We start from the raw sequence: 52,755 nt of genomic DNA, 5'->3' as shown, positions 1-52,755 counted from the left end.
TTTGGCTGGCATATATTTATAACTACTGAACACTTATTTGTTATTTACATTATACAATCTAGGTGCGTATCAGCTTAGCACTTTCAGTGCCTAAACTAAATACAGCTGCACTTGACGCAGCCACTATCTATTTGTATCGCGGCAATGCTTACAATAAGAAAGGGGAATACGATCGCGCCATTGCCGATTACAATCAAGCCCTTCAACTCAATCCTAAATTAGCAGCATTCTTCTATCATCGCGGCAGTGCTTACGGCCATAAAGGGGAATACGATCGCGCCATTGCCGATTTTAATCAAGCCCTAAAACTCAATCCTAAATTAGCAGCATTCAACAATCGCGGCATTGCTTACGGCAATAAAGGGGAATACGATCGCGCCATTGCCGATTTCACTCAAGCCCTAAAACTCAATTCTAAATATGCAGAATCATTCTACAATCGCGGCATTGCTTACAACGATAAAAAGGAATACGATCGCGCCATTGCCGATTTCACTCAAGCCTTAAAACTCAATTCTAAATATGCAGAATCATTCTACAATCGCGGCAATGCTTACGGCAATAAAGGGGAATACGATCGCGCCATTGCCGATTTCACTCAAGCTCTAAAACTCAATCCTAAATATGCAGAAGCATTCCACAGTCGCGGCAATGCTTACAACGATAAAAAGGAATACGATCGCGCCATTTTCGATTACAATTACGCCCTTATACTCAATCCTAAATATGCAGAAGTATTCCACAATCGCGGCATTGCTTACGGCAAGAAAGGGGAACACAATCGCGCCATTGCCAATTTCACTCAAGCCCTAAAACTCAATCCTAAATATGCAGAATCATTCTACAATCGCGGCAATGCTTACGGCAATAAAGGGGAATACAATCGCGCCCTTGCCGATTTCACTCAAGCCCTTATACTCAATCCTAAATATGCAGAAGCATTCAACAATCGCGGCATGGCTTACGGCAAGAAAGGGCAACACGATCGCGCCCTTGCCGATTTCAATCAAGCCCTAAAACTCAATCCTAAAGATGCAAAAGCCTTCTACAATCGCGGCATTGCTTATGAACTCAAAGACGACAAAGTAAAAGCAATTGAAAGCTATCGCCAAGCTTTAGCCGTCGCTCAAGATCCGCAGGTGAAGGAGTTAGCCCAGCGGAAGCTGAAAGAACTGGAAGGGAAGTAATTTTAAATCTTAGATGAGAACTAGAAAGGATCTTCTATTTTACTTGGTCTACTTAATCCCAGCTATGATATAATTAGTCATCCGATTTTGTAGATGAGTCTGAGGATGAGACGTTAATTTTATAATCGGTTGAGTTTCAGATTAGTTTAAGGGATATTTACGATCGCATAAAATTTGAGATTCTTGAATGAGGATAATCTAAGAAATCAGGATACGGCAATGCCGTTTCCCTACAATGAATCGGGGTAGGGACACGGCAATACCGTGTCCTCTATCATTCCGGTGTCTTAGCTAAAGACCGGCCGCACAAACTGCGGCTCCAATTAACCCTACATTATCATTTAAAACCAATCTCACCGGCATCATTTCTAACAGCGAATCCATCCGGCCTTTGTGGGTAAAAGCTCGCATAAAACCCCCTTCTTGAATCAGCGGCAAAATTTTAGGAGCGATGCCGCCAGCTATGTACAAACCACCGTAAGGTAAAAGTGTCACAGCCATATTTCCTGCGACAGCGCCGTAAGCTTCTACAAACATTTGCATTGTTTGTTCGGAAAGCCGATCGCACTTTTTGAGTGCCGCCTGTGCAATTGTCGCCCCCGGATCGACAGTCTTCTCCGTTTTCCCGACTTCTGACTCCCATTGTTTGATAATTTCTCCTACCTCCGCTGATTCCGGGGCAAATTTTCTGTCCCGCAAAAACTGGTAAATTGCCACAATTCCCTGTCCCGAAACGACTCGCTCGATCGATATTCTGGGAATGTCGTGTTTTGCCAACAAATAATTCAGCAATTCAAACTCTAACTCCGATCGCGGCGCAAAGTCACCGTGTCCCCCTTCCGAAGAAAAAACCCTCACCCCATTTACGTCGGGAATTGCAAAACAATTTCCCAAACCAGTACCCGCACCAATCACAGCAATTGGAGCGTCTTGTCGGTGTTTTCCAACTTGCAAAGTATGCAAATCTGTAGCATCCAAACCGCACACGCCGTAGCCAACAGCGACAAAATCATTAATTAAACTAACGTGTGATATTCCTAATTCCTGTTCCAGACGTTTCGCATCCAAGCGCCAAGGCAAATTAGTGAGTTTTGCGCTGTTGTTAACCACCGGGCCTGCGATCGCAAAACAAGCTTTTTCAGGCAATGGCGCAAAATCCAATTTCATAGCAGCTTCCGTCAAAAACTGCTGCACCATCGGTACTAAATCGGGAAACTCCCCGCTCGGATAGCGAAACTCATAAAGAGCGTTCATTTCACCGTTAACAGTCCTTTCCACTAAGCGCAAAATTGTCTTAGTTCCGCCAATATCGCCCGCTAATAATAATGCCATAAATCTCTTTTTCCACCAAAGATAACATTCCCCATTTAAACACCCACAGTATTAATTGCCAACCAAGCCCGCAGCACCTCAGCCACAGTCCAAGCTTGAGCCGTGCAGCCTCGCGGCGAGTGGGGGGCGTCGCCCTCAAAAATTTCGCCCAGACTGCCAACTCCGCCGCCCCTTATATGATGTGCCATCGGTTGGAGGAATTCGCGAGCTTGTGCTGGGTCTTTGTATACGTGCAAGTGCGCCAAGACAAACGGGCCAATCAGCCAGCCCCAAACTGTGCCCTGGTGGTAGGCGCTGTCGCGCTGCAATTGGTCGCCTCCGTATGCGCCGCGATACTGCGGGTGCTGCGGGGAGAGGCTGCGGAGGCCGACAGAAGTGAGAAGTTGCTGAGCGCAGGCGTCCACCACGCCGCGCTGCTGGATGGGCGTCAGTAACGGTGTATAGCGGGTTTCCTGGCGCATCCCCGCTGACAAGAAGTTGGCGGAGTGAGGAGGAATCGAGTCTAGGGGCAGGGATACGGCGAATATTTGGTTGGGCCGCAGGGAGCTATCGTGTCCGTCTGGGCCGTCGAGAACGTCGTAACAGTAACCAGTTGAGGCGTTCCAGAAGCGAGGGAATCCGGCGACTGTTCGATCGCCCAATTGCTGGTATTCATTGTGAGGCTTGCCCAGTTTTCGAGCAAAACTTGCCATAGCTTGTATAGCATTGTACCAAAGGGCGCTGAGTTCGATCGGCTTACCAATCCGAGGCGTCACCACCCAATCGCCGATTTTCGCATCCATCCAAGTCAGTTGCACGCCGGTTTGGCCCGCGTAGACTAAACCGTCATCGGGATCGACGCGGATGTTATACCGAGTACCCTGCAAGTGCCAGTCAACAATCTCACATAACACCGGCCAGAGTTCGGTCAAAAGTTCGTCGTCGCCCGTGGCATCGATATAAGCGCGAATTGCCTCAAAGTACCACAGAGTGGCGTCTGCGGTGTTGTATTCCGGTTCGCCGCCCGCATCCGGGAAGCGGTTCGGCAGCATCCCCCGATCGACATACCGCGCAAATGTCCGCAAAATCGATCGCGCAATTTCCCATCGCCCGGTACAGATTGTGAGGCCGGGTAGGGCGATCGTCGTGTCGCGCCCCCAGTCGCTGAACCAGGGATATCCGGCGATGATCGTTTTGCCTTCGAGTTCCTCCGGTAGCGGGCGGCTGACGATAAATTGGTCGGCGGCGAGCACTAAGGTATTGATCCAGTCGGGAGATTCGCTGACTTTTGACCAGTTTTGCAGCAGTTGTTGGTCATAAGTGCGACGCACTTCTAAAGCTGTACCGCCGTTGAGTTCGGTATTTTTCTCCGTGCTGGCTATCAATGTGAGAGAACTTCCCGGTGCGATCGTCATGTGAAAAGTCGCCGCGTGCAAGTGATCCTCGCAGCAGTCCAATCCGCGCCGCTTTTCTGCTGCTAGGTCAAATCCGTAATGCCAATTGTATAAAGGCGTAGAAACTCGAAATTGGGCCTCTGGTTCGGCATCCGTCAGCAGGTACAGGGGTACAGACTTGGGAAATGCAGTCACGCAAACCCCGCGTTCTAAGGTCTGTAGGCTCATCTGCCAGTCGCCGACGCTCGTTGTGTGGTGGTAGTCGCGATAGTTGACTAGGGCTTTGACAGCGAGGGCGATGGGTTGTGATGCGCGGTGCAAGCGGTATTGAATATATGTTGTGTTAGCACCTTGCTGCATCCAAATCCGCTTTTCCAGGATAGCGTCGGCGAGAGCAAACCTCCAAACAGGCGTCGTGCCTTCTAGGTGAAAGCTTTCGATGTATTTGTAGCCGTGGGGTTCCATCGTCGCGTCGGCCCAGCGGTTTGTATAAAGCGGATAGGCGCGATCGTGATACACAGCCGTCTCGTCCAGCTTGGCGAGCATCAAAGTGCGTCCCAGCGGGGGTTTGAGGGCGGCTACCAGCAAGCCGTGATAGCGGCGGGTGAGGAGATTTGCGATCGTCCCGCTAGCGTAACCGCCGATCCCGTTTGTGACCAACCACTCCCGAGACTCCGCCGAGTCGAGATTGCAGCAGATTTCCCGTCCAAAAGCCATAACCATAAATTCCACACTCGCGCTGATTTTTGACCTACCTTTAGGTAGATTTTCGACATGATATCAACCAGAAATATTAACGCTTCTAGGCCGTTAATTTGGCGATCGCCCCCGTGCCGATTCCTGCTCTAATTTAGACATAACCAACCGCTAATTTTGCCCAATACACAATTTTAGCCTTTGATTCCTCTGTCTAAAGTTAGTTGTTTGTGATATTAAGTAATATTACCGTCTAAACAGGCGCTGAACGTTAAGGGCAAGCATTTGATAGCGCGTCGGGCGATCGAACTACCAACCTATTTTATAAGGAGAACAACTCAAAGTGAAGATAGGAGCCAATTACCTCGGCAACAACCAATGTAAATTTACCGTTTGGGCGCCCACAATCAAACAAATAGCAGTCCAAATTGTTTCCCCAAAAAAACGCCTGATACCCATGCAACAATCCGCAGAAGGTTATTGGGAAACGACAGCTACAGACATCGAACCAGGAACCCTTTACACCTACCAAATCGAAGGAAAAACTGACCGACCAGACCCAGCCTCAAAATATCAACCCCAAGGCGTACACGCTCCGTCGCAAGTAATAGATGAAAATATTTTTACTTGGACTGACACAAATTGGCAAGGCGTGCCGCTAGCCGAAATGATTATTTACGAACTGCACGTCGGCACATTCACCCAGGCCGGAACATTTGAAGCAATAATTCCCCAGCTAAAACAACTTAAAGAATTGGGAATCAACGCCATCGAGATAATGCCAGTAGCCCAATTTCCCGGCGATCGAAACTGGGGATATGACGGCGTATATCCCTACGCCGTTCAAAACTCCTACGGCGGTACCGAAGGCTTCAAAACACTCGTCAACGCCTGCCACGAACACGGTATTTCAGTAATTCTCGATGTAGTTTACAACCACCTCGGCCCCGAAGGAAATTATCTCAGGGACTTCGGCCCCTACTTTACATCAAAATACGGCTCGATTTGGGGAGATCCCCTCAACTTCGACGACGCCTACAGCGACGGCGTGCGTAACTACTTTATTGCAAACGCTCTATACTGGTTTCGAGACTATCACATCGATGCCCTGAGATTAGATGCAATTCAAGCAATATTTGAAGTAGGTGCAAGACCTTTTTTACAAGAACTATCCGATGCCACAGCCGATATTTCCCAAGAGCTAGGACGGCAACTTTACTTAATAGCCGAAAGTGACTTAAATGATGTCCGCACTATACGTCCCAAAGAACTCGGTGGCTTCGGATTAGACGCCCAATGGTGCGATGACTTCCACCACGCACTGCACGCCTTGCTCACCGGAGAAGACGACCGATACTACCAAGATTTCGGCAAGTGCGAACACTTAGAAAAAGCCTTCAAAGAAAGCTTTGTTTACTCCGGCCAGTACGCCCCCCACAGAAAGCGGAGACACGGCAATTCTGTTAAGGATGAACCGGGTCATAAATTTCTGGTGTTTGCCCAAACCCACGACCAAATCGGCAACCGCATTTTGGGAGACAGACTATCCAAAATAGTTGACTTGGAAGGATTGAAACTTGCAGCCGGCACAGTCTTAATTTCTCCCTACATTCCCTTCTTTTTTATGGGAGAAGAGTATGGAGAAGAAGCACCGTTTTTTTACTTCATTTCCCACTCTGACGAAAACTTAATTGAAGCTGTCCGCAAAGACAAACAACAAGAATTTAAAATCTTTGAAGGCCGAGGCGAGTTTAATGACCCCCAGAGTCCTGAGACTTTCAATAAGTGTAAGTTAAACTGGGAAAAACAAACCGAAGGCAAACACAAAATCCTTTGGGAATGGCACCAACATTTGATTCAACTGCGGCGGACAATACCAGCCCTTAAAAAACTCGACAAAAACAGTCTAGAAGTGTCCAGCATTGAAGCAGAAAAAATCTTATTTCTACGTCGCTGGACAGATGACAGCCAGATATTCTGCATTCTAAACTTCAACAGGCAAGAGGTAGCTTTTACGGCTGCACTTCCCCAAGGCAACTGGAACAAAATTTTAGACTCTGCTGATGAAAAATGGATGGGTTCAGGTTCTAGCTTGCCTGAAAAGATAAATTCAGAGCAAGAATTGACTGTTAAACCCCAAAGTTTCGCACTTTACGAAATAATACAGAAATAGTAGGTTGGGCGGAGCGAAGCGTAGGGTTCGCTGCCGCTCAACCCAACAACTGATTTTAGATTGGCGATTTGAGATTTTAGATGGGAGCAAAAATCTCACTTAAATCTCAAATTGATGGGCTTGGGCGGAGTGAAACGGAGGGTTCGTTCTCCACTCAACCTACTATTTCTAATTTTAAACAACAAACCCAACCAACTAATTAATTAGGAGTAAAATTAAGATGAGAATTCCCACAACCACTTATCGGCTTCAATTTCATGCAGGTTTTAACTTTGAAGCCGCAAAACAAATCCTTAGCTATCTGGAAGATTTAGGAATTACCGACGTTTACGCTTCACCGATATTTAAAGCCAGAAAAGGCAGCTCTCACGGATACGATGTCGTTGACTCAAATCAGATCAATCCCGAATTGGGAACATCAGAAAATTTTGAAGCCCTCACATACGAAATCAAGAAACGGAACATGGGATGGCTGCAAGATATTGTCCCAAACCACATGGCTTACGACACTCAAAACTTGCTGCTGTTAGACGTATTGGAACACGGGCCGGATTCCGACTATTTCGATTACTTCGATATTGAATGGAATCACGCTTACGAACATCTCAGAGGTCGAGTGCTGGCTCCGCTGCTGGGCAATTTTTATGGAGAGTGTCTGGAAAATGGCGAGATTCAACTCAAATACAGCGAAAATGGGCTGAGCATCAATTATTATAGCTTACAATTGCCAGTAAGAATTGAATCTTATGCTAAATTTATCAGCCATAATTTGGGACATTTAGCCAGGGAATTAGGCAGACGCCATCCAGATTTTATCAAGTTTTTGGGAATTCTTTATTTGATTAAAAATACACCTTCAGAAACTAAAGGTAAAACCCGATACGATCAGATAGCTTTTGTCAAAGGACTGCTCTGGGAACTCTACAATCAAAATCCTCTGGTACAGGAATTCATCGATGAAAATATCAAAGTTTTTAACGGAGAAAAGGGAAACTCCGAAAGTTTTAATTTGCTAGACGATTTGCTTTCCGAGCAGTTTTACCGTCTGGCTTTCTGGAAAGTAGGGGCAGAAGAAATTAACTACCGAAGGTTTTTTACAGTCAACGAACTTATTTCGGTAAAAGTTGAAGAGATTAAAGTTTTTCACAAAAACCATGCTCTGATATTCGACCTGGTTGATGAGGGAAAGTTTACCGGATTGAGAATCGACCACATCGACGGACTTTACGACCCCACAGAATATTTGAAAAGGCTCCGGGAGAAAACCGAAGACACTTACATTACTGTTGAAAAGATTCTGGAGCACGAAGAAGATTTGCCCTCATATTGGCCGATTGAGGGAACGAGTGGCTACGACTTTTTGAATTACGTAAACGGCGTTTTTTGTCGGTGCGATCGCGAACAGCAATTTAGCGAAATATATCATAGATTTACTCGCTTGACCGTTCCCTACGAACAGTTGTTTTTAGATAAAAAAGGGCTGATTGTTGAGAAAAACTTGGCGGGAGATGTAGACAATCTAGCTCAACTTTTGAAGAATATCTCCGGTCAATCGAGACAGGGGAATGACTTTACTCGTCCCGGTTTGGAAAAAGCATTGGCGGCTGTTTTGACGATTTTTCCAGTCTACCGGACTTACATCAATCAAGATGGTTTGAGAGAGTCCGATCGCACTTACGTAAAATATGCGATCGCTCACGCGAAAGAACAAGTACCGCGACTTCTCAAAGAACTTAAATTTATCGAAACGGTGCTGTTGCTGGAAGAAGAAGAAACCCTAACAACCGAACAAAAAGAGCAGCGCCGGCACTTTGTAATGAAACTCCAGCAGTTGACAGGGCCTTTGATGGCCAAAGGCGTTGAAGACACGCTTTTATACGTCTACTATCGGCTTTTATCGCTCAACGAAGTGGGAGGAAACCCCAGTCAGTTCGGCGTGTCGCTGGTAGATTTTCACGAGTTCAACAAAAAGCAGCAAGTCGCTTGGCCGCACAAAATGAATGCTACAGCTACCCACGATACCAAACGCGGCGAAGATGTGCGAGCTCGAATTAACGTTTTGTCCGAAATTCCCGATGAATGGGAACAGCAAGTCAAGTCTTGGAGAGAGGTAAACTCTTCTAAGAAAGTCAACTTTGTGAATCGAATGGTTCCCAATACTAACGACGAATACTTCTTGTACCAAACTCTGATCGGCAGTTTTCCATTTGAGGGAATTGAAAATACTGATTATGTCGATCGCCTCAAAGATTATGCCATTAAAGCTGTCCGCGAAGCCAAAGTTTTTACGGCTTGGCTGAGACCGGATAATGACTACGAAGCTGGTTTTATGACCTTTATCGATAGCGTTCTCGAATCTTCGGAACAAAATCAGTTTCTCAACAAATTTATACCTTTCTGCAAAAAAGTAGCTAATTACGGAATTTTCAATTCTTTATCTCAAACGCTGCTGAAAATCGCTGCCCCGGGCGTTCCCGACATTTATCAAGGGACGGAATTCTGGGATTTAAGCCACGTCGATCCGGATAACCGCCGTCCCGTTGATTTTGACCGCAGAATCGAGGTTTTGCGGGAAATTAAAGAGCAAGCTCAGACGGATATTTTGCAACTGGTTGAAGATTTGATTGCGACGCGAGAAGACGCGAGAATTAAGTTATTTTTGACGGCAAGAGCGCTAGAAGCAAGAAAAAAATACTTGCAAGTTTTTCAATCAGGCGATTATCTGCCCCTGCAAGCAGTTGGCACGTTTAAAGATAATGTTGTTGCCTTTGCCAGAAGCTTTGAAGAGACTACAGTTATTGTCATTGCTCCCCGGTTTTTCACGGGAATTGTCAAACCGGAAGAATTGCCGATCGGCAAACAAGTCTGGAAAGATACTAATTTGAAATTATCCGAGCAAATGCCGTCGGTTTGGAAAGATGCAATTACAAATCAGGCGGTAGAAAGTAACGGTACCTTGGCAATTGGTGAAGCTCTGAGTTACTTTCCGGTAGCTCTGCTGATCGGTGAAAAATAGCAATTAAAAGCTGGAAAATTCAAGAATTTTCCGAGATTCCCATGAGGGGGACTTGAGGCTCTCCCTCAATCATATATTCCTTCCCAGGCACAGCCTGGAAGTAAACTGATAGGGACAGGGCATTGCCGTGTCCCTTTTCAGAATTGATATTAAACCTGATTTGAAGCCAAAAAACCGATCGCCCCTACCAACCAAACAAAATTTATACAACAAAGACGGCAAATACAACACAACGTATACGGTTTGCCACAATACCCGAATGGATCGCACACCGTACATTGGGAAGAGTAAAGAAAAGCAAAGCAGTCAACAACTGTAGCGGTGCAAACCTCACGGATGCAACCGTCCCCCAACAGGTTCGGTAAATACCCCTTCATCGCAAGGTCTACCGCCCGCAGTATAGAGATCAGCACCCTATCGAAGACTGTATTAAAGCAGGACTCACTACCCGTAAACCGCGAGGTAAAATCGCAGTCCTGAATAACCAGACTATCGCACAGATAAAACACCAAAATTTTGTAGAGATTGGAGCCGGAACACCCCTATGGGAAAAGTAGTTGGAATTGACTTAGGTACGACAAACTCCTGCGTCGCAGTTATGGAAGGCGGCAAACCCACCGTCATAGCCAACGCCGAAGGGGGTCGCACCACACCTTCTGTAGTAGCATACGCTAAAAATGGCGATCAACTTGTCGGACAAATCGCCAAGCGTCAAGCCGTGATGAACGCCGAAAACACCTTTTACTCAGTAAAACGGTTTATCGGGCGTCGGGTTGATGAAGTAGCCCATGAAACCACTGAAGTTTCCTACAAAGTCCTCAAAGTTGGCAACAGCCTTAAACTAGACTGTCCCGCCCGCGGCAAGCAATTTGCACCAGAAGAAATTTCTGCACAAGTTCTCCGCAAACTCGTAGAAGACGCCAGCAAATACCTCGGCGAAACTGTCACCCAAGCGGTAATTACTGTTCCCGCTTACTTCAACGACTCCCAGCGCCAAGCTACGAAAGACGCGGGAAAAATTGCCGGTATAGAAGTGCTGCGGATTATTAACGAACCTACAGCAGCAGCTTTAGCTTACGGGTTAGATAAAAAGAGCAACGAAACCATCCTCGTATTTGACTTAGGTGGCGGTACTTTCGACGTATCTATTCTCGAAGTAGGCGACGGCGTATTTGAAGTGCTAGCAACTTCTGGAGACACTCACCTCGGCGGTGACGACTTCGACAAAAAAATTGTTGATTTCATCGCTAATGAATTCCAAAGGGCCGAAGGCATTGACCTCCGCAAAGACAAACAAGCACTGCAACGCCTGACGGAAGCAGCAGAAAAAGCCAAGATTGAGCTTTCTAGCGTTACGCAAGCAGAAATCAACCTGCCGTTTATTACCGCGACTCAAGACGGGCCAAAACACTTGGACACGACTTTGACGCGCGGCAAGTTTGAAGAACTGTGCTCGGATTTGATCGATCGCTCTCGCATCCCCGTAGAAAATGCGATCCGCGACGCCAAATTAGACAAATCTGCAATTAATGAAGTCGTCTTAGTTGGTGGTTCTACACGCATTCCTGCGGTGCAAGAACTGGTCAAAAAAATCCTCGGCAAAGAACCCAACCAAACGGTAAACCCGGATGAAGTGGTCGCAGTCGGGGCAGCAATTCAAGCCGGCGTACTCTCCGGTGAAGTCAAAGACATCTTGTTGCTCGACGTTACCCCGCTATCTCTCGGCGTCGAAACCTTGGGCGGCGTGATGACCAAAATCATTCCCCGCAACACCACTATTCCTACCAAGAAGTCGGAAACTTTCTCGACTGCTGTAGACGGCCAAACAAACGTGGAAATTCACGTTTTGCAAGGCGAACGGGAAATGGCCAATGATAACAAGGATTTGGGAACCTTCCGCTTAGATGGAGTTCCACCAGCCCCCCGTGGCGTACCTCAAATTGAAGTTACTTTCGATATCGATGCTAACGGTATTTTGAATGTAGCTGCTAAGGATAAAGGTACTGGCAAGGAGCAATCGATTAGCATTACTGGTGCTTCTACTTTGCCCAGCAATGAAGTCGAGCGCATGGTGAAGGAAGCCGAATCGAATGCTTCTGCTGACAAGGAACGTCGCGAAAGGATCGATCGCAAAAACCAAGGCGATTCTTTAGCCTATCAAATTGAGAAGCAGTTGGCAGAATTGGGTGATAAAGTTCCCGCTGCTGACAAGACTAAGGTTGAAGGCTTGATCAAAGACTTGCGCGATGCGATCGCTACTGAAGATGACGATCGGATCAAAACCTTGACAACAGAGTTGCAGCAAGCATTCTACGCTGTCAGCAGCAACCTGTACCAGCAAGCAGGCGGCCCAACTGACGGCCCTGGTGGCCCTGGTGGCCCTGGTGGCTATGGAGACGGCGGCCCCACTGGCGGCGGCGACGACGTAATTGACGCCGACTTCACTGAAGGCAAATAGACAAGTCGTGCGATCGGGCTTTCCCGGTTAAACTGAAAACACGCACCTAAAACAAGAAACCCGGTTTTGCAGAGAAACCGGGTTTCTCTGTATTTGTGTATTGTGGAAGCAGCATTCGTCGATCGACTAAAATTACTAAAAATCTTGCTTGAGGCCTAGTGACAAAACTAAAATATGCTTCAATAAATATCATAAACTAGCAATAATATCGCAATCGAGAGTAATTAAATGTCACGTTCTCCTATACAAAATTCTTCCCCAAATCCTCCCAACAAATCCCAGATTGCATCCTTGCGGCGTCTCCGCCAAATCAGCCATTTACTTGACAATGCAATTCCCATTCCCGGCACTCGTTACCGCATCGGACTCGATCCGATATTGGGACTTATTCCGGGCGGTGGCGATTTAATCAGTTCACTTTTTGCAGGTTACGTAGTCTTCAAAGCCGCGCAACTCGGAGCACCGCGAGAAACTCTAGTACAAATGGCTGCTAACATCGTATTTGATACAGTTGCCGGTACTGTACCCGTTGCCGGAGACTTGTTAGATGTTACTTGGAAAGCTAATGTCAAAAATATAGAATTGCTGGACGCTCATTTAGGTTCCCCTGAACCTGGGAAAAAAGCCGACTGGTTATTTGTGGCGGCTTTGCTGTTGGGTTTGGTGTTAATTGTCGGAGGCGTGATTTTCTTGAGCGTCATGCTTTTCGCGTGGGTATTTCGAGCACTGACAGGGCAGTGATTTTTGGTTTTAGAATAAATATAAATCAGTCTAGCTGTATCAGGTTAACATCATTAAATCTGGGATAAGTTGTACTTAAAAAAGTATGTTTGAGGATGATTACTTGCAGGTAACAACCTCTGGATTTCAGTAGCCGTAGGGTGCGTCACCATTCTTTAATCCCTCAAGAAAGATCGACAATCTCACATATCCACACCTTACAAACAGGGCTCGTGGAGACAAACCCAACACTTCTTTTGTAGCAAGACTTGAGAGTAATGATATGAGTATCAGCTCCGAAAAAACAGGTAGGCGCTGCGATCAATCCTCAAGAAATACTAAAATGTGTAATGGTTTGAAAATTCAACCAATCCATGCCAAGAAAAGTTCTGGTGTTCTTACTAAGAAGAGATATCTTGCAGAAATCAGACTTATTGAGCAGAGTCTATTGAAGCACTTCGGAGACATCAAAGACCAGGCAGCATCTCACTTGTATCAAAAGTGAGATGCTGCCGTTGCTCTAACCGAAATTGAGGGGAATCAGCACTCTTGTTAGATATCAAGTGGCTTCTATAATATAAAGCGATCGCCCTCTCTTGATCTTCAAATCATATATCTTAAGGGTATTGACAAATTACATTAAATGTGAATTTAAATTTTAGAAGCTAGCTATCTACCCGATCGCGCTTGAGTCAGATATAGTTATATAATCCAGACTATAATATCAATTTGATATAAATGCTTGAATTATCAGCCCTTGGGCTGCTACAGTTGCAACCCCTGCACGGCTATCGGCTAAAGCAACAACTGGAGCTGTTTATGAGCAGTTGCATCAGCGTCAACTACGGAGCGATTTACCCGCTGCTGAAGCGCTTGGAAGAACGAGGGGAGATTTCGGTAATAGCCGAAGAAGCCGGAGATGCCGGCTGTCCGCGCAAAATCTACGGAATTACCGCCCAAGGGCGCGAACTCTGGCGGCAAAAAATGCTCGAACACCCTCAAGAAAGCTGGGTTAACAGTGGTTCCCGGTTCCAAATCAAGTTTTTCTTTTTTGGCGACTTAGAACCCGCAGAACGGATGAAATTGTTGGAACACCGCTTGCGAGCCTGTTACACCCGGCAAGACTACATCGAAAGCCTCAAGAGCGAATATCCACTAACCGACGACTATCAATTCGCCTCTCGCGCTCGCTGCAAGTCAGTGCTGGCGTCAGAGATAGAGTGGTTAACCGAGCAACTAGCCAAGGAAAGAAACGCGCTCGCCGGAGTGCGTGACTCCCCAACCTTCGCGGAATCCGCCGACTCTAAGGGAAAATCCTTCCAACTCAGCCACTAAGGTGACTCATAAGAAGGATGTGTAATCTTCCCTGCGATCGTAACTTTTGAGAGATAACAAGAAGCTTTCCTAAAAAGAATCACTCCCTGGCTTGGCTAACTGCGATCAGACTAAAGCCCTGCACATACCCCAACCCCAATAAAAAGGGACTTTCCAGATTCCATCCTGTTTAAAAAGGCTTTCCAAATTCTCCCCCATCTTTGAGGGGGACGCCAGAGAATCAAAGATTCCGCCCAAGTCTCAGTAAGTCAGAAGTTAAAAAAAATCTAAGTGGTGCTGCCCATGAGTTATTCTAAATCCCCAGAATCAGTCGTTGAAGCCCAAGAACACAAATCTCCCACACCGGAACTGCACCCAACCGATGCAGACAGCGATCGACCGGATGATTTTCCGCCTATTGCTGATCGCCCCGAATTGGTTGCTAAACCACGATCGCGCTGGCGCCTAATTGCCGCGATCGCGATCGCCACAGGCGCAGCAGGTTTCGGCTGGTACTCGTGGCAATCGGGTCAGAATCGCCCACCGCAACAGGCAGCAGCAGCCCAACCCCCAGCCATACCAGTCAAGCTCGCCGCCGTAAAAACCAGTTCAGTCCAAGATGCTTCCGAATTTGTTAGCAGCTTAGAAGCCAAGCGTTCGGTACAAATCAAACCCGAAGTTGAAGGGCTAGTCACCGAGATTTTTGTCAAATCCGGGGACTTCATAAACCAAGGACAGCCCATCGCCCGCATGAAAAGCGACAGCGCCCAAGCTGACTTGAGGCAATCTCAAGCCAACCTGATCCGCGCTCAATCCCGCTTAGCCGAATTGCAAGCTGGAACCAGGCCCGAAGAAATCGCCCAAGCTCAAGCCCAAGTCGCCCAAGCCCAAGCCAACCTCGCTCAACTGCGATCGGGCAGTCGGCCAGAAGAAATTGGCCAAGCCCAAGCCCGCGTTAGCCAAGCTGAAGCCGACCTCGCCGATGCCCAAACAGGTAGCCTCTTAGAAGACATCGCCCAAGCAAGAGCGCAAATAGAAGCAAGCACAGCCGAAGCAAAGTTAGCCAGCCAGCAGCTTGCCAGATATCAGGCATTGGCAAAAGAAGGCGCAGAATCCGCGAACACTCTTGAGCAATACACCCAAAAAGAAGGCAGCGCCAAAGCCAACCTCCGAGAAGCTCAAAGGCGGTTCGAGCAGCGACAAAAGAACAGACAAGCCGAGATCGAGCGACGGACAGCAGCTTTGCAACAGCAGCGGCAAGCTTTGCGGCAATTGCAAAATGGTTCGCGCCCAGAGGAAATAGCCAAAGCCGAAGCAGAAGTCGCACAAGCCAAGAGCAGATTAGCGCAGTTAGCCAACGGTACGCGCCAAGAACAGCTCGATCAAGCTGAAGCGCAAGTTGCCGAGGCCGCCGCTCAAGTGCGCGGCTTTGAAGTACAACTACAAGAAACTGCGGTCATCGCGCCCTTCGCAGGAGTCATCGGCGACATACCAGTGAAAGTAGGTGATTACTTGCAAAAAGGTGATGCCATTGCCACCCTGACTGAGAACCAATTGCTAGACTTGCGGTTATCAATTCCTTTGGAACGGCAGCCTCAATTACGCTTAGGGCTACCAGTACAAATGCTCGACGCTCAAGGTAAGGCGATCGCCCAAGGTCAAATCAGTTTTATCTCCCCCAACGTCAGCGCCAATTCCCAAACAATTTTAGCTAAAGCCACCTTTCCCAACCCCAGTGGCGAACTACTTAATCTCCAGTTTGTAAAAGCTAAAGTCATCTGGAAACAGAACCCCGGAATTTTAGTTCCAGTAACAGCAGTCACTCGCTTAGGTGGAGAAACTTTTGTCTTCACAGCTCAAAAGCCACAACAGCCACAACCTGGATCGCCGCCTTTAATAGCACGGCAAAAGTCCGTGAAATTGGGAGCAATTGAGGGGAATAATTATCAAGTTATCGGAGGTTTGCAAGCAGGCGAAGAAATTGTTACCGCCGGCATCCTTAACCTCACAGACGGTGTTCCGATTATGGCTCAACAACCAGAGGTACCAGAAGGGAAAAAACCCCAATTACCAGTGGGTACCAAAAATTAATATCTGAATCAGGATGAACAAGATTTTCAAGATTTACAGGATTAAATTGAGGGTGACTAAAATTAATCCTGTTCATCCTTAAATCCTTAAATCCCGATCGCCATTAGCAATTACTTATTAGCCATCCGCAACTACCCATTACCCAAATAATGTTTGCAGATTTCTTTATTAAACGACCTGTCTTTGCTAGCGTCTGCGCCTTAATTATTGTTTTGGTAGGCGCAATCAGCATTCCCACATTGCCGATCGAACGCTTCCCCGACATCAGCCCCACCCAAATCAACGTCACAGCCAACTATAGCGGTGCGAATGCTGAAGTTGTCGAAAATGCGGTAACAAACATCCTAGAAAGGCAAATCAACGGCATTGAAGGACTGAAATATCTAACTTCCAGTAGCACTAACAGTGGAACTAGCACCATTACAGCCACCTTTGATACTTCCCGCGACAAAGATATCGCCGCCGTCGATGTGCAAAATCGAGTTGCAGTTGCTCAACCACAACTGCCAGATGTCGTACAACGCACAGGAGTTACAGTTACAAAACAATCTAACAGCCTGCTGCTGGCTATAGGATTATTTACCGAAAATAAAGAATACGATACTATATTTTTAAGCAACTACGCCGACCTCTATTTAGCCGATACTTTAAAGAGAGTAAAAGGCGTGGGCGACGTGCGAATTTTTGGGGAAAGACGCTATGCTATGCGCCTGTGGATCGACCCCAATAAATTAGCTGCTCGTAATCTAACAATGCAAGATGTAACAAGAGCAATTAATGAACAAAACTTGCAAGTTGGTGTAGGAAGAATTGGTCAAGAACCCGCCCCAGAGGGGCAAATGTATCAGATTGATTTGACGGCAGAAAGTCGTTTAAAAAGCCCCACAGAATTTGAAGACATCGTTATTAAAAGCGAAGCAAATGGAACTTTAGTTAAATTAAAAGATGTTGGTAGAGCAGAATTAGGAGCAGAAAATTATAACTCTTTCCTGCGGTTCCGAGGTAATGACGCGGTGGGCTTAGGGATTTACCAATTACCCGGAAGTAATGCTCTAAATGTTGCCCAGGCCGTCAAAGCAGAAATGGCAAAGTTAGCTAAAAACTTCCCTCCCGGGGTGATACATAGAATCGCACTAGATACGACTCAATTTGTCCAAGAGTCAATGGCAGAAGTAGTCAAAACTCTGTTTGAAGCAGTCTTGCTAGTGGTAATAGTGATTTTTGTGTTTCTGCAAGATTGGCGCACTACGATTATCCCCACCCTCACAATTCCGATTTCGTTGATTGGGACATTTGCATTTATCAAAGCTTTCGGATTTACGATTAACAGTTTGTCTCTATTTGGTCTTACCTTAGCAACAGGGCTAGTGGTTGATGACGCTATCATCGTAGTCGAAAATATTGACCGTCTAGTCCGCCAAGGTATGAATGCCCGCCAAGCAGCTTCCGAGTCAATGCGGGAACTTTTTAGTGCTGTAATTGCCACTTCCTTAGTATTGATGGCCGTGTTCGTACCAGTGGCATTTTTCCCTGGGACAACGGGAGCACTCTATAAACAATTTGCCCTAACAATTGCTTTTTCCGTGCTGCTTTCTACCTTTATGGCGGTTACTCTTACTCCCTCACTTGCGGCTATATTACTGCGCCCAAGTAAGAAGTTTGGCGGCCCGTTGGGTTGGGTATTTAACCGGATTAATATTTTTCTGGATTGGACGCAAAAGAAATATAGAGATTCATTAATATTTTTAACCAGATTTAAAACCTTTGTTACCCTGTTGTTTATTGCTTCTCTGGGATTCACCGCTTGGCTTTATTTAGCAGTACCGACAGCATTTATCCCAGAGGAAGACCAGGGTTATTTTCTGACAATTATTCAAGGACCTCAAGGCGTTTCGCTGCAATACACCCAGCAGGTGATGGACAAAGTTGAACAAGAAATCCTCAAAGTTCCTGAAGTTGTGGGGACTTTTTCTGTAGGTGGCTTTGGTTTTAGTGGTAACAGTTCCAACCAGGGGATTATATTTACTACACTTAAAGGCTGGGAAGAACGTCACGGAGAAGATCAAACTGTACAAGCGATTATTGGTAAGTTGCGGGGTAAGTTTTTCGCGATTCCAGAAGCTAGGATTTTCCCTGTAAATCCGCCTGCAATTCAAGGTTTAGGTCAATTTGGGGGTTTCCAATTTCAATTGCAAGACCGCAAAGGTAACAGCGGCTTAGATGGCTTAGTCCAGACTATGGGCGGGATTTTAAAGCAGGCAAATCAGACGCCCGGATTGCAGGCGGTATTTAGTACATTTGCAGCGAATACGCCTCAGTTAATTGTGGAAGTTGACCGCAATCGAGCTAAGGCTCTAGATATTCCCATTAATGATGTTTTCAGTACGCTACAAACGGCTCTGGGTGCTCAGTATGTGAACGATTTTAACCTCCAGCAGCGCAATTATCGGGTGTATGTTCAGGCGGATAAACAGTTTCGTGATAACCCTGAAGATATTGGGAAATTGTATGTGCGTTCTGGAAAGAATGAAATGATTTCTTTGAGCAATTTGGTGAAGATAACTCCGGTGGTGGGAGCGCAAAGTGTTAACCACTACAATTTATATAGGTCAATTGAAATTACTGGCACTCCGGCTCCGGGAGCGAGTTCTGGACAGGCACTAAAATCGATGGAAAAGGTGGCAACTCAAATTTTACCAGGAGGTTTTGGCTATGAATGGTCGGGGAGTTCTTTAGAAGAAATTGAATCGGGCGGTCAAGCACCGATTATTTTCGGTTTGGGGCTGATTTTTGTGTTTTTGGTTTTGGCGGCTCAGTATGAAAATTATGTCGATCCTTTCATTATTTTGTTATCGGTTCCTCTGGCGATTTTAGGTGCACTTTTAGCTCAGTCGTTACGGGGTTTGGCGAATGATGTTTATTGCCAAATTGGTTTAGTGATGTTGATTGGATTGGCAAGTAAAAATGCGATTTTAATTGTGGAGTTTGCGAACCAGTTACGGGAGCAGGGGTATTCAATTGCTAAGGCGGCAGTTGAGGCTTCTCAAGAGCGTTTACGACCGATTTTGATGACTTCTCTGGCTTTTGTTTTGGGTATTGCTCCTCTGGTTAACCCAGAAGGTGCGGGTGCAGCGAGTCGCAGATCGCTAGGGAATGCGATCGCGGGGGGAATGGTTGTTTCTACTGTCTTGAGTTTGTTTATAGTGCCGGTTCTGTATGTGGTGGTTGTCTCGGCTCGCGATCGCTTTAAGAAGCGCGATCGACTAGAAAATCTGCCCGAGGATGGCACAATTTTGAACGGGAAAACACCTCCCCACGAGGAGATTGAACGCGATAAAGTATCGCCGTTATAGTTGGTAAGTTGAAAAGGCGATCGTTTTGTGAGTCTCATTGGTGCGATCGCCCAAAACCCGCCAATCCGGCATCAAAACCCCCAAAGTCCCCAGATTAGTCCGGGGCTCAATTCTTCAATCCAAAATCCAAAATCGAAAATCCAAAATGGATTGACGGCGGCCCCCATCTGCGGCTACGCTTTGAAGTTAGAGGTTGCTTGCTTGTAGAGGAGGCAGCCCGCGTCGCCCAAAAATCTAGTTGCACTGCCCAAAGCTGCTCGTAACAGCAATGGACAGCTAACCGCCAAACTGGGACTAGCAGTCTGGAGGCTAACGGAGTATCTTAACATCCTCTGTAGCCGCCCTGCTATGTGTTGAACTGCGGGGCGGCTGGGTTTTTGGGTTTTCCTAGAAAACCCAAAACCAGGAGAATATATTATGTCACAGGAATTCGTGCCTGACGACAACAAGTCCGATCGCCCAAATGACGACTCAACAGCAGTATGCGAACAGGAAGTGGTGCTGTTAACGGTTGTCGGTTCGCCCAAGGGTGTCAGGGAAACCATACTCACTTTGTACCGACTGGGATTTGCCGAAGTCGGCGATTGGAGTCCCGTACAACGTGCAGCTAATCCGAAGCAGGTGATGAGCGTGCTGATCCGTCGGAAGCGATCGACTCATGATACACCGCCGAAAAAATCTGGGCGGTAACTTGCGCTGTCATTCTGAGTGAGTAGCTGAGGATTTACACACGGGTAATCAGAAACCGGGTTTTTTACGAGAAGACGTGTTACAGCGCGCAGATGAGCGTAAAAACCCGGTTTCTTTGGTCACAGTGCGTAAATCCTGTATTATTTCTTCTTGTCTTTCCCTCGTAAGACTCGAACTAACTCAGTCATTGCACGAGTCAGAGTAGCGCTTGCACCAGTTAGAGTAGCAACTGCCAAAATTAATTCAGGTAGTGTTACCCAATATTGCGAAAATTGCGGTGTTTCAACTCGCGCAGGCGTTGTTGCAGGTTGCTCACTGTGGGTGATAGGTTGTTGATTTTGAGATTCCATCTTTTGACTACTCCGATATGTGTGATTGGTGGAGAAGTTCAATTGGCGCCAATTTGCTCTCACATCTCTAGAATCTCTGATGTACAAAGGTTTGAGCGTTCTAGTTTTGGCTCATATCTGTCGCTGCTGATAAAAATGAGCCAAAAATGAACCGCCCAAAAGCCATGTTTTGAGTAAAGCAAGTAAAAATCCTGAAATTATCAGGTATGAATCGAATGTTTTTCCGGAATGCTGCATTTTACATATGTAGTCATTTAGATTATTCTGTTAAATTAAATTTATTGAAGCATGGCTGTTTCTCTCAAAGCATCGAAAGAAGGACTACAAATTGTCGATCGCGAAAGAAGAAAAAAGGGCTGGCAAGCAACAGCAGCTTCTTGGTGTGTCGCGGCTAACACTTCAGAAGCAACCTTGAAGCGATTTAGGCGGAAAATACCAATTCAGCAAGATGTATTTGTTGCTATCTGTGAAGCAGTTGGCATAGAAAACTGGGAACAAATTGTTGACAACACCCCAACCATGCAAACTGCATCATATATGGACTTTAGCGTCTATGACGATACCTGGGTTGGGCGAGAAAGTCTGATTCAACAGTTGAGCGATCGCCTACAGTCTTCCTGTCGTGTCTTGCTATTGGTTGGGATTACAGGTATCGGTAAAACTGCTTTGGCTGAAAAGTTAGTAGAGGAATTGCGAGGAGATTGGACGGAACTCAGGGATAATTTTGAATACGATCAAAAAGCTTCAGATTTTGCCAGTGTGGCGCTGCAATGGCTGGAAAAGTGGAGGGAAACTGTCCCAAAGGACGAGCGAAAACCAGAGCAATTGTTACGGCGGTTAGTCAAACGCTTGCGGGAAAATCGGTATTTAATTCTCATAGATTCTGTAGAGTACCTATTAACAGGAAATGAAGAGGATGGCTGGGGTGATTTTGCTGATGAGTGGTGGGGTAAGTTTTTTGTAAGTTTGTTGGCGCCAGAATCATCTTGTCAAAGTCGCTTCATTCTTACATCTCAGGATTTGCCAACTAAGTTTGAAGGAGAGTGCGATCGCTACAACAATCTCTGGTATTGCCAACTTTTGAAAGGACTAGAAGTACCTGATCAAGTGGCGTTATTTCAAAAAGCTGAACTTGATGGGGATTTGGAATTACCACATAGTCCCCTGCGAGTAATTGGGGAAGTTTATGACGGACATCCTTTAGCTTTGCGGACAATCGCTGGAGAAATTAAGGGTTCCTATGGTGGGAAAGTCAGGGCTTATTGGAAAGATAACAGTGGTTATATTGAAAAGGTAAAAGAGGCTATTGACGAAGCTCGTAACCAAGGAATAGTTAAAGGAGATGAGGATAGGTGGCAGTTAGCATCATATACTACCGTCTTGCGAAGGAAAGTCAAGGAACGAATTGAGAAGACATTTGACAGGCTAAAAAAAGATGTTTATGATGCTTATCTTTTGTTTTGTACTGCTTCAGTATATCGCTGCGAAGTGAAAGAAAAGTGGTGGCTGATAAATTTAGAAGACGAGGGTTACAGTGAGGAGCGGCAAAAAGCAGCAATGCAAACTTTGCGTGATCGGTATTTAGTTGAAGATGGAGGAATTGATGATGAAGATAATCGGCTGGTGGGACAACATAATTTGATTCGCAGTGTGGCGATATCTCACCGATTAATGCTACCATGAATTTAAAAAACAGGAGTTAACTATGGAAAATAATCTTACACCACATGGTAATTTAGTTTTGGAAAAGTTAGGTATCAATCCTCATAATCTCGCTACTGATTTTCCAAATCGCGAGCAGCGGCTTCAGTACAGAGCAGTAGTAAACTGGCTTACAGATTACCAACCCAACTCAGATGCTACTAATTTGGAAAAAGTGAAGGGCTATTTGGAGGTGTTTTACCATCTTTGTGGGGTGGAAGATTGGGAGAGAGCCAAAGAAATACTTTTTGTTTCTCTGAATACGCCTACTCAACAGAAATTAGTACACCAGATGAGAACGTGGGCTTATTATCGAGAGCAGATACAACTATACATAATAATGTTGGGTAAGTTGAGTGGTGAAGTTGAACTTGAATTTTTGAGTGGTTTAGGCAATGCTTACTATTGTCTAGGAGAGCATCAAACTTCAATTAGCTACCATAATCAAGCTCTACAAATTACAAAAGATATAGGTGATTTAGAACAAGAAGGAGGCATAATTAGTAACTTAGGTATTAATTATCGCTCAATCTCTAAATTCAAAGAAGCTATAGAATGTCATGAGAGAGCTTTGGAAATCGCTCAAATAACATTGAACAAAGAGAGTGAAGCAAGTTCCTTAAATAATCTGGGAACTATTTACTTCTCGCTAGGGCGTTATCAAATAGCTATTGATTATTACGAGAAGCGTTTAACAATTAATGAACAACTTGGCAACATAATTGGCAAAAAAAATACATTAACAAATTTAGGGAGCATTTATAATAGCCTGGGAGAATATCAAACTGCCCTTAACTACTTTCAGCAAGCTTTAGAAATAGCTAAACAAATAAATGAGCGACGAGGAGAAGAACGAGTATTAAATAATATGGCGGGTACTTTTCATTATTTAGGGCAGTATGAGATGTCAATCAACTACCATCAAAAAGCCTTAGAAATTGCTAGAGAAATTGGAGATCAAGAAGCAGAGGCAGCCATTCTAAGTAATTTGGGAAATACTTATGGAATCATTGGTGATTTGTCTAAGCAAATAGACTATCAGACAAAAGCTTTGGAAATATGCATAAAAATTGGTAATCGCAAAGCAGAGAGCCAGACTTTAGGTGCTTTAGGTACGGCTTATAAGAAAACGGAAAATTTTCAAAATTCTTTTGCTTGTTATCAAAAACAGTTGGTTATTGGTCGTGAACTAAATGATCTAAAAACCGAAGGAAATGCACTAAATAATTTTGGAAGTCTTTATTATGAATTGTCCGATTATAACTCTGCAATTGAATATTTTGATAAAGGATTAAAAATTGCTCGTGAGATTGGGAATAAAAGAGGAGAAGGGAACACACTCTGTAACTATGGAAAAGCTCTCCTAAAACTACAGAAATATCAAGAAGCTTTAGAATATCTGCAAGCATCACTAGAGATTTGCCAAAAAATCGGCAATCTTTCTACACAGGCTCAAAATTTCAAAAGTTTGGCTGAACTTCACCAGTTGGATAATAAGAATCTAGCTCTTGAGTATTGCGATCGCGCCTTATCTATCGCCACAGAGTTAGGCATCCCGTTAGCCAAAGAATGTCAGGAATTGAAGGAACAATTACTCAGCTCACAAACATAAACCGCTCTCGTTTAGCAGCTAAAGTCATTAATTCAATCCCCCCACAGCCAGCACTCGCATCAAGTCCCATCAGGAGGGTGCCCGCAGTCATTTTGGGTATCTTTTCGCCGATCGCACCTCATCGTGCAATAATGATATGACTTGCACAAAAACTCTATTAGTAGGTAAATCTTGCCTACCTTACCGCTACATATAGCGTCTCAACTGTCAACCCGTGCAAGTTACCAATTAAACCGGCTGTTGCACTACACAAATTTTTCCTAATGGCTGAAGTCCCCCTAAATCCCGCAGAACTTGCAGAAGCCCTCAACGGCTTTACCGATATCAATTTCCAATTGCCAGACCCCGAAGACGAACAAATACCAGAGTTTGATTTTGAAAATCAGGTTGACAATGCCTGGAAAGTGTGCGATCGCTTCGACTTGCAAACCGACATTTGGCGGGGACGCATTCTCCGAACAGTTAGAGACAGAGAAAAAAAAGGCGGCGAAGGACGCGGCACTGGCTTTTTGAACTGGCTAAAAGAAAGAGAAATTGGCAAAAGTCAAGCCTATTCTTTGATAGAATTAGCTAATAGTGCTGATACTCTGATCCAGCAAGGAGATTTAGACCCAAATTCCATTAGAAACTTCAGCAAAAGAGCCTTTGTAGAAACCGCCAAAGCATCTCCCGAAGTCCAGCAAATGGTAACAGATGCCGCAGCAAGTGGCGATCGCATCACCCGCCGCGAAGTCAAACAACTCTCCGACGAATGGATGGCAATGAACTCAGATTTATTGCCAGAAGAAGTCAAAGAAAAAGCATCTACCGGTTCTCTACCTTCCCGCTACCTCGCTCCTTTAGTCAAAGAAATGGAGAAACTCTCCCCATCTCACCAAAGCGAAATTCAAAAAGAAGTAGCAGAAAATCCCGACGTAGATACTGTCAAACAGCTAACTTCCGACGCCAAAAACTTATCAAAATATCTAGACGCCGCCGCCCAAGTGCAAGCTCTCAATCAGTCTCACTTAGACATGGAAATGGCCTTAGAAGAATCTTTGCGAGTAGGCTGTTTGGGAACCACCGCCGACGTTGTAAAACAAGCCGCACAGCTAGAACAAACAGTAGTCAAACTCTACACAATTTGGAAGCGTTTAGGCAGTTTGGCAGATAGATTGTACGTGGATACAGGAGCAAGCACACCCAATTTGCGGTTGCTTTTGGGATGCTTGGACACTCTTTCGGGAGAAAAGATTGAAGTGGATTTCGGAGACGGAGAACGCTCTATTCGCTTGCAAATTTTCAGCGAATAGCTCAACCTTGACCGCAGATAAAAGCCAACATCCAGGCTCATTATCTGCGTCGAACCCTGTTCATCTGCGGTTAAAATTTCTGATTTTATTCCAAAGATAGCGGGGATGCAAATAACGCCGATATTTGGTAACTACTTCTTTCCCCAAAAGCACTACGCTAATCCAAAAACAAACTTCTGCACCCACAGCCAGAACGACCGATAAAGTAGTTTTTTGAGTAATGTCCAGCGGCAGGAATGGCACAACAAAAAAGATGGCTAACCACGGCAGAAAAGATAGGACAAATAAAAACAAACCGAGCTTTTGCATAGATTCACATAATACAGCTTTGATATCCCCTTTATCTCTTAGTCCGCTTCGAGTGAACTTCGTTTGTATAGTAGCGATTTCAATCGCCGAGTGACAACAAACTCGCATCTTGCACAATGTCAGCAACAGGCAAGATGCCTGTTCCACAAGAACATTTAGTATTGGTGGAACAAGCATCTTGCTTGTTCTTGAGAATGGTTCAACCTATGACTACAAACTTAATGGCCAAGCATCTCCACCTCAATTCTTAATCCCCGTCGCCGCAATCCCTCTAATAAACTGCCGTTGACCGGCCAAAAACAGCAACACCACCGGCACTGTTCCAATTACCACCGCCGCCATCAATAACTGCCAACTGCTAGTAAACTGTTCCTGAAACTCAGCCAGAACTAACTGCACAGTCCGCAACTCCGGTCGCGTCGTAAACACCAGCGGCTTAAACAAATCGTTCCACTCCCCGATAAACGTAAACAAAAACAGCGTCACTAAAGCAGGGCGCGCCAAAGGCAACATCACCTGCCACAACACTTGCCAGCGGTTAGCCCCATCCAGCATTGCAGCCTCCTCTAACTCCACCGGAACAGTCATAAAATACTGGCGCAGCAGAAAAATCCCAAAACCGTTAGCCGCCGTCGGCAAAATCAGCGCCCCGTAAGTATTCAGCAGATGACCCCACTTCAAAACCAAGAAAATGGGAATAACCAAAAGCTGAAACGGAATTACCAGCGTCGCCAAAACCCCCAAAACGATCGCCTGTCGCCCCCGAAACTTCAGCCTGGCCAAAGCATAACCGGCCAAAGCAGAAGTCACAACCTGAAAACCCGTCACTGCCAGCGCCACTAGAGTAGAATTAAGGAATGCCAACAAAAAATTGCCCCGTCGCCAAGCCTCCTGATAGTTCGCCAAAGTCAAGCCTGTGGCCTTGACACCAACACCAGATGGTGAAAGCGAAACCAAAAATACAGCAGCCAGCGGCAGCAGCACCAGCGCAGCCCCCGCCAGCAACAAAATAAAACTCAGCAGTTCCAGCGATTGAGATCTGTCAAAGGATTTACCCATAAATTTGTGAATTAACCTAAAATAATAAGCCTGTGAGGTTCTACAACCCGATCGCCTCCCAGAGGATTCCCATACAACAACATAATATGTCGTCGTAGAGGGAAAGAAGGAGTACCAAGCGAGAAAGTTGTGGTTAGGATATAATGTTACAGATAGAGTTGGTACTGTAAAACCCTTAAAGGTGGAGACATAGACCGTATTTCTATCATCTATTTCCGGGCACAAGATCGGCTAACGACTAATTCAAGTAATTAGTAAATAGATAGCATTCTAGCGATAGTCTTTCTGGAGTGTTCGACGGCAAAAGTCCGGCAAACACGCTGAGGACGCCAGTTTTTCCCGGAACGTCAAAGAAAAGTTCTTTGTCGAAAGAATCCTCAGCTATAATCTCTGATTTAGATGGGGTGCGTTCAAAAAAGGTAAAGTGCACTGTCACTGACCCCCAATTTTAAAGGGGTTTCCAAACATCCCACAAGCTTATATGAGGAGAATACATATCTATGCCCCAGCTTGAGGCCAGCCCAACAATTGACTTTCAAACCGAAACTTACAAAGATGCTTACAGCCGCATCAACGCCATTGTGATTGAAGGCGAACAAGAAGCTCACGACAATTACCTGACACTGGCCGAACTGTTGGCGGACAAAAAAGCAGAGTTAGTTGGCTTGTCCAAGATGGAGAACCGCCACATGAAAGGCTTCCAAGCTTGTGGCCGGAATCTTAAAGTCACGCCCGACATGGCATTTGCCAAAGAGTTCTTTTCGGACCTGCACAAAAACTTCCAGACGGCAGCGGCCCAAGGTCAGATTGTAACTTGCTTGTTGATTCAATCGCTAATTATCGAGTGTTTTGCGATCGCAGCTTACAACATCTACATCCCCGTCGCCGATGACTTTGCTCGCAAAATCACCGAAGGCGTCGTCAAAGAAGAATACAGCCACCTCAACTTTGGGGAAGTCTGGCTGCAAGCTCACTTTGAGGAATCCAAAGCGGAACTAGAAGCCGCCAACCGCCAAAACCTGCCCATCATCTGGAAACTGCTAAACGCTGTCGCAGACGATGCCCGCGTCTTGGGAATGGAAAAAGACGCTTTAATCGAAGACTTTATGATTGCCTACGGCGAAGCTCTAGGCAACATAGGCTTTAACAACCGCGATATCATGCGGATGTCAGCACAAGGCCTCGCAGCCTAGTTAATTCGGAAATAAGGAATGGGAAAAAAATTAAAAATTAAAAATTAAAAATGGGATAACTCATTTTAAAATATAAATTTTTAATCTTCCCATCTTCCATCTTCCATCTTTCATCTTCCACCTTCCATCTTCCTTCATTTGACAACTTAATGTTTGGTCTAATCGGTCACTTAACCAGCTTAGAACACGCCCAATCAGTAGCTAACGAGCTGGGCTATCCAGAATATGCCGATCAAGGTCTCGATTTTTGGTGCAGCGCACCGCCCCAAATAGTTGATCATATCACGGTAACAAGCATCACTGGACAAAAAATAGAAGGCCACTATGTGGAGTCCTGCTTTCTGCCAGAAATGCTCGCCACTCGCCGGATTAAAGCAGCCACTCGCAAAATCCTTAATGCGATGGCACACGCTCAAAAACACGGGATTAACATCACTGCTTTAGGCGGCTTTTCTTCGATCATTTTTGAGACTTTCAACTTGCAGCAAATTAAGCAAATTCGCAATCTCAAGTTGGAGTTCGAGCGCTTCACCACTGGTAACACTCACACGGCTTATATCCTCTGCCGCCAAGTAGAAGAAGCAGCCCCAAAATTGGGGATTGAACTTTCAAAAGCCACTGTAGCCGTTTGCGGTGCTACTGGCGATATTGGCAGTGCTGTCTGTCGCTGGCTCAATGTTAAAACAAATGTAGCAGAATTGTTGCTCATTGCCCGCGACAAAGAACGATTGCAAGATTTGCAATCGGAATTGGGCCGCGGCAAAATCATGGATTTGGAAGAAGCCCTGCCCCAAGCGGATATTGTAGTGTGGGTAGCCAGTATGCCAAAGGGAGTAGAAATTGACCCTAAGACATTGAAGCAACCCTGTTTATTGATTGACGGTGGCTATCCGAAAAATTTGGCAACTCAGGTTCAGCATCCCGGAATTTACGTACTAAATGGCGGGATTGTGGAGCATTCCCTCGATATTGAGTGGAAAATTATGAAGATTGTCAATATGGATGTACCGGGCAGACAGTTGTTTGCGTGTTTTGCAGAATCAATGCTGCTGGAATTTGAAAAATTGTATACCAATTTTTCTTGGGGACGGAATCAAATTACTGTGGAAAAGATGGAGCAAATCGGTCTTATTTCTGTCAAACACGGTTTCCGACCTTTATTAATGTCAGTTTGATTTTAAGAGTCAACAGTTAAATGGGAAATTTTAACTGTTGACTCTTTCGTTAGCATCGGAATAATATTTTTCCGAGTGCAGCGCGAGCTTCCGGGTCGCGCTATATGATAATTATGATGCGACCAAATTTGATATCATACAAAATTTAAAACCCAAAGTTGGCAATTTTTCCGTCTTTTTTACTATCCCCAGACAGGGTAGGATCGGAAAATAGTCGATCGACTAAACCTCAAAACCTTATAGAAATTATCAGCGTGGCAAACCCAGACCGCAAACCACTACTCCTAGATTTTGAAAAGCCGCTGGCGGAACTAGAAACCCGAATTCACCAGATCCGCGAACTCGCCGAAGAAAACAGCGTCGATGTTACCGACGAAATTCGCAAACTCGAAGCTCGCTCGACACAACTGCGACAAGAAATTTTCAGCAGCTTGTCCCCCATGCAGCGGCTGCAACTCGCCCGTCACCCGCGCCGCCCCAGCACCCTCGATTACATTCAGGCAATTAGCGACGAGTGGATAGAGCTTCACGGCGATCGGCGCGGCGGAGACGACCCGGCCCTCGTCGGCGGAATTGCCCGCATAGACGGGCGTCCCACAGTCATCATCGGCCATCAAAAAGGCCGTGACACTAAAGACAATATCGCCCGCAACTTCGGCATGGCTGCTCCCGGCGGCTACCGCAAAGCCCTGCGGTTGATGGAACACGCCGATCGCTTCGGAATGCCAATTTTCACGTTTATCGACACTCCCGGGGCTTGGGCGGGCTTAGAAGCAGAACAGCTCGGACAGGGAGAGGCGATCGCCTGCAACCTCCGAGAAATGTTTCGCCTCGACGTTCCCATTATTTGCACCGTCATCGGCGAAGGCGGTTCCGGTGGCGCCTTGGGTATCGGCGTCGGCGAGCGGCTGTTGATGCTGGAACATTCCGTCTACACCGTCGCCACTCCCGAAGCTTGTGCGGCCATTCTCTGGAAAGACTCTGGCAAAGCTAACTTGGCTGCAGAAGCCCTGAAAATCACTTCCTGGGACTTGAAAAACCTCGGCATTCTCGATCAAATAGTACCCGAGCCGATCGGTGGCGCTCACTCGAATCCCCTCAAAGCCGCTTCCATGCTCAAACAAGCTTTGTTGGAAAACTTAGCAGAACTCACACAGCTTACGGCTCAGCAGCGACGCGAGCTTCGGTATCAAAAGTTTCGCCATATCGGTGTATTCACTGAAATTTCTGCTTGAGCCGATCGATTCAGAGTTATCAGTTATGTAGTGAACAATCTCTTAACTTCCAACTCATAACTGATAACTCACTATTCTGCGGATCTGTCAGCAGTGTTATAATTTCTCAGGTGACACGGCTTAACAGTTCTTAATGTTCATCTCATAATTAACTGTTATCACCCGCAGCAGACAGTTGTCTAATTTGCCTCAGAAGGCTGCAACGCTGTAGGGAGTTGCCGAGCGAAAGTATTAGGACACTGAATGAACCATCCAACAACAAAGCAGGCTCTGATAACCGGAGCCAGCAGCGGTATTGGCAAAGCAACGGCTCTAGCGTTCGCCGCCGAGGGCATAAATCTGGCCTTAGTTAGCCGAGAGTCGGAAAACTTAGAAGCCGTTGCCGCAGCAGCCCGAGAAGTCGGAGTGAAAGCAGAAGCTTATCCCTTAGACTTGGCAAAAATTGAGCAAGTGCAAAGCAGCATCAGCGCGATCGCATCTCAATTGGGTTCCGTAGATATCCTGGTCAACAGCGCTGGCATGGGCTACACCGGCTCATTGACCGAAACGCCGCTAGCCGAGTGGCAGAGCGTTCTAGACCTCAATCTGACTAGCGTTTGGCAGTGCATTTTAGGAGTTTTGCCCTCCATGCGCGATCGCGGATCGGGAATCATCATCAACGTTTCCTCGATCGCCGGCAGCCAAACCTTCCCCAACTGGGGAGCCTACTGCGTCAGCAAATTCGGTCTCATGGCTTTGTCTAAAACCTTAGCCGCCGAAGAACGCGCTCACGGAATTCGCGTAACAGCAATCTGTCCGGGTTCTGTCAATACTCCCATGTGGGACACAGACACCGTGCACGCCGACTTCGATCGCACCGCCATGTTAACCCCAGAAATCGTCGCCAAATCAATTCTGCACGCAGTTCAGTTGCCAGCAAGTGCAGTAATTGAAGAAATCACGCTCATGTCCAACGCAGGAGTTTTGTGAACTTGAGATTTTAGACTGCTGGATTTTTCTCGAATTCAACAATCTTTGAATCTCTAGCTATATCCCCCAATCGAAAATCGAAATATCGATTCACCCTCACACCAAATTGTTATGACAATTGCATCTTCCGCCGATTCCAATGGCTCGAACTCACTCTCGACTGACAGCATGAAACTGTTACAAACCGCAGAAAACAACACCCCGCGCATCCCAACTCGACCCGATCGCAATTCCTCGAACGGTCAAGAATCCAACGTGCCCAAACCCTCAGAAGTAGGCATGGAAGAAATGATGGAGGCAGTTCGCACAATGCTGCTGGGAGTAGGAGAAGACCCCGAACGCGAAGGATTGCTCAAAACGCCAAAGCGGGTAGCAGAAGCAATGCGGTTTCTCACCAGCGGTTACAGTCAATCCCTCGAAGAACTCCTCAACGGCGCTATCTTTGACGAAGGTCACAACGAAATGGTACTGGTACGAGACATCAGCGTCTTCAGTATGTGCGAACACCATATGCTGCCGTTTATGGGCCGAGTTCACATTGCTTACATTCCCAACCAAAAAGTAGTGGGATTGAGCAAATTAGCCCGAATTTCCGAGATGTACAGCCGTCGGTTGCAGGTGCAAGAACGTTTGACGCGCCAAATTGCCGAAGCAGTTCAGACAATATTGGAACCGAAGGGAGTGGCTGTAGTAATGGAAGCCAGCCATATGTGCATGACGATGCGGGGTGTGCAAAAACCTGGTGCTTGGACGGTTACGAGTGCAATGTTGGGCGTGTTCCAAGAGGAACAGAAAACTCGCGAAGAATTCCTGAATTTGATCCGCCACCAACCGGCATTCTTTTAATCATTAGTCATTAATCATTAGTCATTAGTCATTAGTCATCAGCCAATCACTTTTGGCTGGTGGCTAGCAATCAAGTAATTTGGTCACTAGCCCCCAGATTCATCCGCAGTCGCAATTCCATAATCTAAAATCTAAAATCAGATGACGATCGACTGATAAACCCATAAAATAGACGGGTGACTCATGACTTGTGACTAAATGAATCCTATTAAATTCGGTACAGATGGCTGGCGCGGTATCATTGCTGACGATTTTACATTCGATCGCGTAGCGTTAGTCGCTCCCTTAGCGGCACAAGTTCTCGCACAAACCGGCGGCAGCGATGGCAGCAGCGGTACCGTAATTGTCGGTTACGACCGCCGATTTCTGGCTGAAGAATTTGCCAAAACAGCGGCTGTTGCCATCCAAAACGCAGGATTTGACGTGCTGCTTAGCGAATCCTACGCCCCTACTCCAGCTTTCAGTTTAGCTGCCAAACAATTAAATGCTTTGGGTGCGATCGTCCTGACAGCCAGCCACAATCCCGGTGCATATTTAGGGTTAAAAGTCAAGGGCGGATTTGGCGGTTCAGTTTCGCCCGAAGTTACTCAACAGATAGAAGCAAAACTCGACAATCCGGCGGCACTTTCAGCCACTCCCGGGAAATTGGAGAATTTCAATCCTTGGCCGGCTTACTGCAAAACCTTGCGGGAAATGGTAGATATTGAGGCGATTAAAGAAGCGATCGCCAGCGGCAAAATTACAGTATTTGTAGATGTAATGCACGGTGCCGCAGCCGGAGGATTAGCTCAAATTTTAGAAGAAACAGTACATGAAGTCAACAGCGAGCGAGATCCGCTGTTCGGTGGCGGTGCACCGGAACCTTTGCCGCGCTACCTGTCGCAGTTATTTCGGGTGATGCGTACTCACCAGCGAAAAAATTCTGGTTTGTCGATCGGATTTGTATTTGACGGAGATAGCGATCGAATTGCAGCGGTGGACTCTAGCGGCAACTTTCTCAGTTCACAAATCCTAGTTCCCATATTAATCGAACATTTAGCAAAACGGCGCGGCTTGACCGGGGAAGTCATCAAAACAGTCAGCGGTTCAGACATAATGCCCAAAATTGCCAAGCTGTACGACTTGCCATTATTTGAAACGCCGATCGGTTACAAGTATATAGCCGATCGAATGTTAACAACCCAAGTCTTAGTCGGCGGCGAAGAATCGGGAGGAATTGGCTACGGTACGCACATTCCCGAACGGGATGCTTTGCTGTCAGCGCTGTACTTGTTAGAAGCAGTTGTCAAATCGGGGGAAGACTTAAGCGAGATTTACAGCCGACTCCAACAAGAAACAAGCTTTACTTCAGCTTATGACAGAATAGACTTGCACTTAGCAAACATGGAAGAAAGGTCGCGTTTGCTGTCGCTGCTGCAAAATCAACCCTTAACAGAAATCGCCGGCAAAGCAGTTGTAGATTGCAACAAAGTTGACGGATATAAATTCCGTTTGGCTGACGGAAGCTGGCTGTTAATTCGGTTTAGCGGTACTGAACCGGTGTTGCGGCTGTATTCAGAAGCTGCGACTTTGAAAGAAGTTATGCAAAACTTAAACTGGGCGAAAAAGTGGGCGCATAATTAATCGGAGTTTTCAACCGCAGATAAACGCAGATAAAAATAGCTCAAATACTATCAGCGTTCATCCGTTGATATCTGCGGTCAAAAAATCCCATTATTTCCCAGCCTACAAGTAACCGACTCCCAACCAACCAGAAACAATATAACTTATTTGCGAGCGTGCGACGTTTTTTTTGTTAATATCAATACGTAAGTTTTAATTGAAATAATGACCGATCGCAAATTGTTAGTTGTAGCTACCGGCAATCCGGGTAAACTCAAGGAAATGCAAGTTTATCTTCAGGATTTGGGATGGGAATTGGAACTAAAACCGGAAGAGTTGGAAATCGAGGAAACAGGCGAAACTTTTATTGCTAATGCTTGCTTGAAGGCGTCTGAAGTGGCAAAAGCAACTGGCAAATGGTCGATCGCCGATGATTCTGGTTTAATGGTAGATGCACTCAACGGCCAACCAGGGATTTACTCCGCACGCTACGGGAAAACCGATGCTGACAGGATATCTCGACTTCTCAAAGAATTGGGAAGCGAACAAAACCGGGAAGCACAATTTGTTTGCGCGATCGCGATCGCCCGTCCCGACGGTACAATTGCCTTGCAAGTAGAAGGAATTTGCCGAGGCGAAATCCTGGAGACTCCTCGCGGTACGGGAGGTTTCGGATACGATCCCATTTTCTACGTACCCGCACAGCAACAGACTTTTGCCGAAATGACACCGGATATCAAGCGATCGCACTCTCACCGCGGCCTAGCATTCCAGGCTCTTTTACCACAAATGGCGAACCTTGTCACCCGATAATGAAGAAAAAAGCCAAAACATGGGGTAACTGTGGCATTGGATATTGACACTTAGGTATCAAAACTAAACAGGAAAGAGGTTTTTCGTTGGCAATGATTAGTTACCGATGACCAATTACCAATGCCCAATGCCCAATGCCCCAGTATCTTAGATTGCCTCCAAGTTCTTTTCCCCAGTCCGAATCCGAATAATTTGTTCTACAGGAGAGATGAAAATCTTGCCGTCGCCAATCTCGCCCGTGCGGGAAGCCGCGATAATTTTATCAACCACCATGTCAACCTGATCGTTTTCCACAACAATCTCGACCTTGAGCTTTTGCAAAAACTCAACGGTGTACTCAGAACCGCGATAGCGTTCTGTCATGCCCTTCTGACGGCCAAAACCTCTAACTTCAGAAACAGTCATCCCCACAATACCAGCATTGACGAGTGCGATTTTCACTTCGTCTAGTTTAAAGGGGCGAATAATAGCTTCAACCTTTTTCAAGTTTCTCACTCCTAACAGTTAGTACCTTCGTTATATTACTTAATCGGCGTGACATCTTTTAATATCACTGCCAGCAGCAAGTATTTTGTCAAGTATATTACCGTATCTTGTACTCGCGATGAAATGCACGCCAACCTTTAACAATCTTCTTGGATTTTTCGGGGGCGCGGGTTCTCGGTTCCGGTCGATCGCGGTAGAGTTAAGAAGACTGCAGCAGTCGTCCCCCGCCGATCTGCTAAAACAGAAAAAGAACGCAGGAGACAGGATTTTTCCGAGTTTCCGCTTTGCTATGTCGTCAGATTTGCACGTATTGCTGAAAACTATAATTGCCAGAGGCGGTCAGTTAAACTATTCCTATGCACCCAGCCAGCCCTCCCCCTGACCGCAGCGGGCTTGATGCCCTACTGAGAAATCGCCCCTTCCTCGCCTTGTGGACCGGCCAGTTATTGGCCCAAGTGGCGGATAAAATCTTTTATGTATTGCTGATTATTCTACTAAAAACAGGCGACTACCTACCCTGGCCTGTTTCTTGGCAGCATTCGGGAAATTCTATGCTGTCAGCGGTGATGATCGCCTACACGGTGCCGGCGATCGTCTTTGGTTCTGTAGCCGGTATCGTCGTAGACCGCTTTTCTAAAAAGCAAATGCTGATCGCCTGCAACGTGATTCGAGCGGGGTTGATTGTAGCTTTGCCGTTTTTGCCCAAAGCTTTTGTGGTTTTGTTGACGATGACGTTTTTGATCTCTACCGTAACGCAATTTTTTGCTCCAGCAGAAGCGGCAGCCGTCCCCCTGGTCGTGGGGCGAGAGGGACTGATGTCAGCAAATGCTCTGTTCGCCTCGTCCACAATGGGCGGGATCATTATTGGGATGACGATCGGCGAACCGCTGTTTAGTTGGGTTAAACACAGCTTCGGATCAGCTTCTCAAGAGTTTTTGCTGGGCGGGTTATACCTGATATCAGCAGGTTTGATCTATGCCATGCAGATCAAAGAAGGTCATGCCGGCAGCAGTGGCAAAAACGTCCATCCTTGGCAAGATCTCAAAGAAGGTTTGCGGTATGTGAAACACAATCAGCTTGTCAGCAACGCGATGGTGCAGTTGACGATTTTGTATTCCGTGTTTGCGGCGCTTCAGGTGCTGGCGATCGCGCTTTCAGGCAAAATAGGTCTCAAAGAAACTCAATTTGGCTTTTTGCTGGCTGCTGCGGGAGTCGGTATGGTCTTCGGCGCAGCCTTTTTGGGACATTGGGGCGGTCGCTTCCACCACAAACCTCTACCTTTAATCGGTTTCTTGATGATGGGTTTTGTATTGGCAATGTTTGCCTTTACCCGACAGTTGTGGGTGGGATTCGGATTGAGTGCTCTGTTCGGTTTTGGTGCTTCGTTAATTAACGGCCCGATGCAGGCTTTGATTCAAGAAAAAACTCCAGAATCTATGCGGGGCAAAGTTTTTGGATTAGAAAACAATGCGATTAATATTGCTCTGAGCCTGCCTTTAGCGATTACCGGCCCGCTGACGGATGCTGTCAGCAAAGCCGTGCGATCGGATGACCTCGGCTTGCGAATCGTGTTGCTGAGTTTGGGCTTTTTGGTCTCGGTGATGGGCATGGCAGCTTGGAAACATACTCGCAAAGTATTGCAGGATGTTCTGTAAACTTTGCAAACAAGAAAGAAGAGAGAAGGAAGAAGGAAGAAGGAAGATAGAACAGGGGATTGGTGTCAACTTAAGGTCAAATGTAGTACCGAGCTACTGTTTGACGATGATTGTCCAGATCCCCGGATCGTCGGAGGAACCAAAGCATTCTATTTAGTTTCCCTTCTTAACGGGAATGGGAGCGGGATCGAGACTCGCGTCTAAACAAGATTTATCAAGGGTTTTAGGCGATTGTTGACACCAATGGGAAGAGGGAAGAGGGCTTTCTTTTCGCGATCGATCTCTAACATAGCAACCGCTCTGATGATTAGGACGTTCTTAATTGCTGAAACGATTGTTTTTCTTGTCGAATGCCGAATCACGAATGCTCTAAAAGCGTGATATCACGGTAAACCGGCATAGAAGCCGCGATTTACTCTGTTTCTTTTCTTCCTCTGCTGTTCCACAATGTCTCGATCGGGCGAACCCTCTCCGAGCGCGAAATCTTTCGTAAAATCTCACCACTTAAATTTTCATAGTTTCATTAATTAAGATTAAAGTAGTATAAAAGCTTTCATTAAAAATCATAATTAGTTTAAGGAAGGAAATTCTGTGCAACTAAAAACTAAAGTGACCATCAGACGTGCAACTGGTGGATTTGCTCTGATTGACAGCTTGATCCGCCACGGCGTCAAGCATATTTTTGGTTATCCCGGCGGCGCAATTCTGCCGCTTTACGACGAACTCTACCGCGCTGAAGAAACTGGCGCTATCAAACATATTCTGGTGCGCCACGAGCAAGGTGCTGCTCACGCGGCCGACGGGTACGCCCGCGCTACCGGAAAAGTTGGGGTTTGTTTCGCTACTTCGGGCCCTGGCGCAACTAATTTGGTGACGGGGATTGCGACAGCCCACATGGATTCGATCCCGATGGTAATTATTACCGGTCAGGTTCCCCGTCCGGCGATCGGCACTGATGCGTTTCAGGAAACAGATATTTACGGGATTACCCTGCCAATTGTCAAGCATTCTTATGTAGTGCGCGAGCCGGGAGATATGGCGCGAATTGTGGCAGAAGCTTTCCACATCGCGAGTACAGGGCGGCCGGGGCCGGTGTTGGTTGACGTACCCAAGGATGTGGGTTTAGAAGAATTTGACTATCTGCCCGTGGAACCCGGATCGGTGAGAATTCCGGGCTATCGGCCGACGGTGAAGGGAAATCCCCGACAGATTAATCAAGCGATTCATTTGCTGAAGGAAGCGAAGCGTCCTTTGCTTTATGTGGGCGGCGGCGCGATCGCGGCGGGGGCGCACGAAGAAATTAAGGAACTCGCCGAACTTTTTCAATTGCCGGTCACGACAACGCTGATGGGCAAAGGTTCCTTTGACGAAAACCATCCTTTGTCGGTGAAAATGCTGGGGATGCACGGCACTGCTTACGCTAATTTTGCCGTTACCGAGTGCGATTTGCTGATTGCTGTGGGGGCGAGGTTTGACGATCGCGTGACGGGCAAATTAGACGAGTTTGCCGCGCGCGCTAAGGTGATTCACATCGATATCGACCCGGCGGAAGTAGGCAAAAATCGCGGCCCTGATGTGCCGATTGTCGGAGATGTCCGCCATGTTTTGATCGATTTGCTGCGCCGCTGTCGGGAAACTGGAGTTTCGGGGAAGACCGGACAGACTGCGGAATGGCTGCACAGGATCGATCGGTGGAAACAGGACTATCCGTTAGTTGTGCCTCATTACCCCGAGATTTTGTCTCCGCAAGAGGTGATTTCGGAGTTGGCTACCCAAGCGCCGGATGCTTACTACACAACAGATGTCGGTCAACATCAAATGTGGTCGGCTCAATTCTTGAACAACGGGCCGCGCCGCTGGATTTCGAGCGCTGGTTTGGGTACGATGGGTTTCGGGGTGCCGGCGGCGATGGGCGCGAAAATGGCGCTGCCGCATGAGCAAGTGATTTGTATTGCTGGCGATGCTAGCGTGCAAATGAATATTCAAGAGCTGGGAACACTAACACAATACGGCATTAATGTCAAGATTGTTATTGTAAATAACGGCTGGCAGGGAATGGTGCGGCAGTGGCAGCAAGCGTTCTACGGGGAGCGTTATTCGTCGTCGAATATGACTGTAGGGATGCCGGATTTTGTGATGCTGGCTGAAGCTTACGGGCTGAAGGGGATGCAGGTTTCAGGGCCCGAGGAACTCAAAGATGCGATCGCTCAAATGCTCGCTCATGACGGCCCGGTGCTGATGAACGTGAAGGTGACGAGGGACGAAAACTGCTATCCGATGGTAGTTCCAGGTAAGAGCAACGCTCAAATGGTTGGTTTGCCCGATCGTAGCAAGTTGCAATCTGCGGAGTTGGTTTATTGTCCCAGTTGCGGCGCTAAGAATGTTTCGACCAATAACTTTTGTCCTGAGTGCGGGACAAAAGTTTAACTAGGGACACGGCAATGCCTTGTTTGGCAGGGGTTTAAACCCCTGCCGATCTTTCGGGTTAAGCGGTTTTTCGGGTTAAGTTGACACGATGAAAGGCAATGCGATGTCCTTACCGGGATCTGCTGTTTCACATGGAACACCATGTCCGCTGGCACCGCATCGATAGCTTTAATCTGTAATCTGCAAGCATATTTTATGAGCCAGTGTCTAAACCCGGATTGCCTATTCAAAAACCCGTCTGGCTCTACAAAATTTTGTCAAAAATGCGGGAATAAACTGCTATTGGGCGATCGCTACGGAGCCCAAAAAATTATTGGACAAGGGGGATTTGGGCGCACTTTTCTAGCTATTGACGAGTATAAACCCTCAAAACCTCCCTGCGTTATTAAACAATTTTACCCCCAATTTCAAGACCCTTCTAGTATCCAGAAAGCGGCTGAGTTATTTGAGCTTGAAGCAGTACGCCTAGAACAGTTGGGTAAACATTCTCAAATTCCCGAATTATTAGCATATTTTAGTCAAGATGGACGGCAGTATTTAGTCCAAGAATTCATCGACGGTGAAAATTTAGCCGAAGCACTAGAATCTAAGGGATATTTTAGCGAAACGCAGATTCGCGACTTGCTTAATAATTTATTGCCAGTATTCGAGTTCATTCATTCCCGCCAAGTAATTCACCGGGATATCAAGCCAGAGAATATTATTCTTAGGCAAGATAGGCAACTGGTTTTAGTTGACTTTGGAGCCGCGAAATATGCGACACAAACGGCTCTAGGGCTAACGGGAACGAGGATCGGGACGGCTGGATATATGGCACCAGAACAAGCCAACGGTAAACCGATTCATGCTAGTGATATTTATAGTCTGGGTGTGACTTGTCTGTGTCTGTTAACTCAGGTTGAGCCGATTGATTTATTCGATGATAGCGAGTTTGAGTGGGTGTGGCGAGAACACTTGAAAACATCTGTCAGCTCGGAACTGAGTCAGATTTTAGATAAAATGATACAACCTGCTATTAAAAAACGTTATCAATCTGCTACTGAAGTTTTGCAGGATATTGGTACTCGATCACCTCAATTATCACCTCAAACACCTCCACCGGCACCGCCACCAGACTCGCTTAAATCAGCGCTGGGTGTTGACTATACTCGTCTGCGGGATTTATTGGCCACAGGGGAGTGGAAAGAGGCGGATAGGGAAACATTCAAGGTGATGTTAAAAGCTGCTAGACGGGAGAAGGAAGGTTGGTTCGATACGAACTCGATCGAGAATTTTCCTTGCGATGATTTGCGGACGATCGACAAATTGTGGGTAAAATACAGTCAGGGTCACTTTGGCTTTAGCGTCCAGAAAAAAATCTGGTTAGAAATAGGCGGTAAAGTTGATTATGACACTGAATGCAAGCTAGGCGATCGTGTGGGTTGGAGAAAAAGGAGAAAGGGGAGGAAAGGTTGGTTGGAGTACGATGATTTAACCTTTAATCTGGAAGCACCACGGGGGCACCTCCCGTCGTGTGCGCGTGTGTTTGCGTGGGGGGGAGAAGGATTGGGTTGGGTTGTTGGGGTGTTGGGGTGGTTGGGGTTGGTTGTGTGGTTCTCTCTTCTCTCGCATCGAGAAGTGTAAGCTGTAATCAATAGCGATTTCAGCCCTTTGTCAAGTATTTATTCTCGAACCTTTTTTACAAATCTAGGGTTAATTAGCGAACAGTAATGCACCAATTCTATTAAAATATGTACAGCTTAGATATGCCCTATGAAATAGAATTTACAACATAATCTTTAGCAGACATAAAAATTATCAGACTTATTTATCGCAGCTTAGAAAATCATCCCATATTTAAAGAATACGCCAGTAAAGATCAAATAAATGCTGATATTGCCGCAGCAGAAGCTGAGGAATGAAACAACCATAAGACGCAAATAAACTTTGTGGTTTACTCAAAATTGGAAAATTGGCAGGATTAACAAATGAATCTTTATTTGGGAATAGATTTCGGCACGACTGGCGCCCGATCGACTGTCATAGACTCCCAGGGTACAATACATTCTGAGACAGAATATACTTTTGCCAACAAGGGGCAACAACAGCCTGAATTGCCCTCGCTGTGGCAAAATGCGCTGTGGGATTTGATCGAGCAAATTCCCCCAGCAATCCGCAATCAGGTAAGGGCGATCGCCCTTGACGGCACATCTTCCACTGTCATGTTGTGCAATACCGACGGTATACCAGTATGCGAGCCGATTTTATACAATGATGCGCGCGGTGCAGCGGTGACAGAGAGGTTGCGGGCGATCGCGCCTGATAACCACACAGTATTGAGCGCAACATCCAGTCTGGCCAAACTCCTGTGGTTCCAAGACTTTCGAGAGGAAACCGCCCCTACAGTTTTCCTGCATCAAGCTGACTGGCTGGCATTTCTGCTGCACGGAAAATTGGGAATTAGCGACTATCACAATGCTTTGAAACTCGGTTTCGATGTTGATACTTTGTGCTATCCGAATTGGCTGACACAGGGAATTGCGGGCGCTGCAACGCCTGAATTGCCGCAAGTTGTCGCACCGGGCACGCCTGTGGGGGAAGTGAGAGCTCAAGTGGGCGATCGCTTTGGTTTTCCTCGCGATTGTATGGTTTGTGCTGGCACAACCGATAGCATTGCAGCATTTTTAGCAAGCGGTGTCAATTTACCAGGGGAAGCAGTAACTTCTCTCGGTTCTACACTAGCAGTCAAACTGTTAAGTCATACCCGCGTAGATGATTCTAGATACGGGATTTACAGTCATAAATTAGGCGATTTGTGGTTAGTTGGAGGTGCTTCTAATACCGGAGGTGCGGTGCTGCGGCATTTTTTTACTGATGTTGAGTTGGATAATTATAGCAAACAAATTGATCCAGAAGAAGAGAGTTTGCTGGATTATTACCCATTGTTGAAAAAAGGCGATCGCTTTCCGATTAATGACCCGAATTTGCCGCCCAGACTCGAACCGCGTCCCACTGATTCAGTGGAATTTCTGCACGGTTTGCTAGAAAGCATAGCGCGGATTGAAGGGCGGGGATATCAATTATTGCAAGAATTGGGTGCAACTTCTTTGACAAAAGTTTATACTGCTGGCGGGGGGGGTAAAAATGCGGTTTGGAGTGCAATTAGACAGCGTTATTTAAAAGTGCCAGTTGAAACGCCAATTCATACTGCGGCTGCTTATGGGACGGCGTTATTAGCAATGCGGGGTGCGATGGGGATATAATGCTAATTTTCGCGCACCATCCACACTAAAAATCCCAATATTTTATCTACTGGAGGTAGCGGATAATCGGTAAGATCGATCGTTACTATTTGCCCTTCCAGCTTTAGAAACCGCCAAGCTGTGCCGCTGGAAACGCTGCCGTAGATGACGGAAATCGATCGCCCTTTGGCTTCATTAAATCTCTGGGCCGCCACCATTTCAGCAATACATTGACCCAAACCTACTTTCAAATCTCCTTTTTTAGCTTCCACCATCACAATTACCGGGGCCTCAACGTCTAATTGTTCCGGGGAACGGCTGATGATAAAATCGCAAACTCCTGTAAGTCCAACAGCCACATCAACATTAAATTCTTCACCCGAAAACACGCTGATTTGTTGGTTCAGAATCCTGCGAACTTCCAGCAATACAGGGTTAATAATAGCTTCAGAACGGGCTTTTTCGGTGCTAGTGGCGATCGCCCAAGGCAAATTTGTCTCCAGCATGGTCTGCAATGCTGTTGCGGGTGCGATCGGCTCGATTTCCGGCAGAAATCTAATTCCTTCCACTACTGTAAGATTGAAGGCTTCTTTAACCTTGCCGATGGTCGTAAATTGACTGTAAGACATAAGAGTTTAGGTTTTTACTTCTACTTTTTACTTAGACAAAACGAAGGTTGAAACCGCGTCTACACAAACGAGCTACCCCGACGTAGACTAAAGATAAAAACGTAATTCTTACCGCATTTTAACCGCCCATTCTTCAACCCGCTATTCTAGGGTTTTGCCTGTATATACGCGGTTGAAACCGCCGGATTTTCTATTAAACTCGCTGCAACTTAGCTGTTCTCGGATCGATGATTTTTCTGCCCAAACCCGAAAATTTAATTGCCAGATTTGTTTTATCGCCTGCCCCTAAAACGTGCGTAATTTCTCCAACTCCAAAAGCATGATGAAAAACCCGATCGCCCGTTTGCCAATCCGCCGATTGTCCATTGTTTCCCGATTGAGAACTCCCGGAATTAGCTGCTGAATTATTAGTTTTTCCCTTAGATGCAGCCGTTTTCCCCGCTGGAGTTTTCTTCGCACTTCCAGCCAGCAAATGTGTCGGCAATTCTCCTAAGAATAGCGAAGGGGTGCAGTGTTCCCGGAAACCTCCCCAAAGGCGACGTTCGCGAGTGTGGGTGAGAAATAGCAATTCCTGGGCGCGAGTGATGCCGACGTAGCACAAACGGCGTTCTTCTTCGATCGCTTTCGGGTCGTCCAAACTGCGGAAATTGGGAAATAAGCCCTGTTCCATTCCGACTAGAAATACTACGGGAAATTCTAACCCTTTTGCGGAGTGCAGCGTCATCAGCGAGACGCGGGAATCTTCTTCCTGCAAGTCATCTAAATCGGATGCTAAAGATGCTTTTGCTAAAAAAGATGTCAGCGTCGGTTCTTCGTTTTGTTCTTCAAATTGTAGCACTGCATTGTACAATTCTATGACGTTTTCTATGCGGTTTGTGGCTTCGTCGGTTCCTTGATTTTTCAAATCTTCAATGTAGCCTGAATCTTGGATAATTCCTTGGACAATTTGCGAAGCTGGCAGAGTTTCAACTTGCGATTGCCAACGACCAATCATTTCGGCAAACTTAATAATAGCTTTTGCCGATCGCCCTGCGAGAGTATTGACAGAAGACTCATCGCTGAGGATTTCCCACAACGGAATGCCTAACTGAGTTGCAGCGTCTTCGATTTTGGAAAATGTGGTATCCCCAATGCCGCGACGGGGAGTATTGATGATGCGTTTGAGGCTGACGCTATCGTCGGGATTGGCGAGCGCCCGCAGGTATGCTAGGATATCTTTGATTTCTTTGCGATCGTAAAACTTGAGGCCACCGACAATATTGTAGGCAATGTCTAAACGCATTAACGCTTCTTCAAAGGATCGAGATTGAGCGTTTGTGCGGTAAAGAATCGCAAAGTTACTGCCGTTTTCGTATTCGGAGTTTTGGCGCTTTAAGGAATGAATTTGACCTGCTACAAATTCCGCTTCATCTAATTCGTTGTCGGCGCGCCAGACAACAATCGGAGCTCCCGGTTCGCGAGTCGGGCGCAGAATTTTCTCGATCCGTTCGGTATTGTGTTCGATCAAGTGGTTCGCCACTTGCAGGATGTTTTCGCGCGATCGATAATTTTCCTCTAATTTTACCATTGTCCCAGTTTTTTCGTCTGACAAACCATCTCCAAAATCCTCTTGAAATTCCAGCAATATGGTATAATCTGCCATCCGAAAGCTGTAAATTGATTGATCGACATCCCCCACCACAAAAATCGAGCGGTTTTGCCATTTATCGAAGCTTTTCGGGTCGGCGTTATTTGTCACCAACATCCGAATCAAATCGTATTGAGTGCGGTTAGTATCTTGGTATTCGTCAACTAAAATATGGCAAAACTTTTTATGCCAGTAACTTAATACTTCCTCGTTTTGGCTCAAAAGTTTAACGGGAACGAGGATTAAATCGTCAAAATCTAGGGCATTGTTTGCTGCTAAAGCGTCTTGGTAGCGACTATAAACATCGGCAATCACGCGACCTCGATAATCCGGTTCTGCGGCGTGGTATTCTTGAGGCGACAACCCTTTATTTTTAGCGTTGCTGATGATATAGCGGACTTTTCGCGGGTCAAATTTCTTGTCGTCGAGGTTCAGGATTTTGGTAACGATTTGTTTGACGATACCTTGAGCATCTGATTCATCAAAAATCGAAAAATTTTTCTGCCACTTGCGGCCTTTTTCGTCTTGGTATTTTTCAATATCGTAGCGGAGAATGCGACCGCACAAAGAGTGGAAAGTTCCCATCCAAATGTGCTTGGTAATTCTCTGGTAAATTTGCGCTCGCAATTTCGTTTGCACATCCGGGGTCAACTCGACCAAAGGTTTGCCATATTCAGCTTCAGCTTGCTGAGTTGCCAGCAATTTCTCAATTCTTTCTTTCATCTCCCTGGCGGCTTTATTTGTAAATGTCACCGCCAGAATATTTTCAGGATCGACTCGATGGGTGCGGACTAAGTTAGCAACTCGGTAAGTTAGAGCTCTGGTTTTGCCGGAACCAGCGCCCGCTACTACTAACAGCGGCCCGTTATAATGGGCGACTGCTTGGCGCTGAGATGGGTTGAGGTGGCTGAGGAAATCAGTGGTTTGAGTCATAGCTAGAAAGTTAGTTTAATTTTTTAAGGAGTAAATAATACTTGGTATGCGATACCGCGATTTTTTTTTAAGGTAAGGTGCGCCTAGCGCACCCTATATTATAACTAGAACGGTGATTTTTTGAACTTTAAATATTTTTTTGCCAAGCGAGTTGTTTAAGGTAAGGTGCTCGGCGCGCACCCTACACTATAACTAGATAGGTGATTTTTTTTAACGTTTAAATATCCGTGTCAGCCACATTGCTGCTAATATTCCCAAGCTAATCCAAATGGCAACAATCACAACAGCGGCAGCCCGATTTATCGGTTTTCCTCGCTCTATTTCTGCGGCTGCTTTTTCCCGACACTCGGCTAAAACCTGTGGCGGAATCATCTTCAGTACCAGCCAAATTCCCAAAGGTACAATTATCAAATCGTCCAAGTAGCCGAGAATCGGTATGAAGTCAGGAATTAAGTCGATCGGGCTAAAAGCATAGGCAACCGTAAGACCTGCTAAAATTCTAGCGTACCAAGGTACTCTCTGGTCTGTACTTGCTAAATAAACAGCGTAAGTTTCTTTTTTGAGTCGGCGGGCAACTTGTTTTAAGGATTGCATCTTTTAACAATTTTATCATTTTTAAATTTTATTTAAAATGAAATAGTAGTTGCGTCGGAGTGTCATAAACTGGGTGGGTTTCTATATTTATCGTTGCCAAACCTCTTATTTTGCCCAGAACACCAATTTTTTAGGGGAGCGTCCTGCGGACATCATAATAACTCATAATTTATTCAGAAGTACGGACTATTTTTTTAGTTGCTAAAAATGTAACAACCCGGATATTTAGCAATTTCAGTGGGAAGGTAAAGTATAGCATCTGTTGTATGTGAGGAGAATCAAATTTATGAATTCAACTTTACGATCGCGCGATCGCATTAATTTCCGCAGTCTGCTAACAGCGTTGTGTTTAACCTTAACTCTCGTCAGTTTCGTGGGATTAGATCCGGCGGTGGCTCAAGAACAGCGGATCAGAACGCTGACTGTTACTGGGCGGGGTGTGGAAGCGATTCCGACAACTCAAACGCAAGTGCGGCTGGGGGTTGAGGTGCAGGGGAAAACGGCGGCCGAGGTGCAGCAGGAAGCGGCGAGACGATCGTCCGCTGTGGTAGAGTTGCTGCGATCGCGCCAAGTCGAAAAACTCGAAACTGCCGGCATTACCCTCAATCCCATTTATAACTTCGACAACAACCAACAGCGCTTGACGGGCTATACGGCGACGAATACGGTCAGTTTTCGGATTAATACTGCATCTGCCGGCACTTTGCTCGACGATGCGGTGAATGCCGGAGCCACACGCATCGACGGCGTGAGTTTTGTCGCTGCCGAAAGTGCGATCGAATCTGCTCGAAAACAAGCAATCAAAAAAGCAACTCAAGATGCTCAAGCGCAAGCGGATGCTGTCTTGAGCGCCCTCAATCTCAAGCGGGGAGAGATTCTGGGCATTCAAGTCAACGGTGCTAGCGCGCCACCTCCAATGTATAGGCAAGTGGCTGGTGCTCGCATGGCTGCTGCTGACGCTACAACACCAGTGGTGGGAGGGGAACAGCAGGTAGAAGCTTCTGTGACTTTGCAATTTGGATATTGATTGCGATGATCGCACTTGCCAGTGATTTTTATTGCTGGCAGAAAGTCATACCATTTTAGATTTTAGACTTGAATAGGAAGTTCGATCGCAAATTCGGTTCCCTCATCGGCGGTAGATTTGCAGCACAATTGACCGCCGTGTTTATCTTTCACAATCTGCTTAGCAATGGACAATCCCAGCCCGGTTCCTTTACCCACCTCTTTTGTCGTAAACAGAGGTTCAAACAAATGTTGTTGAATCTCCTCCGCCATTCCCAACCCGTTATCGGCAATTCGGACGATCGCACTTTCGCGCAACACTTCCGTGCTAATTGTAATTTTCAGGGAACGTTGGTCTTTTTCCCAGGCATCTTCCAGAGCGTCGATCGCATTTGCTAACAAATTCATAAACACTTGGTTCATCGGCCCAGGATAACATTTAATCGGGGGCAATTCACCGTAGTTTTGAATAACTTCAATGGCGGGACGAGCGCCTCGATTCTTCAGTCGATGTTTTAACAGCAGCAGCGTACTATCTAAAGTTTCGTGCAGATCGATCGCAGTGGCAGTATCTCCATCTGAACGCGCAAAATTCCGCAGCGCCAGCGAAATATCTTTAATGCGTTCAGTGCCTATTCCCATTGAATCCAAGAGGTGAGAAAAATCCTCCATCACAAAATCTAAATCTATCTCATCAATCTTGATAGCGATATCTGATACAGGTTCAGGATAGTGTTTTTGATAGAGGCTAAGAAGTTCTGCAATCTCAGCCAGATATTCCTTGGCAGGCGTAATGTTGCTGACCATAAAACTCAGCGGGTTGTTAATTTCATGGGCTACTCCTGCAACGAGTTGTCCCAAGGCAGAGAGTTTTTCTTGCTGCACTACTTGTACTTGGGCTTGTTGCAAAGCGCCGGTGCGTTCAGTAACTTGCTGTTCAAGATTGTCGGTTAACTGTTTGAGCCGCCAGTGAATGTTAACTCTGGCAATTACTTCCTCTTGTTCAAAGGGTTTAGTGATGTAATCCACTGCACCTAATGACAAGCCTTCTATTTTGCTTTGGGCATCTGCTAAGGCTGTCATAAAAATGACCGGAATTGCCCTTGTCGCGGGGTTGGCTTTGAGCTGGCGACAGGTTTCAAAGCCGTTGATTCCGGGCATTTGCACGTCTAACAATATTAGTTCTGGGAAAGGGGTTTTTCTTGGATCGAGCGCGCATTTTTCCAGCATCGCCATCGCTGATTCGCCGTCTACTGCGACTCGCACTTTGTAGCCTGCTGTTTTTAAGGCCTGCGACAGAACAGACAAGTTTGTGGAACTGTCATCTACTATCAAAATAAATCTTTTGTCTGACTCAGACATGATGTTTTTTCCTTACGCTTTTGATAAATGTTCTTCAATCAATGCCAGCAATTGTTTGACCTGAAATCCTTCTGCCAAAACGAGTATTTTTTTAGCAAAAATAGCTTGTTCTGGATTGGCTGTTTGAATCCGAGTCGCAATATCGATTACCCCGTCCAAATCGCCAGCTTGAGCCTGTTCATTTAACAAATGCAAAATCTCGATCGCAGGCAGTTGCATTTTGCTTTGCCCGATCGCCTCTTGCCCTTTTTTGCCCGGATCTACTGTTTCGTCATACACCCAATCCAGTTGCAAATATTTTTGAAGTAACCCCAGCAACAAATTTGCCTGCACTGGTTTCGGCAAAAAATCATTGCTGCCTGCATCCAGACTCTTGTGGCGATCTATGTCAAACACGCTAGCAGATGTCACCAACACGATCGTTTCTCGCAGTTGAGGATGAGCGCGGATTTGGCGCAACAACTCCAACCCGTCCATCACGGGCATTGCTAAATCGGTGAGGATTAAATCTGGCATAATCGCTAAAGCTCGATCGAACCCTTCCTTGCCATCAGCCGCTTCAATCATCTCAAATCCTAATGGTTCCAGTAAATTCACCAGCACAGCCCGGTTTTCCCACCTGTCATCCACCACCAGAATTTTGCGTTTTTCGCCCAAGTAGCTTAGTACAGCCCCCTGTTCCATGATTCTCGAACTATCAGCCCAATCCTGGGCCTCCGGGAGTTCCACTTCAAAGGAAAAAATACTGCCAACTCCAGGACGGCTTTCGATCGCAATTTCACTCTGCATCAAACCCACAATCCTTTGACTGATCGCGAGTCCCAATCCGGTGCCTTCGGATTGTTTTTTAACATCACCTACTTGCTCAAAAGGCAGAAAGATTTTATTAACTTGTTCTGGCCTCATTCCCGGGCCTGTATCTTCGACTCGGAAGCGAATTTTGTATAATTTTTGAGTAGAGTTTTCTAACTGTGAACTTAAATCGCAAAACTTAGCATCTTTGACGACATCAACCTGAAAAATAACTCTGCCTTTTTCCGTAAACTTAACCGCATTTCCCAGCAAATTCAGCAGCACTTGGCGCAAACGTTTTTCATCACCCAAAACTCCTGTAGGAAGTTGCGAATCAGTCTGCAAATCAAAGGCAATTCCTTTTTCCTCAGCGCGAATCGTGAAGATTTCGGCAACACTTTGGATGAATGAAGGCAGATGAAAGGCGACGGGATGCAGTTCGAGTTTTCGGGCTTCGATTTTCGACAAATCCAACACATCATTAATCAGCGTTAGCAAGTGCGAACCGCACTGATATATGATATCAACTCCGCCGCGGCCTTTGTGCGTCAGAGGCTCGCTGCGCTGGAGAATTTGCGCGTATCCTAAAATGCCGTTGAGGGGAGTCCGCAATTCGTGGCTCATGTTAGCCAAAAATTCGCTTTTGGCGCGGTTGGCGCTGTCTGCCATGTCTTTGGCTTGTTTGAGTTCGACGGTGCGTTCTTCGACGCGCTGTTCGAGTTCGGCGTTGGTGTTTTCTAGAGCTCGGAAAGAGTCGCGCAGTTGCTTCGTCATGTCGTTGAAGGATTGGGAAAGCACGCCCAATTCATTTTGCCCGGAGACTTCCACGCTGCGATCGAATTTCCCGGAGGCGATCGCGGATGAGGCATTGCTCAAGAGTACGATCGGCTCGGTAATCAAGCGGGAAGTGTAAAAACCAACAACCGTTGCCACAACTAAAGCCCCGAGGCAAAATAGAATCGTGGTGCGGCTATTGGCATTAATCTGTGCCATGAAATCGGATTCAGGAACCGCAACAACTACCAACCAATCCAATCCCCATTCGTCTTTCCAGGGCAAAACTTGGACAAACTGCCGTTCTTTATTCAGCCAGAAATCAAGCTGTTGAGTATCTTTGATATTGTTGAAGCCGCCGAAATGCTTTACTAAATATTGAGATGTCGATCGGATCAGTCGATCGCTGCTTTCCAACGCGTTTAACCGTTCGGGATTGTTATTAATCAGTTTGAAGGGTTGCTCGTTGCTGGAACTCGCCACAATTAGCCCGCTGCGCTCCACAATAAACGTTCTGCCGGATTTGCTGACTTTGATGTGACGCAAGAAATCGCTAATTTCCGAAAGACGCTGGTCGATGCCGATGACACCAATCAGTTGATTGTTCTTGTCATAAACCGGGCGATTTGCAGAAACAGCCAGAGGATAGGGCGTGATTTCCCACTGGTATAAAACCCATGTGGGTTTTCTAGCTTTAACCGTGTTTGAGTACCACAGCTCTTTGTGGAAATCGTAGTTTTTGTATATATCAATAAGCGTAGTTTTGTTGCCCTGATTATCTGTATTGTAATTGTAGAAGTTATAATTTTGATAGCCCCGCTGCTTGGGATAAATGAAGGCAGAAGAAACACTATTTCGATCTATGTGATATCCAGCACCCGCAAACTCACCTCCTGGAGCGCCAAAGCTGATGTAGCCCACATTAAATAATTGCATCTGTTTCCAGAAGAAACGAGATATTTTATCTAAATCTTTGGAATCGAGCAATCCCACGTCGAAGGCATCGGCATTCACCTGAGCAAGGTGACGGGCTGTGTTGAGTTGGCTGTCTAGATGCAGGTCAATGCGACTGCTCACTTCAGTCCGCAGTTGAGATGCCAAATCGTTTACTGCTTTCTGTCCGTTGCGGAAGGATAAGTAGCCAACAATACCGACTGCACCGATAATCTGTAGTACGAACGGAACAATCAAAACGGTTCGCAGCGGCGCATTACTAATCAGTTTCTTGAGGATTGAAGGCTGGGATGATGACATGGCAACTCACGATTGCAGCGTGAAAATACTATTGTAATCCTGTGATTTGCAGCTATGCTTTCAGGATTCTTCAACAAGCCGGAAGTTAAGAAAGTACGGAGGCGGGTATCATTTTCGATCGAGTACATTGGGTCAATTTATTTTTTTAAAAAAATATCTTGCGATCCCCATTCTTTTGGAATCGCCTAATTTATGTTTATATATTGATATTAACCCAAAAAGGATTTAAGCAAATATTTGACGCCCTCCAATTCAATATTTCGCCAGATCGCACACACAGCAGCACTTCTATAATTTTGGATATAGTCGATCGCAGCAAAAGCAAATTCAGCAATAGACGCTTTCAATTAAATTAGGGCTTGCACACTCTTAACCTAGAAACCCGGTTCCTTTCTGGATACTTCGCTGCTAAATCTAAGATCGATCAGAAAACCGGGTTTCTAAGGCAAGCGCGTTCTATCGGTGTTGTTCACGCTCTCCGGGAGAATAAATATTAGGTAATTATACTAGCTGTTTTGCGGAATAAATAGTTGATGGTGGGCTGCCAATACTTAAGGAAACAGCCTTAGATAAATGCGATGAGAGTTTTTTGCCGAGCGCATCCTTAAAGTAGAATAAAACGAAATTTCAAAAATGAGACGTTGCCATCTCAGAATGATAAAAACACTTTATAGATGAGCCTCCATGTCGGCTCGCAGTAGATTATCGCTGTGAGTTTGATAACCTCGTCCTTGCAACTTAAACCGCTTTAATACATCGCTGTCAATGCGTAATGTAACCTGTGCCTGAGACAGAGGGGCGATCGCACTTGCGTGTGATTTTGGATAAGTTCGATCGACCAATTTTCACAGCCGTCGCAGTCTGAAAGTACGACAGCGCCACCGATCAATAGTTGAGGTTGTTTTTATAAATCAAGGATAGTCGATCGAACTACCGTATTTCGCTAGTATTCTCTACAAAGGTCGATCGCATCCAAAAAGTAATCCTTCCTCATAATGGAATAGACATTATCTGATTGAGCCACCCCTGGGCATTAGAAACTTCTCAGACTAATATGAGTGCATCAATCGCCTCGCTAATTGGGAGATTTTGAGGTAGAAAATTTTGGGCAATGCTTTCGGGGACTTCTCAATTCAATAAGGCATAAACGACGGAATCGAGGAAAATGCGAGTTCCTTGCTTGTCAATAGCTTGCATGACTTTTTGACTGGCATAGCAAGCATCTATTAAGGCTATTCTAAAAGCGAGAGTCGTATTGGTTGACAACCCCTTGCAGCATTTCTAGCAAATGGTATATTTGGGTTTTCCGTCGCCATCAGGGCCCTAAATCCGGTAATGTATTACCAAAAAACAGTGAGTTTAAGGATTGACATATACACAGCTAAGTAATCCTATACCTCTAATTACTTTAGGTTCAGTGTCGCTATATTGTCGATC

At 46.1% G+C, this 52,755-nt stretch carries 39 protein-coding genes; 25 read left to right on the top strand and 14 right to left on the bottom strand.

Going from position 1 to position 52,755, the window contains the following annotated elements; translation table 11 throughout:
* Positions 1 to 62 precede the first annotated feature (62 nt).
* On the top strand, positions 63 to 1,187 hold the full coding sequence (locus tag QUB33_RS02350; RefSeq protein WP_333346712.1) for a tetratricopeptide repeat protein: 1,125 nt from the start codon (positions 63 to 65) through the stop codon (positions 1,185 to 1,187).
* Between the two features lie 291 nt (positions 1,188 to 1,478).
* On the opposite strand, the gene QUB33_RS02345 is transcribed toward QUB33_RS02350, so the two are convergent.
* The gene (locus QUB33_RS02345; protein WP_333346709.1) at positions 1,479 to 2,519 is read right to left on the bottom strand and encodes a glucokinase; all 1,041 of its coding nucleotides are present in this window, start codon (positions 2,517 to 2,519) and stop codon (positions 1,479 to 1,481) included.
* Positions 2,520 to 2,554: 35 nt separating this feature from the next.
* Positions 2,555 to 4,615 (bottom strand): amylo-alpha-1,6-glucosidase, encoded by a 2,061-nt coding sequence (locus tag QUB33_RS02340; protein ID WP_333346705.1) that lies wholly within the window; start codon positions 4,613 to 4,615, stop codon positions 2,555 to 2,557.
* A gap of 316 nt (positions 4,616 to 4,931) precedes the next feature.
* Here QUB33_RS02340 and treZ point away from each other — a divergent pair, with 316 nt between their 5' ends.
* From treZ to QUB33_RS02295, 9 genes are all read left to right on the top strand, one after another.
* Positions 4,932 to 6,761, top strand: a complete 1,830-nt coding sequence (treZ, locus tag QUB33_RS02335; protein ID WP_333346703.1) for a malto-oligosyltrehalose trehalohydrolase — start codon at positions 4,932 to 4,934, stop codon at positions 6,759 to 6,761.
* Positions 6,762 to 6,981: 220 nt separating this feature from the next.
* Positions 6,982 to 9,777, top strand: a complete 2,796-nt coding sequence (treY, locus tag QUB33_RS02330) for a malto-oligosyltrehalose synthase (RefSeq protein WP_333346700.1) — start codon at positions 6,982 to 6,984, stop codon at positions 9,775 to 9,777.
* A 544-nt stretch (positions 9,778 to 10,321) separates the two neighbouring features.
* Positions 10,322 to 12,235 carry a molecular chaperone DnaK gene (gene dnaK / locus QUB33_RS02325; protein WP_333346697.1) on the top strand — a complete coding sequence of 638 codons (1,914 nt, stop codon included), beginning with the start codon at positions 10,322 to 10,324 and terminating at the stop codon, positions 12,233 to 12,235.
* 228 nt (positions 12,236 to 12,463) lie between these two features.
* Positions 12,464 to 12,976, top strand: a complete 513-nt coding sequence (locus tag QUB33_RS02320; protein WP_333346694.1) for a DUF4112 domain-containing protein — start codon at positions 12,464 to 12,466, stop codon at positions 12,974 to 12,976.
* Between the two features lie 717 nt (positions 12,977 to 13,693).
* Complete coding sequence (locus QUB33_RS02315; protein WP_333346690.1) at positions 13,694 to 14,290, top strand: PadR family transcriptional regulator; 597 nt, start codon at positions 13,694 to 13,696, stop codon at positions 14,288 to 14,290.
* A gap of 282 nt (positions 14,291 to 14,572) precedes the next feature.
* On the top strand, positions 14,573 to 16,360 hold the full coding sequence (locus tag QUB33_RS02310; protein ID WP_333346688.1) for an efflux RND transporter periplasmic adaptor subunit: 1,788 nt from the start codon (positions 14,573 to 14,575) through the stop codon (positions 16,358 to 16,360).
* A gap of 149 nt (positions 16,361 to 16,509) precedes the next feature.
* Positions 16,510 to 19,713 (top strand): efflux RND transporter permease subunit, encoded by a 3,204-nt coding sequence (locus QUB33_RS02305; RefSeq protein WP_333346685.1) that lies wholly within the window; start codon positions 16,510 to 16,512, stop codon positions 19,711 to 19,713.
* A gap of 27 nt (positions 19,714 to 19,740) precedes the next feature.
* On the top strand, positions 19,741 to 19,920 hold the full coding sequence (locus QUB33_RS02300) for a hypothetical protein (RefSeq protein ID WP_333346680.1): 180 nt from the start codon (positions 19,741 to 19,743) through the stop codon (positions 19,918 to 19,920).
* Positions 19,921 to 20,130: 210 nt separating this feature from the next.
* Positions 20,131 to 20,403 carry a hypothetical protein gene (locus QUB33_RS02295; RefSeq protein ID WP_333346677.1) on the top strand — a complete coding sequence of 91 codons (273 nt, stop codon included), beginning with the start codon at positions 20,131 to 20,133 and terminating at the stop codon, positions 20,401 to 20,403.
* Positions 20,404 to 20,543: 140 nt separating this feature from the next.
* Here QUB33_RS02295 and QUB33_RS02290 read toward each other — a convergent pair whose 3' ends face one another.
* A complete protein-coding gene (locus QUB33_RS02290) occupies positions 20,544 to 20,753 on the bottom strand; it encodes a hypothetical protein (RefSeq protein WP_333346674.1) in 210 nt (69 codons plus the stop codon).
* 288 nt (positions 20,754 to 21,041) lie between these two features.
* Between QUB33_RS02290 and QUB33_RS02285 the strand changes: the two genes are divergently transcribed.
* From QUB33_RS02285 to QUB33_RS02275, 3 genes are all read left to right on the top strand, one after another.
* Positions 21,042 to 22,436 carry an ATP-binding protein gene (locus tag QUB33_RS02285; protein ID WP_333346670.1) on the top strand — a complete coding sequence of 465 codons (1,395 nt, stop codon included), beginning with the start codon at positions 21,042 to 21,044 and terminating at the stop codon, positions 22,434 to 22,436.
* Between the two features lie 22 nt (positions 22,437 to 22,458).
* The gene (locus QUB33_RS02280; RefSeq protein WP_333346667.1) at positions 22,459 to 24,066 is read left to right on the top strand and encodes a tetratricopeptide repeat protein; all 1,608 of its coding nucleotides are present in this window, start codon (positions 22,459 to 22,461) and stop codon (positions 24,064 to 24,066) included.
* A gap of 263 nt (positions 24,067 to 24,329) precedes the next feature.
* Positions 24,330 to 25,358, top strand: a complete 1,029-nt coding sequence (locus tag QUB33_RS02275; protein WP_333045310.1) for a hypothetical protein — start codon at positions 24,330 to 24,332, stop codon at positions 25,356 to 25,358.
* A 60-nt stretch (positions 25,359 to 25,418) separates the two neighbouring features.
* On the opposite strand, the gene QUB33_RS02270 is transcribed toward QUB33_RS02275, so the two are convergent.
* From QUB33_RS02270 to QUB33_RS02260, 3 genes are all read right to left on the bottom strand, one after another.
* Positions 25,419 to 25,844, bottom strand: coding sequence for a transporter suffix domain-containing protein (locus QUB33_RS02270; protein ID WP_333346664.1), 426 nt, complete (start codon positions 25,842 to 25,844; stop codon positions 25,419 to 25,421).
* Positions 25,845 to 25,907: 63 nt separating this feature from the next.
* Entirely contained in the window at positions 25,908 to 26,726 is an 819-nt protein-coding gene (locus QUB33_RS02265; RefSeq protein ID WP_333346661.1) for a carbohydrate ABC transporter permease, read from the bottom strand.
* A 238-nt stretch (positions 26,727 to 26,964) separates the two neighbouring features.
* Positions 26,965 to 27,162 (bottom strand): hypothetical protein, encoded by a 198-nt coding sequence (locus tag QUB33_RS02260; RefSeq protein ID WP_333234301.1) that lies wholly within the window; start codon positions 27,160 to 27,162, stop codon positions 26,965 to 26,967.
* Between the two features lie 64 nt (positions 27,163 to 27,226).
* Here QUB33_RS02260 and QUB33_RS02255 point away from each other — a divergent pair, with 64 nt between their 5' ends.
* The 7 genes from QUB33_RS02255 to rdgB all read left to right on the top strand — a co-directional run bounded on the left by QUB33_RS02255 (position 27,227) and on the right by rdgB (position 34,559).
* Positions 27,227 to 27,919, top strand: a complete 693-nt coding sequence (locus tag QUB33_RS02255) for an aldehyde oxygenase (deformylating) (protein WP_190658763.1) — start codon at positions 27,227 to 27,229, stop codon at positions 27,917 to 27,919.
* Between the two features lie 149 nt (positions 27,920 to 28,068).
* On the top strand, positions 28,069 to 29,094 hold the full coding sequence (locus QUB33_RS02250) for a long-chain acyl-[acyl-carrier-protein] reductase (protein WP_006633353.1): 1,026 nt from the start codon (positions 28,069 to 28,071) through the stop codon (positions 29,092 to 29,094).
* A 254-nt stretch (positions 29,095 to 29,348) separates the two neighbouring features.
* Positions 29,349 to 30,329, top strand: a complete 981-nt coding sequence (gene accA / locus QUB33_RS02245) for an acetyl-CoA carboxylase carboxyl transferase subunit alpha (RefSeq protein ID WP_006633352.1) — start codon at positions 29,349 to 29,351, stop codon at positions 30,327 to 30,329.
* Positions 30,330 to 30,572: 243 nt separating this feature from the next.
* Positions 30,573 to 31,298 carry an SDR family oxidoreductase gene (locus QUB33_RS02240; protein WP_333346655.1) on the top strand — a complete coding sequence of 242 codons (726 nt, stop codon included), beginning with the start codon at positions 30,573 to 30,575 and terminating at the stop codon, positions 31,296 to 31,298.
* Positions 31,299 to 31,409: 111 nt separating this feature from the next.
* The gene (gene folE, locus QUB33_RS02235; protein ID WP_333346652.1) at positions 31,410 to 32,144 is read left to right on the top strand and encodes a GTP cyclohydrolase I FolE; all 735 of its coding nucleotides are present in this window, start codon (positions 31,410 to 31,412) and stop codon (positions 32,142 to 32,144) included.
* A 198-nt stretch (positions 32,145 to 32,342) separates the two neighbouring features.
* Positions 32,343 to 33,767, top strand: coding sequence for a phosphoglucomutase/phosphomannomutase family protein (locus QUB33_RS02230; protein ID WP_333346649.1), 1,425 nt, complete (start codon positions 32,343 to 32,345; stop codon positions 33,765 to 33,767).
* Between the two features lie 204 nt (positions 33,768 to 33,971).
* Positions 33,972 to 34,559, top strand: coding sequence for an RdgB/HAM1 family non-canonical purine NTP pyrophosphatase (gene rdgB, locus QUB33_RS02225; protein WP_333346646.1), 588 nt, complete (start codon positions 33,972 to 33,974; stop codon positions 34,557 to 34,559).
* A gap of 147 nt (positions 34,560 to 34,706) precedes the next feature.
* Here the strand turns inward: rdgB and QUB33_RS02220 are convergent, their stop codons facing one another.
* Positions 34,707 to 35,045 (bottom strand): P-II family nitrogen regulator, encoded by a 339-nt coding sequence (locus QUB33_RS02220; RefSeq protein ID WP_006633346.1) that lies wholly within the window; start codon positions 35,043 to 35,045, stop codon positions 34,707 to 34,709.
* Between the two features lie 356 nt (positions 35,046 to 35,401).
* On the opposite strand from QUB33_RS02220, the gene QUB33_RS02215 reads away from it, so the two are divergent.
* The 4 genes from QUB33_RS02215 (at position 35,402) to QUB33_RS02200 (ending at position 42,369) form a co-directional block, all read left to right on the top strand.
* Positions 35,402 to 36,700 carry an MFS transporter gene (locus tag QUB33_RS02215; protein ID WP_333346643.1) on the top strand — a complete coding sequence of 433 codons (1,299 nt, stop codon included), beginning with the start codon at positions 35,402 to 35,404 and terminating at the stop codon, positions 36,698 to 36,700.
* Positions 36,701 to 37,291: 591 nt separating this feature from the next.
* Complete coding sequence (ilvB, locus tag QUB33_RS02210; RefSeq protein ID WP_333346640.1) at positions 37,292 to 39,127, top strand: biosynthetic-type acetolactate synthase large subunit; 1,836 nt, start codon at positions 37,292 to 37,294, stop codon at positions 39,125 to 39,127.
* A gap of 195 nt (positions 39,128 to 39,322) precedes the next feature.
* Positions 39,323 to 40,750 carry a serine/threonine-protein kinase gene (locus tag QUB33_RS02205; protein WP_333346637.1) on the top strand — a complete coding sequence of 476 codons (1,428 nt, stop codon included), beginning with the start codon at positions 39,323 to 39,325 and terminating at the stop codon, positions 40,748 to 40,750.
* Between the two features lie 344 nt (positions 40,751 to 41,094).
* A complete protein-coding gene (locus QUB33_RS02200; protein ID WP_333346634.1) occupies positions 41,095 to 42,369 on the top strand; it encodes an FGGY-family carbohydrate kinase in 1,275 nt (424 codons plus the stop codon).
* 2 nt (positions 42,370 to 42,371) lie between these two features.
* On the opposite strand, the gene QUB33_RS02195 is transcribed toward QUB33_RS02200, so the two are convergent.
* The 3 genes from QUB33_RS02195 to QUB33_RS02185 all read right to left on the bottom strand — a co-directional run bounded on the left by QUB33_RS02195 (position 42,372) and on the right by QUB33_RS02185 (position 46,131).
* On the bottom strand, positions 42,372 to 42,977 hold the full coding sequence (locus QUB33_RS02195; RefSeq protein ID WP_190738328.1) for a hypothetical protein: 606 nt from the start codon (positions 42,975 to 42,977) through the stop codon (positions 42,372 to 42,374).
* Between the two features lie 193 nt (positions 42,978 to 43,170).
* Positions 43,171 to 45,537 (bottom strand): DNA helicase PcrA, encoded by a 2,367-nt coding sequence (gene pcrA / locus QUB33_RS02190; protein WP_333346630.1) that lies wholly within the window; start codon positions 45,535 to 45,537, stop codon positions 43,171 to 43,173.
* 210 nt (positions 45,538 to 45,747) lie between these two features.
* Positions 45,748 to 46,131, bottom strand: a complete 384-nt coding sequence (locus QUB33_RS02185) for a YkvA family protein (RefSeq protein ID WP_333346628.1) — start codon at positions 46,129 to 46,131, stop codon at positions 45,748 to 45,750.
* Between the two features lie 286 nt (positions 46,132 to 46,417).
* On the opposite strand from QUB33_RS02185, the gene QUB33_RS02180 reads away from it, so the two are divergent.
* A complete protein-coding gene (locus QUB33_RS02180; protein WP_333346625.1) occupies positions 46,418 to 47,158 on the top strand; it encodes an SIMPL domain-containing protein in 741 nt (246 codons plus the stop codon).
* Between the two features lie 62 nt (positions 47,159 to 47,220).
* Here QUB33_RS02180 and QUB33_RS02175 read toward each other — a convergent pair whose 3' ends face one another.
* The 4 genes from QUB33_RS02175 to QUB33_RS02160 all read right to left on the bottom strand — a co-directional run bounded on the left by QUB33_RS02175 (position 47,221) and on the right by QUB33_RS02160 (position 52,584).
* Positions 47,221 to 48,498, bottom strand: coding sequence for a response regulator (locus QUB33_RS02175; RefSeq protein ID WP_333346622.1), 1,278 nt, complete (start codon positions 48,496 to 48,498; stop codon positions 47,221 to 47,223).
* Between the two features lie 12 nt (positions 48,499 to 48,510).
* Entirely contained in the window at positions 48,511 to 51,318 is a 2,808-nt protein-coding gene (locus QUB33_RS02170; protein ID WP_333346619.1) for an ATP-binding protein, read from the bottom strand.
* Between the two features lie 668 nt (positions 51,319 to 51,986).
* Entirely contained in the window at positions 51,987 to 52,160 is a 174-nt protein-coding gene (locus tag QUB33_RS02165) for a BrnA antitoxin family protein (protein WP_333346617.1), read from the bottom strand.
* Positions 52,161 to 52,446: 286 nt separating this feature from the next.
* Entirely contained in the window at positions 52,447 to 52,584 is a 138-nt protein-coding gene (locus tag QUB33_RS02160) for a hypothetical protein (RefSeq protein ID WP_333346614.1), read from the bottom strand.
* Between the last annotated feature and the right edge of the window lie 171 nt (positions 52,585 to 52,755).

It is taken from the genome of Microcoleus sp. B3-A4, from assembly GCF_036705385.1.
Taxonomy (GTDB): Bacteria; Cyanobacteriota; Cyanobacteriia; order Cyanobacteriales; family Microcoleaceae; genus Microcoleus.
Note: the sequence above shows the minus strand (reverse complement) of the source record. Positions and strands in the feature narration are given on the sequence as shown.

What these genes read in the sequence shown, in the direction of transcription:
- QUB33_RS02345 (WP_333346709.1), bottom strand. Translation starts at nt 2,519, where the DNA reads ATGGCATTATTATTAGCGGGCGATATTGGCGGAACTAAGACAATTTTG.
- QUB33_RS02340 (WP_333346705.1), bottom strand. Translation starts at nt 4,615, where the DNA reads ATGGTTATGGCTTTTGGACGGGAAATCTGCTGCAATCTCGACTCGGCG.
- treY (WP_333346700.1), top strand. Translation starts at nt 6,982, where the DNA reads ATGAGAATTCCCACAACCACTTATCGGCTTCAATTTCATGCAGGTTTT.
- dnaK (WP_333346697.1), top strand. Translation starts at nt 10,322, where the DNA reads ATGGGAAAAGTAGTTGGAATTGACTTAGGTACGACAAACTCCTGCGTC.
- QUB33_RS02320 (WP_333346694.1), top strand. Translation starts at nt 12,464, where the DNA reads ATGTCACGTTCTCCTATACAAAATTCTTCCCCAAATCCTCCCAACAAA.
- QUB33_RS02315 (WP_333346690.1), top strand. Translation starts at nt 13,694, where the DNA reads ATGCTTGAATTATCAGCCCTTGGGCTGCTACAGTTGCAACCCCTGCAC.
- QUB33_RS02310 (WP_333346688.1), top strand. Translation starts at nt 14,573, where the DNA reads ATGAGTTATTCTAAATCCCCAGAATCAGTCGTTGAAGCCCAAGAACAC.
- QUB33_RS02305 (WP_333346685.1), top strand. Translation starts at nt 16,510, where the DNA reads ATGTTTGCAGATTTCTTTATTAAACGACCTGTCTTTGCTAGCGTCTGC.
- QUB33_RS02295 (WP_333346677.1), top strand. Translation starts at nt 20,131, where the DNA reads ATGTCACAGGAATTCGTGCCTGACGACAACAAGTCCGATCGCCCAAAT.
- QUB33_RS02290 (WP_333346674.1), bottom strand. Translation starts at nt 20,753, where the DNA reads ATGGAATCTCAAAATCAACAACCTATCACCCACAGTGAGCAACCTGCA.
- QUB33_RS02285 (WP_333346670.1), top strand. Translation starts at nt 21,042, where the DNA reads ATGGCTGTTTCTCTCAAAGCATCGAAAGAAGGACTACAAATTGTCGAT.
- QUB33_RS02280 (WP_333346667.1), top strand. Translation starts at nt 22,459, where the DNA reads ATGGAAAATAATCTTACACCACATGGTAATTTAGTTTTGGAAAAGTTA.
- QUB33_RS02275 (WP_333045310.1), top strand. Translation starts at nt 24,330, where the DNA reads ATGGCTGAAGTCCCCCTAAATCCCGCAGAACTTGCAGAAGCCCTCAAC.
- QUB33_RS02270 (WP_333346664.1), bottom strand. Translation starts at nt 25,844, where the DNA reads ATGCTTGTTCCACCAATACTAAATGTTCTTGTGGAACAGGCATCTTGC.
- QUB33_RS02265 (WP_333346661.1), bottom strand. Translation starts at nt 26,726, where the DNA reads ATGGGTAAATCCTTTGACAGATCTCAATCGCTGGAACTGCTGAGTTTT.
- QUB33_RS02255 (WP_190658763.1), top strand. Translation starts at nt 27,227, where the DNA reads ATGCCCCAGCTTGAGGCCAGCCCAACAATTGACTTTCAAACCGAAACT.
- QUB33_RS02250 (WP_006633353.1), top strand. Translation starts at nt 28,069, where the DNA reads ATGTTTGGTCTAATCGGTCACTTAACCAGCTTAGAACACGCCCAATCA.
- QUB33_RS02240 (WP_333346655.1), top strand. Translation starts at nt 30,573, where the DNA reads ATGAACCATCCAACAACAAAGCAGGCTCTGATAACCGGAGCCAGCAGC.
- folE (WP_333346652.1), top strand. Translation starts at nt 31,410, where the DNA reads ATGACAATTGCATCTTCCGCCGATTCCAATGGCTCGAACTCACTCTCG.
- QUB33_RS02230 (WP_333346649.1), top strand. Translation starts at nt 32,343, where the DNA reads ATGAATCCTATTAAATTCGGTACAGATGGCTGGCGCGGTATCATTGCT.
- rdgB (WP_333346646.1), top strand. Translation starts at nt 33,972, where the DNA reads ATGACCGATCGCAAATTGTTAGTTGTAGCTACCGGCAATCCGGGTAAA.
- QUB33_RS02215 (WP_333346643.1), top strand. Translation starts at nt 35,402, where the DNA reads ATGCACCCAGCCAGCCCTCCCCCTGACCGCAGCGGGCTTGATGCCCTA.
- QUB33_RS02205 (WP_333346637.1), top strand. Translation starts at nt 39,323, where the DNA reads ATGAGCCAGTGTCTAAACCCGGATTGCCTATTCAAAAACCCGTCTGGC.
- QUB33_RS02200 (WP_333346634.1), top strand. Translation starts at nt 41,095, where the DNA reads ATGAATCTTTATTTGGGAATAGATTTCGGCACGACTGGCGCCCGATCG.
- QUB33_RS02195 (WP_190738328.1), bottom strand. Translation starts at nt 42,977, where the DNA reads ATGTCTTACAGTCAATTTACGACCATCGGCAAGGTTAAAGAAGCCTTC.
- pcrA (WP_333346630.1), bottom strand. Translation starts at nt 45,537, where the DNA reads ATGACTCAAACCACTGATTTCCTCAGCCACCTCAACCCATCTCAGCGC.
- QUB33_RS02185 (WP_333346628.1), bottom strand. Translation starts at nt 46,131, where the DNA reads ATGCAATCCTTAAAACAAGTTGCCCGCCGACTCAAAAAAGAAACTTAC.
- QUB33_RS02180 (WP_333346625.1), top strand. Translation starts at nt 46,418, where the DNA reads ATGAATTCAACTTTACGATCGCGCGATCGCATTAATTTCCGCAGTCTG.
- QUB33_RS02175 (WP_333346622.1), bottom strand. Translation starts at nt 48,498, where the DNA reads ATGTCTGAGTCAGACAAAAGATTTATTTTGATAGTAGATGACAGTTCC.
- QUB33_RS02170 (WP_333346619.1), bottom strand. Translation starts at nt 51,318, where the DNA reads ATGTCATCATCCCAGCCTTCAATCCTCAAGAAACTGATTAGTAATGCG.